Source organism: Burkholderia sp. YIM B11467, from assembly GCF_052952715.1.
Map to the genome: position 1 here is coordinate 1 of NZ_JBQVSQ010000005.1, position 56,789 is coordinate 56,789.

51 protein-coding genes (1 of these 51 running past the window's edge) are annotated in these 56,789 nt (G+C 67.1%); 35 read left to right on the forward strand and 16 right to left on the reverse strand.

Annotated elements, in window-relative coordinates; genetic code table 11:
• The 4 genes from ACTRWB_RS18175 to ACTRWB_RS18190 form a co-directional block, all read left to right on the forward strand.
• The coding region (locus ACTRWB_RS18175; RefSeq protein ID WP_446902774.1) for an acetyl-CoA C-acetyltransferase at window positions 1-822 on the forward strand (822 nt) is incomplete at its 5' end.
• Window positions 823-942: 120 nt separating this feature from the next.
• Window positions 943-1,683, forward strand: coding sequence for a 3-ketoacyl-ACP reductase (locus ACTRWB_RS18180; RefSeq protein WP_193098495.1), 741 nt, complete (start codon window positions 943-945; stop codon window positions 1,681-1,683).
• Between the two features lie 119 nt (window positions 1,684-1,802).
• Window positions 1,803-2,369, forward strand: a complete 567-nt coding sequence (phaR, locus tag ACTRWB_RS18185; protein WP_129512258.1) for a polyhydroxyalkanoate synthesis repressor PhaR — start codon at window positions 1,803-1,805, stop codon at window positions 2,367-2,369.
• A 432-nt stretch (window positions 2,370-2,801) separates the two neighbouring features.
• Window positions 2,802-3,638, forward strand: a complete 837-nt coding sequence (locus tag ACTRWB_RS18190; RefSeq protein ID WP_446902775.1) for a lysozyme inhibitor LprI family protein — start codon at window positions 2,802-2,804, stop codon at window positions 3,636-3,638.
• Window positions 3,639-3,785: 147 nt separating this feature from the next.
• Here the strand turns inward: ACTRWB_RS18190 and ACTRWB_RS18195 are convergent, their stop codons facing one another.
• Window positions 3,786-4,019, reverse strand: a complete 234-nt coding sequence (locus ACTRWB_RS18195; RefSeq protein ID WP_343492275.1) for a hypothetical protein — start codon at window positions 4,017-4,019, stop codon at window positions 3,786-3,788.
• Window positions 4,020-4,466: 447 nt separating this feature from the next.
• Between ACTRWB_RS18195 and ACTRWB_RS18200 the strand changes: the two genes are divergently transcribed.
• Window positions 4,467-4,739 carry an AbrB/MazE/SpoVT family DNA-binding domain-containing protein gene (locus tag ACTRWB_RS18200; RefSeq protein ID WP_343492276.1) on the forward strand — a complete coding sequence of 91 codons (273 nt, stop codon included), beginning with the start codon at window positions 4,467-4,469 and terminating at the stop codon, window positions 4,737-4,739.
• 24 nt (window positions 4,740-4,763) lie between these two features.
• A complete protein-coding gene (locus tag ACTRWB_RS18205) occupies window positions 4,764-5,054 on the forward strand; it encodes a type II toxin-antitoxin system PemK/MazF family toxin (protein WP_446902776.1) in 291 nt (96 codons plus the stop codon).
• Between the two features lie 225 nt (window positions 5,055-5,279).
• Here the strand turns inward: ACTRWB_RS18205 and ACTRWB_RS18210 are convergent, their stop codons facing one another.
• Complete coding sequence (locus ACTRWB_RS18210) at window positions 5,280-6,218, reverse strand: hypothetical protein (RefSeq protein WP_446902777.1); 939 nt, start codon at window positions 6,216-6,218, stop codon at window positions 5,280-5,282.
• Window positions 6,219-7,197: 979 nt separating this feature from the next.
• On the opposite strand from ACTRWB_RS18210, the gene rimO reads away from it, so the two are divergent.
• The 5 genes from rimO to ACTRWB_RS18235 all read left to right on the forward strand — a co-directional run bounded on the left by rimO (window position 7,198) and on the right by ACTRWB_RS18235 (window position 12,605).
• Complete coding sequence (gene rimO, locus ACTRWB_RS18215) at window positions 7,198-8,559, forward strand: 30S ribosomal protein S12 methylthiotransferase RimO (protein ID WP_048250895.1); 1,362 nt, start codon at window positions 7,198-7,200, stop codon at window positions 8,557-8,559.
• A 3-nt stretch (window positions 8,560-8,562) separates the two neighbouring features.
• Window positions 8,563-9,489, forward strand: a complete 927-nt coding sequence (locus ACTRWB_RS18220; RefSeq protein WP_343492280.1) for a sugar kinase — start codon at window positions 8,563-8,565, stop codon at window positions 9,487-9,489.
• A 69-nt stretch (window positions 9,490-9,558) separates the two neighbouring features.
• Window positions 9,559-10,749 carry a beta-ketothiolase BktB gene (gene bktB / locus ACTRWB_RS18225; RefSeq protein ID WP_446902778.1) on the forward strand — a complete coding sequence of 397 codons (1,191 nt, stop codon included), beginning with the start codon at window positions 9,559-9,561 and terminating at the stop codon, window positions 10,747-10,749.
• Window positions 10,750-10,767: 18 nt separating this feature from the next.
• A complete protein-coding gene (locus ACTRWB_RS18230; RefSeq protein WP_129512253.1) occupies window positions 10,768-11,310 on the forward strand; it encodes a hypothetical protein in 543 nt (180 codons plus the stop codon).
• A 113-nt stretch (window positions 11,311-11,423) separates the two neighbouring features.
• The gene (locus ACTRWB_RS18235; protein WP_446902779.1) at window positions 11,424-12,605 is read left to right on the forward strand and encodes a cystathionine beta-lyase; all 1,182 of its coding nucleotides are present in this window, start codon (window positions 11,424-11,426) and stop codon (window positions 12,603-12,605) included.
• Window positions 12,606-12,690: 85 nt separating this feature from the next.
• Here ACTRWB_RS18235 and serB read toward each other — a convergent pair whose 3' ends face one another.
• Together serB and ACTRWB_RS18245 are read right to left on the reverse strand one after the other, a co-directional pair.
• Window positions 12,691-13,536: a phosphoserine phosphatase SerB gene (gene serB, locus ACTRWB_RS18240; protein WP_446902780.1), complete on the reverse strand. Its 846-nt coding sequence runs from the start codon at window positions 13,534-13,536 to the stop codon at window positions 12,691-12,693.
• 189 nt (window positions 13,537-13,725) lie between these two features.
• Window positions 13,726-14,667 carry a LysR family transcriptional regulator gene (locus ACTRWB_RS18245; protein WP_446902781.1) on the reverse strand — a complete coding sequence of 314 codons (942 nt, stop codon included), beginning with the start codon at window positions 14,665-14,667 and terminating at the stop codon, window positions 13,726-13,728.
• 124 nt (window positions 14,668-14,791) lie between these two features.
• Between ACTRWB_RS18245 and ACTRWB_RS18250 the strand changes: the two genes are divergently transcribed.
• The 3 genes from ACTRWB_RS18250 (at window position 14,792) to ACTRWB_RS18260 (ending at window position 17,339) form a co-directional block, all read left to right on the forward strand.
• Complete coding sequence (locus ACTRWB_RS18250; protein ID WP_343492284.1) at window positions 14,792-15,808, forward strand: zinc-binding alcohol dehydrogenase family protein; 1,017 nt, start codon at window positions 14,792-14,794, stop codon at window positions 15,806-15,808.
• 249 nt (window positions 15,809-16,057) lie between these two features.
• Window positions 16,058-16,609 (forward strand): DUF6013 family protein, encoded by a 552-nt coding sequence (locus ACTRWB_RS18255; protein WP_129512248.1) that lies wholly within the window; start codon window positions 16,058-16,060, stop codon window positions 16,607-16,609.
• A gap of 256 nt (window positions 16,610-16,865) precedes the next feature.
• Window positions 16,866-17,339 (forward strand): PliI family lysozyme inhibitor of I-type lysozyme, encoded by a 474-nt coding sequence (locus ACTRWB_RS18260; protein WP_446902782.1) that lies wholly within the window; start codon window positions 16,866-16,868, stop codon window positions 17,337-17,339.
• A 35-nt stretch (window positions 17,340-17,374) separates the two neighbouring features.
• Here the strand turns inward: ACTRWB_RS18260 and ACTRWB_RS18265 are convergent, their stop codons facing one another.
• Complete coding sequence (locus tag ACTRWB_RS18265; protein WP_126361734.1) at window positions 17,375-18,178, reverse strand: ABC transporter permease; 804 nt, start codon at window positions 18,176-18,178, stop codon at window positions 17,375-17,377.
• Window positions 18,175-18,876, reverse strand: a complete 702-nt coding sequence (locus tag ACTRWB_RS18270) for an ABC transporter ATP-binding protein (RefSeq protein ID WP_446902783.1) — start codon at window positions 18,874-18,876, stop codon at window positions 18,175-18,177. The genes ACTRWB_RS18265 and ACTRWB_RS18270 overlap by 4 nt, the downstream gene beginning before the upstream one ends.
• Before the next feature lie 152 nt (window positions 18,877-19,028).
• Between ACTRWB_RS18270 and ACTRWB_RS18275 the strand changes: the two genes are divergently transcribed.
• Entirely contained in the window at window positions 19,029-21,323 is a 2,295-nt protein-coding gene (locus ACTRWB_RS18275) for an AsmA family protein (RefSeq protein WP_446902784.1), read from the forward strand.
• 148 nt (window positions 21,324-21,471) lie between these two features.
• On the opposite strand, the gene ACTRWB_RS18280 is transcribed toward ACTRWB_RS18275, so the two are convergent.
• Window positions 21,472-21,924 carry a lipocalin-like domain-containing protein gene (locus ACTRWB_RS18280; protein WP_193098483.1) on the reverse strand — a complete coding sequence of 151 codons (453 nt, stop codon included), beginning with the start codon at window positions 21,922-21,924 and terminating at the stop codon, window positions 21,472-21,474.
• A gap of 172 nt (window positions 21,925-22,096) precedes the next feature.
• On the opposite strand from ACTRWB_RS18280, the gene ACTRWB_RS18285 reads away from it, so the two are divergent.
• Complete coding sequence (locus tag ACTRWB_RS18285; protein ID WP_193098482.1) at window positions 22,097-23,689, forward strand: ABC-F family ATPase; 1,593 nt, start codon at window positions 22,097-22,099, stop codon at window positions 23,687-23,689.
• Window positions 23,690-24,011: 322 nt separating this feature from the next.
• On the opposite strand, the gene ACTRWB_RS18290 is transcribed toward ACTRWB_RS18285, so the two are convergent.
• A complete protein-coding gene (locus tag ACTRWB_RS18290; protein ID WP_446902785.1) occupies window positions 24,012-25,322 on the reverse strand; it encodes a hypothetical protein in 1,311 nt (436 codons plus the stop codon).
• A 515-nt stretch (window positions 25,323-25,837) separates the two neighbouring features.
• Between ACTRWB_RS18290 and ACTRWB_RS18295 the strand changes: the two genes are divergently transcribed.
• From ACTRWB_RS18295 to ACTRWB_RS18315, 5 genes are read left to right on the forward strand one after another with little or no spacing between them, the layout of a single operon-like run.
• Window positions 25,838-26,587, forward strand: coding sequence for an FkbM family methyltransferase (locus tag ACTRWB_RS18295; protein WP_446902786.1), 750 nt, complete (start codon window positions 25,838-25,840; stop codon window positions 26,585-26,587).
• Window positions 26,588-27,580 carry a phosphotransferase enzyme family protein gene (locus tag ACTRWB_RS18300; RefSeq protein ID WP_446902787.1) on the forward strand — a complete coding sequence of 331 codons (993 nt, stop codon included), beginning with the start codon at window positions 26,588-26,590 and terminating at the stop codon, window positions 27,578-27,580.
• A gap of 1 nt (window position 27,581) precedes the next feature.
• The gene (locus ACTRWB_RS18305; RefSeq protein ID WP_446902788.1) at window positions 27,582-28,460 is read left to right on the forward strand and encodes a 4Fe-4S cluster-binding domain-containing protein; all 879 of its coding nucleotides are present in this window, start codon (window positions 27,582-27,584) and stop codon (window positions 28,458-28,460) included.
• Window positions 28,457-29,518, forward strand: a complete 1,062-nt coding sequence (locus tag ACTRWB_RS18310) for an asparagine synthase-related protein (RefSeq protein WP_446902789.1) — start codon at window positions 28,457-28,459, stop codon at window positions 29,516-29,518. Before ACTRWB_RS18305 ends, ACTRWB_RS18310 begins: the two co-directional genes overlap by 4 nt.
• Before the next feature lie 7 nt (window positions 29,519-29,525).
• Window positions 29,526-30,731: a glycosyltransferase gene (locus ACTRWB_RS18315; protein ID WP_446902790.1), complete on the forward strand. Its 1,206-nt coding sequence runs from the start codon at window positions 29,526-29,528 to the stop codon at window positions 30,729-30,731.
• Here the strand turns inward: ACTRWB_RS18315 and ACTRWB_RS18320 are convergent.
• Complete coding sequence (locus tag ACTRWB_RS18320) at window positions 30,688-31,377, reverse strand: cephalosporin hydroxylase family protein (protein WP_446902791.1); 690 nt, start codon at window positions 31,375-31,377, stop codon at window positions 30,688-30,690. The two genes, ACTRWB_RS18315 and ACTRWB_RS18320, sit on opposite strands and share 44 nt — an antisense overlap.
• Between ACTRWB_RS18320 and ACTRWB_RS18325 the strand changes: the two genes are divergently transcribed.
• Window positions 31,376-32,362 (forward strand): phosphotransferase, encoded by a 987-nt coding sequence (locus ACTRWB_RS18325; RefSeq protein ID WP_446902792.1) that lies wholly within the window; start codon window positions 31,376-31,378, stop codon window positions 32,360-32,362. The genes ACTRWB_RS18320 and ACTRWB_RS18325 overlap by 2 nt on opposite strands.
• 20 nt (window positions 32,363-32,382) lie before the next feature.
• Here ACTRWB_RS18325 and ACTRWB_RS18330 read toward each other — a convergent pair whose 3' ends face one another.
• The 5 genes from ACTRWB_RS18330 to ACTRWB_RS18350 all read right to left on the reverse strand — a co-directional run bounded on the left by ACTRWB_RS18330 (window position 32,383) and on the right by ACTRWB_RS18350 (window position 37,026).
• Window positions 32,383-32,958, reverse strand: a complete 576-nt coding sequence (locus ACTRWB_RS18330; RefSeq protein ID WP_446902793.1) for a polysaccharide deacetylase family protein — start codon at window positions 32,956-32,958, stop codon at window positions 32,383-32,385.
• Between the two features lie 140 nt (window positions 32,959-33,098).
• Entirely contained in the window at window positions 33,099-33,908 is an 810-nt protein-coding gene (locus tag ACTRWB_RS18335; protein WP_446902794.1) for an ABC transporter ATP-binding protein, read from the reverse strand.
• Window positions 33,901-34,965, reverse strand: coding sequence for a FecCD family ABC transporter permease (locus tag ACTRWB_RS18340; protein ID WP_129512231.1), 1,065 nt, complete (start codon window positions 34,963-34,965; stop codon window positions 33,901-33,903). Before ACTRWB_RS18340 ends, ACTRWB_RS18335 begins: the two co-directional genes overlap by 8 nt.
• On the reverse strand, window positions 34,962-35,882 hold the full coding sequence (locus ACTRWB_RS18345; protein ID WP_446902795.1) for an alpha/beta hydrolase: 921 nt from the start codon (window positions 35,880-35,882) through the stop codon (window positions 34,962-34,964). The genes ACTRWB_RS18340 and ACTRWB_RS18345 overlap by 4 nt, the downstream gene beginning before the upstream one ends.
• Window positions 35,883-35,904: 22 nt before the next feature.
• Complete coding sequence (locus ACTRWB_RS18350; protein ID WP_446902796.1) at window positions 35,905-37,026, reverse strand: ABC transporter substrate-binding protein; 1,122 nt, start codon at window positions 37,024-37,026, stop codon at window positions 35,905-35,907.
• Between the two features lie 161 nt (window positions 37,027-37,187).
• On the opposite strand from ACTRWB_RS18350, the gene ACTRWB_RS18355 reads away from it, so the two are divergent.
• From ACTRWB_RS18355 to ACTRWB_RS18400, 10 genes are all read left to right on the forward strand, one after another.
• A complete protein-coding gene (locus ACTRWB_RS18355) occupies window positions 37,188-38,159 on the forward strand; it encodes a helix-turn-helix domain-containing protein (protein WP_446902797.1) in 972 nt (323 codons plus the stop codon).
• A gap of 117 nt (window positions 38,160-38,276) precedes the next feature.
• Window positions 38,277-40,484, forward strand: coding sequence for a TonB-dependent receptor domain-containing protein (locus tag ACTRWB_RS18360; protein WP_446902798.1), 2,208 nt, complete (start codon window positions 38,277-38,279; stop codon window positions 40,482-40,484).
• 49 nt (window positions 40,485-40,533) lie between these two features.
• Window positions 40,534-41,718, forward strand: a complete 1,185-nt coding sequence (locus tag ACTRWB_RS18365) for an isochorismate synthase (RefSeq protein ID WP_129512226.1) — start codon at window positions 40,534-40,536, stop codon at window positions 41,716-41,718.
• Window positions 41,715-43,331, forward strand: coding sequence for a (2,3-dihydroxybenzoyl)adenylate synthase (locus ACTRWB_RS18370; RefSeq protein ID WP_446902799.1), 1,617 nt, complete (start codon window positions 41,715-41,717; stop codon window positions 43,329-43,331). The genes ACTRWB_RS18365 and ACTRWB_RS18370 overlap by 4 nt, the downstream gene beginning before the upstream one ends.
• 48 nt (window positions 43,332-43,379) lie before the next feature.
• Window positions 43,380-44,255, forward strand: coding sequence for an isochorismatase family protein (locus tag ACTRWB_RS18375; protein ID WP_446902800.1), 876 nt, complete (start codon window positions 43,380-43,382; stop codon window positions 44,253-44,255).
• Complete coding sequence (locus tag ACTRWB_RS18380; protein WP_129512223.1) at window positions 44,252-44,578, forward strand: DUF2218 domain-containing protein; 327 nt, start codon at window positions 44,252-44,254, stop codon at window positions 44,576-44,578. The genes ACTRWB_RS18375 and ACTRWB_RS18380 overlap by 4 nt, the downstream gene beginning before the upstream one ends.
• Before the next feature lie 44 nt (window positions 44,579-44,622).
• Window positions 44,623-48,537 (forward strand): amino acid adenylation domain-containing protein, encoded by a 3,915-nt coding sequence (locus tag ACTRWB_RS18385; protein WP_446902801.1) that lies wholly within the window; start codon window positions 44,623-44,625, stop codon window positions 48,535-48,537.
• On the forward strand, window positions 48,534-49,328 hold the full coding sequence (locus tag ACTRWB_RS18390; RefSeq protein ID WP_446902802.1) for a 2,3-dihydro-2,3-dihydroxybenzoate dehydrogenase: 795 nt from the start codon (window positions 48,534-48,536) through the stop codon (window positions 49,326-49,328). The genes ACTRWB_RS18385 and ACTRWB_RS18390 overlap by 4 nt, the downstream gene beginning before the upstream one ends.
• 34 nt (window positions 49,329-49,362) lie before the next feature.
• Window positions 49,363-50,466 (forward strand): 3-deoxy-7-phosphoheptulonate synthase, encoded by a 1,104-nt coding sequence (locus ACTRWB_RS18395; protein WP_446902803.1) that lies wholly within the window; start codon window positions 49,363-49,365, stop codon window positions 50,464-50,466.
• A gap of 34 nt (window positions 50,467-50,500) precedes the next feature.
• Entirely contained in the window at window positions 50,501-51,739 is a 1,239-nt protein-coding gene (locus ACTRWB_RS18400) for an MFS transporter (protein ID WP_193098463.1), read from the forward strand.
• Between the two features lie 35 nt (window positions 51,740-51,774).
• Here the strand turns inward: ACTRWB_RS18400 and ACTRWB_RS18405 are convergent, their stop codons facing one another.
• A complete protein-coding gene (locus ACTRWB_RS18405; protein WP_446903110.1) occupies window positions 51,775-52,332 on the reverse strand; it encodes a hypothetical protein in 558 nt (185 codons plus the stop codon).
• 298 nt (window positions 52,333-52,630) lie between these two features.
• On the opposite strand from ACTRWB_RS18405, the gene ACTRWB_RS18410 reads away from it, so the two are divergent.
• Window positions 52,631-53,110 (forward strand): DUF2501 domain-containing protein, encoded by a 480-nt coding sequence (locus tag ACTRWB_RS18410; protein ID WP_129512217.1) that lies wholly within the window; start codon window positions 52,631-52,633, stop codon window positions 53,108-53,110.
• Between the two features lie 269 nt (window positions 53,111-53,379).
• Here ACTRWB_RS18410 and ACTRWB_RS18415 read toward each other — a convergent pair whose 3' ends face one another.
• The gene (locus ACTRWB_RS18415; protein ID WP_047900785.1) at window positions 53,380-53,745 is read right to left on the reverse strand and encodes a hypothetical protein; all 366 of its coding nucleotides are present in this window, start codon (window positions 53,743-53,745) and stop codon (window positions 53,380-53,382) included.
• A gap of 402 nt (window positions 53,746-54,147) precedes the next feature.
• On the opposite strand from ACTRWB_RS18415, the gene ACTRWB_RS18420 reads away from it, so the two are divergent.
• Together ACTRWB_RS18420 and ACTRWB_RS18425 are read left to right on the forward strand one after the other, a co-directional pair.
• Complete coding sequence (locus tag ACTRWB_RS18420) at window positions 54,148-55,584, forward strand: aldehyde dehydrogenase family protein (protein WP_343492313.1); 1,437 nt, start codon at window positions 54,148-54,150, stop codon at window positions 55,582-55,584.
• Between the two features lie 123 nt (window positions 55,585-55,707).
• Window positions 55,708-56,789 carry the 5' portion of an NAD(P)H-dependent flavin oxidoreductase gene (locus ACTRWB_RS18425; RefSeq protein ID WP_446902804.1) on the forward strand. 109 nt of this gene lie beyond the right edge of the window, so 1,082 of the gene's 1,191 nt are visible here — the first part of the coding sequence; it begins with the start codon at window positions 55,708-55,710; its stop codon lies off the right edge, out of view.

Consider the following 56,789-nt stretch of genomic DNA (forward strand, 5'->3'; position numbering starts at 1 on the left):
TCGCCGCACGTGCTGCCGGGCTCGCGCGACGGGTTCCGGATGGGCGACGCGAAGCTGGTCGACACGATGATCGTCGACGGCCTGTGGGACGTGTACAACCAGTACCACATGGGTATCACGGCGGAGAACGTCGCGAAGGAATACGGGATCACGCGCGACGAGCAGGACGCATTCGCGGCGCTGTCGCAGAACAAGGCGGAAGCCGCGCAGAAGGCCGGCCGCTTCAACGACGAGATCGTGCCGGTGTCGATTCCGCAACGCAAGGGCGAGCCGCTGCAGTTCGCGACCGACGAGTTCGTGCGTCACGGCGTGACGGCGGACTCGCTGGCGGGGCTGAAGCCGGCGTTCTCGAAGGACGGTTCGGTGACGGCGGCGAACGCGTCGGGCCTGAACGACGGCGCGGCGGCGGTGCTGGTGATGTCGGCGCAGAAGGCGGCGGCACTCGGCCTGACGCCGCTGGCGCGGATCAAGGCGTACGCGAACGCGGGCGTGGATCCGAGCGTGATGGGCATGGGCCCGGTGCCGGCTTCGCGCCGGTGCCTGGAGCGCGCGGGCTGGACGCCGGGCGACCTGGACCTGATGGAGATCAACGAGGCGTTCGCGGCGCAGGCGCTGGCGGTGCACAAGCAGATGGGCTGGGACACGTCGAAGGTGAACGTGAACGGCGGCGCGATCGCGATCGGCCACCCGATCGGCGCGTCGGGCTGCCGGATCCTGGTGACGCTGCTGCACGAGATGGCCAAGCGCGATGCGAAGCGCGGGCTGGCGTCGCTGTGCATCGGCGGCGGGATGGGTGTCGCACTCGCGGTCGAGCGTCCGTAACCGGCCGTTCGCTACCAGCGAACCGAATCCGGGCGCCGGCCGATTGCGGCTTCGGCCGGCGCCACGTGAAGTCAGAGGGGCCTCAGGCAGCTCTCGAAACCAAAAAATGGAGTGAGATTTATGTCTCAGCGAATTGCGTACGTAACGGGCGGGATGGGCGGCATCGGCACCAGCATCTGCCAGCGTCTGTTGAAAGACGGCTTCAAGGTGGTCGCGGGTTGCGGCCCGAATTCGCCGCGCCGGGTGAAATGGATCGAGGACCAGAAGGCGCTCGGATACGATTTCATCGCGTCGGAAGGCAACGTCGGCGACTGGGACTCGACCAAGGAAGCGTTCGACAAGGTCAAGGCCGAAGTCGGCGAGATCGACGTACTGGTCAACAACGCGGGCATTACGCGCGACGTCGTGTTCCGCAAGATGACGCATGAAGACTGGACCGCCGTGATCGACACCAACCTGACGAGCCTGTTCAACGTCACGAAGCAGGTGATCGACGGGATGGTGGAGCGCGGCTGGGGCCGGATCGTCAACATTTCGTCGGTGAACGGCCAGAAGGGGCAATTCGGCCAGACCAACTATTCGACCGCGAAGGCCGGCATCCACGGCTTCACGATGTCGCTCGCGCAGGAAGTCGCGACGAAGGGCGTGACGGTCAATACCGTGTCGCCGGGCTACATTGGCACCGACATGGTGAAGGCGATCCGTCCTGACGTGCTCGAGAAGATCGTCGCGACGATCCCGGTGCGACGTCTCGGCGGTCCGGAGGAAATCGGCTCGATCGTCGCGTGGCTCGCGTCGAACGATTCCGGCTTCGCGACGGGCGCCGACTTTTCGCTGAACGGCGGCCTGCACATGGGCTGAACGCCCGGGCTGTGCGGGCCGGGTGGCCGCGCAGCCGGGTGTGTTCCGAAGGCCCCCGCCTCCCGGATTCGGGCGGCGGGGATTCGTCACTTGCGCTACGCTGCACAGAAGGGCGTTACATGACCACTACAAAGAAGACGGCCGAACGGCTCATCAAGAAGTATCCGAACCGCCGGCTCTACGATACCGAGACAAGCACGTACATTACGCTCACCGACGTGAAGCAACTCGTGCTGGAGCAGGAGGACTTCAAGGTCGTCGATGCGAAATCCAGCGAAGACCTGACGCGCAGCATCCTCCTTCAGATCATCCTCGAAGAGGAAAGCGGCGGTGTGCCGATGTTCTCGTCGTCGATGCTGTCGCAGATCATCCGCTTCTACGGTCACGCGATGCAGGGCATGATGGGCACGTACCTGGAAAAGAACATCCAGGCGTTCATCGATATCCAGAACAAGCTCGCGGATCAGTCGAAGAACCTGTACGACACCAATGCGATGAATCCGGAAGTCTGGTCGCAGTTCATGAACATGCAGGCGCCGATGATGCAAGGGATGATGACGAGCTACATCGAGCAGTCGAAGAACATGTTCGTGCAGATGCAGGAACAGATGCAGAACCAGGCGAAATCGATGTTCAGCACGTTCCCGTTCAAGCAACCGGGCGCGTCGGAGCCGGAGAAGAAGTAGCGATTTCGCGGCAGGCCGGCCGTGGCGGCGCGAGCTGTCGGGCGTCGGTGCCGTGAAGCAAGGCGGCGCGGGGCGGCCGATCGATCGTGCGTTTCCGCACGACGTTGCGCGGCTGCCGCCTGCCGGAAGTGTTCGCCGACGGTCGTTCATGATCGTCGGCACCGAATGCTCGCGCCGGGCATGAACGGGCATGACCGTGGTCCGGTCGATCGAGCTCCAGTCACATACGAATGAACGCCGGGACGCACCGCACCTGACAGGTGCGTGTGTACCGGCGCGGATGTTTGCCTGTCGAACCCGCAGCGGCGCAGCACCGCAAAGCCGTGGAAGTCGTTTGTCGCGAAACGCGGCATCGGGTTCCGGGCACGACACGATGTTCGATGCCGCGCCGATGCGGTGCGGCCAAGAAAAACAAACCGGATGAGAGAGAGCATGCGAGGGATTCAAATGGCATCGGCCGGCAGGCTGGCCGGTTTTGCTTCGATGTTCATGTGCGGCATTGGCCTGGCCGCACCGGGCTTTGCGATGGATTGCGCGAAAGCCGCGCAACCGATCGAGAAGCGCATCTGCGCGAATCCCGGGCTGCGGGCGGCCGATGCGCGCATGAATTCGGCCTATGCGGGCGTGCTGAAGGCTGCGCCGGACGCTGCTATCCGCGACATGCTGGTGCGCAGCCAGCGCCGCTGGATCGACGCGCGCAACAACCGTCTCGGTGCCGATTACGATGGCCGTGCGATGGCCGTCGACGAAGTGCGCAAGGCAATCGATCGGCGCACTGCCGTGTTGGCCGATCAGTCGGGTAAAGGGCTGGTCGCGCGAGCGCTGGCCGAGCGGCAGTGGCTCGCGAAATACACGGGTGGCCCGTTGACGGGTTTCGACGGAAACTGCGATTTCATTCCCGACGATGCGAGTGGCGCGCACGTTTCATATGCGTGTTTCGGCGCGGTCCATGTGCAGAATCGTGCGCGGGTCTGCAGCCAGAGCGAGGACTGGGCGACCGGCGCGGTTTATCAGTACCGGTTGGTGAGTGCGGCCGACGGCGGGAAGGTGCGACCGGTGGCGTTCTGCGAAGCGCAGGCGCATGCGAGTGCGTGCGACAACGGTGGAACGCAATCGGGGTGGATGCGCGCGGGGGCGGCTGGTGGCGATAACCACGCGTCAACGCCGGTAACCGGGTTGCCGCAACTCGATGCGGAAATGTGGCCGATCGGTGATGGAGACGACGCGGTGTGGTTCGATCGGTGCCTGACGGCGGCGATGTTTCCGTGAACGCAGGACCGAATCAAGCCCGCTTTGACGGGCTTTTTTACGACCTCGTCGCGGGCGCGATTTCACGCAACGCGGGCCGGATGTGTGCGAATGCCGACGGTAACGCCGACGGGTCCGGCCCGGATTGTTTCAAAGCGCCGGGAATCCTTACTCGTCGTCGTGCGGCGGAAGATCGAGCACGAGCTTGACGGCGCTGTAGTTCGCCTTGAGCGAAAACACGCGGCCGATCACGAGAAACGTCTGCCGCGAATTCTCTAGCTCGACGAAGTCACCGGGTTGCGGAACGTGTGCGCCCTGGTCGTAGGAAAAGCTGGTGCTGGTTTGCTCGCCGATGGTTTCGGCAGCGTGTTCGGTGAATTCGATCGTGATGTGGGTGGTCATGCGGGCCCCGTTGGGTAATGGAAGAGAACGAACGCTGCGATTTTCGCATAGCGGTGAGGCGGTTTTGGGGTGATTCTGGCGCGGTGGCGTTTGCCGATCATGCCCGTCATCTCGTCGCATCGTCTTGATAGGGATGGATCGGTTTCCCCTATCGATCTGGCGCGCCCTCGCGAGGCGCACATTGACGTTGTGGTCCGTAGCATCGCAACCGCCGGTTTTGGCTCGCCGACCCATAAATAGCTGTAATCCCGCGCTTTTGCTGCTGCACCACCACAGTCCAGATGTCCCAATCCCCCAAAGTAGGGTTCGCATCCCACGGGTGCCCGAACGTCACTCGATATTAATCAGCCGGTGCGGGTAGCTAGTACGTATCAACGGTGTTAACACGTCGATGCGATGAGGCTAAAGTGTATCTACACGTTTATACGTGAGCTATGGAGATATGAGATGACTGTTCAAACCCTCAAGCGTTGGGGGAACAGTCTTGCGGTTCGTATTCCCGCGAGCGTAGCGCAAGAGGCACGCCTCGCAGAGGGGCAGGAAGTCGACATTCATGTGGTTGATGGCAAGGTGCAGATTCTTCCGCACGTTGGCGTCAAGCGATTTTCTCGAGAGCGATATTTGCAGCAGCTTCGCGATCGGAAACTCGAACCGCATCCGATTTTGGACTTCGGCGATCCGCAGGGCACTGAGTTCGGAGGCCCGGACGATTCCACCTGACGCGGAACCGATAGGATCCAAAATATGCTGAACGGAGTACCCGAAGCGGGTGATGTAATTCGGCTGTACATCGGGCCGAGCAAAGGTAACGAGCAAGACGGTTATCGCGCTGTCGTGGTCATCACGCCAGCCGATATCAACGAACTGACGGGGCGCATAGTTGGCTTACCGATTACGTCCTCCGGTCGAGGGTGGGAGTCGGAGATTCCGATTTCAAGCCTCGCTCGCAACGGTGGTGACAGGAGCGTGGAGTTTCGTACTTTGGCATTACAAGGAACGGTTCGGGGCGTACTTGACCAGAAGTGTTCAACATGATTTCGACGTTTGACTAGCCGAAATTCAAAGCGAGTTTCGTGACAAGGAAGCCAAGTTCCAAGCGGACCTGAGAGCGAAGGAAAAACTGATCGCGCCCACCGCGTCGGCCAATAGTCAATGCAGCCTTCGGCCGTATGCGTGCCTGCCCACCTATGCGATCACGCAAGGGGGCAGGCAAATAAGAGAAGATCTTTCTAATCACTGCGCATGCGATGATTAGCGAAATTACTCGGTCGTTGACGCATTGGGCACCGTTTGTTCCGTTCCCCAAGAGGCTCCATCGAATGATTTGTAATGAATGCTGGATTTTTTGGCATCTTTGTACGCCAAATACAGATTCTTATTGAATACCGCTAATGTGGCCGGTTCGGATGTTGTGGAACCCGAAACTCCTCTGTCGGACCCCCAGCTTGTCCCATCGAACGAATTGTAATAAATTTGGTTGTCGGTGCCGCCCCCTTTGTGCGCCATATACAATTTCCCATTGAATGCCGCTAATGCAACCGCCTGGCTGGTCCAGTCCCAGTCGTTGATTTTTTTCGGTTGATCCCAGCTATTTCCAGTGAGGTTGTATGAGGTATAGTAAATGCTGTTGTCGTCGACTCCCTTGTATGCTAGGTACATCCTGTCGTTGAACGTCGTCAATGCAACCGGCTGGGTGGTTTCGGCGCCGTGGACGCCGACATAGCCTCCCGATTTCCAGCTCGTTCCGTCGAATTTATGGAAGTAAATGTGCGAGTCGTTGGGGCCCTTGTGTGCCATGTATAACCTTCCATCGTATGTCACCATGGCGACCGGTTGACGAGTGCTGTCTTGCGGCACGGTATGTTCCTTGGGATCCCAGTTCTTCCCATCGAACGATGCGCAGTAAATGTTGTTGTTGTCGAGACCACCTTTGTGCGCCATGTACAGCTTCACGTTGAATGCTGCTAATGTAACTGCCTGGGTGGTCCAGAAAGCACCATTTTTGACTGGCGTCGGGTTCTCCCACTCTTTCCCATCGAAAGATGTGAGGTAAATGTTGTTGTCGCTGCCGGCGCCTTTGTATGCCAGGTATAGCCTCCCATTGAAGGTCGCCAATGAAGGGTAATTTAGTGCTTGGGTGGTGTCCGGGGAAGTGTCCTGGTTGCTTTCTTCGTCAACAAGCCGATTGTTGTCATTCATGATGTGCCTCTCTCAATTGTTAACAGCTTTTGAATCGCCGACGTATTTAAGTCAATGCTGTTTAGGCCTGCACGTGAAATTTGAACGCTCACGTGCAATAAACGTAGTCTTGTTCATGCCGCAGAGCCATTACACTCGATTACGCGCCTGTGTTATCTGGACGTAGCGCGATTCGATGGAATTGCTGACACTCGATCACTTCGAAGCGCTAAGCGAAAGGCATAACGAAAACGGCCCTGAAGCACCGTTGTTTTCATGCAGAGGTCGGCTTCGATAATCTGCGAAGATGCCCGCTGCCGACCGGCGTGGTGATCCGCAACCCGTGAAAGCTGATCGTGCTGGTGATCGGCGCGATGAACTGCACATCGTCCGTACCGGCGATCTCGGTCGGCTTCTTCGTTGCCGTGGTTCTCTCTTACGTTCGATTCGATGACCCGGACCCTCGGGTTCATTTCCCGGCAGTGGCCGCACGCAGTGTTGATGCTGGCCCACGGAGCGCGGAAACGCTTCCCATAGGGACATCGAGCACAGGTCGCCGGTACAGCGCGAAGCGCCCTTCGTGCAGCCTAACAAACGATCGGTTGCGCCTTCAGCCGCTCGCGGTTGTATCCGTGCTGTCGCTGGTCGTCACAACCGAGATGCCGGCGTTCACAATCTGCCCCTGAGCCTGTAGCGATTCAGCGCGGCTTAGGCGATTCAGACCCTCGACTTCAGGACGAAGTCGGCCGGCACCTCGTTGTCCTTGATGGCGCGCGGGGATACGCCAAGCGCGCCTTGCCTGATGTACCGCTGTTGACAGGCCGACAGACCCTCATCCCGAAGAGAAGGGGACGTATCACCCCCCATCCCCCGATCCACTGCCGATCTGGCGGCCTATCCGATCCAACACGCCATGACCGCTTTCCCCGCCAGTTTTGCCTCGCCGAACCCTAAATCGCTGTAAACTCACGCTTTTGCTGCCACGCCCCCACACATCCAGATGTCCCAATCCCCAAAAGTAGGGTTCGTATCCCTCGGGTGCCCGAAAGCCCTCGTCGACTCCGAACAAATCATCACCCAGCTGCGTGCCGAAGGTTATGAAATCTCCGGCACCTACGACGGCGCCGACCTCGTCGTCGTGAACACCTGCGGCTTCATCGACGAAGCCGTGCAGGAAAGCCTCGACGCGATCGGCGAAGCGCTGACCGAGAACGGCAAGGTGATCGTCACCGGCTGCCTCGGCGCGAAGTCGAGCGCCAGCGGCTCGAACCTGATCGAGGAAGTCCATCCGAAGGTGCTCGCCGTCACCGGCCCGCACGCGGTGGGCGAAGTGATGCAGGCCGTGCACTCGCACCTGCCGAAGCCGCACGACCCGTTCGTCGACCTCGTACCGGCCGCCGGCATCAAGCTCACGCCGCGCCACTACGCGTACCTGAAGATTTCCGAAGGCTGCAACCACCGCTGCACGTTCTGCATCATCCCGTCGATGCGCGGCGATCTCGTGTCGCGCCCGGTCGCCGAAGTGATGCTGGAAGCCGAGAACCTGTTCAAGTCGGGCGTGAAGGAACTGCTGGTGATCTCGCAGGACACGAGCGCGTACGGCGTCGACGTGAAGTACCGCACGGGCTTCTGGAACGGCAAGCCGATCAAGACGCGCATGACCGACCTGGTCGCCGCGCTCGGCGAACTCGCCGCGCAGTACGGCGCATGGGTGCGCCTGCACTACGTGTATCCGTACCCGAGCGTCGACGAAGTGATTCCGCTGATGGCCGAAGGCCCGTTCAAGGGCCACGTGCTGCCGTATCTCGACGTGCCGTTCCAGCACGCGCACCCCGAAGTGCTGAAGCGCATGAAGCGTCCGGCGAACGCCGAGAAGGTGCTCGAGCGCGTGCAGAAGTGGCGCGAGATGTGCCCGGACCTGACGATCCGCAGCACGTTCATCGCGGGCTTCCCCGGCGAGACGGAAGAGCAGTTCGAAACGCTGCTCGACTTCATCCGCGTGGCGGAACTCGATCGCGTCGGTTGCTTCGCGTACTCGCCGGTCGAAGGCGCGACCGCGAATGAACTCGACGGTGCGCTGCCCGACGAGGTCCGCGAGGAACGTCGCGCGCGCTTCATGGAAGTGGCCGAGGAAGTGTCGGCGAACCGCATCCAGCGCAAGGTCGGCAAGACCCTCAAGGTGCTGATCGACGAAGTCAGCGCGGAAGGCGGCATCGGCCGCACGGCGGCGGATGCGCCGGAGATCGACGGTGTCGTTTATGTCGAGCCGGCGGCGAAGGCGTCGAAGCGCTACAAGGTCGGCGATTTCGTGTCCGTGAAGATCACGGGCGCCGACGGCCACGATCTGTGGGGCGAGGTGTAAGCAATGACCGGCGCATTTCCGGAGATCCTCGCGCTCGGCGAGGCGATGATCGAATTCAACCAGTCGCAGCCGGGCCGTCCCGAGTTCCTGCAGGGCTTCGGCGGCGATACGTCGAACTTCTGCATCGCCGCGGCACGCCAGGGCGCGTCGACCGGCTTCGTGTCGGCGATCGGCGACGATCCGTTCGGCCGCCTGCTGGCCGACATGTGGCGCGCCGAGCACGTCGATACGACGTACGTGCGGATCGACCGCGCGGCGCCGACCGGCGTGTATTTCGTCACGCACGGCGCCGACGGCCACCAGTTCGACTATCTGCGCGCGGGCTCCGCGGCGAGCCGCTATGCGGTGGGCGATCTGCCGCTCGACGCGCTGGCGGCCGCGAAGGCCGTGCACCTGTCGGGCATCAGCCTCGCGATCAGCACGGCCGCGTGCGACGCCGCGTTCGCGGCGGTCGACCATGCGCGCCGCAACGGCGCGAAGGTCAGCTTCGACACGAACCTGCGCCTGAAGCTGTGGCCGTTGTCGCGCGCTCGTGCGGTGATGCGCGAGGCGCTGCGCCAGACGGACATCTGCCTGCCCAGCTGGGACGACGTCACGGCGCTCACGGGCGCGAACGATCGCGACGCGATCGTCGACGCGATGCTCGAACACGGGCCGCAGGTCGTCGCGCTGAAGCTCGGCAAGGACGGCGCGTATGTGGCGACGCCGAACGAGCGGCGCGTCGTGCCGGGCTTTGCGGTCGAGGCGGTCGATGCGACAGGCGCGGGCGATTGCTTCGGCGGCGCATTCGTCGCGCGGATCGTCGCGGGCGACGATCCGTTCGCGGCGGCGCGTTATGCGAACGCGGCGGCTGCGCTGTCGACGACGGGCTACGGCGCGGTCGCGCCGATTCCGCACCGCGACGCGGTGGAGCGCCTGATGCAAGGCTGACGCGGAACACGCACGCCGGCCACGACCCCGCACGATCGATTCATTCGCTGACAAGGATGAGGAGGCAACATGCAACGTGAAGTGGTGGTGGTGAGCGGCGTGCGTACCGCGATCGGCGATTTCGGCGGCAGCCTGAAGGACATCGCGCCGACCGAGCTCGGCGCGAAAGTCGTGCGCGAAGTGTTGCAGCGTGCGCAGGTGTCGGGCGACGAGGTCGGCCACGTGGTGTTCGGCAACGTGGTGCACACGGAGCCGAAGGACATGTATCTCGCGCGCGTTGCCGCGATCAACGGCGGCGTCGCGCAACATGCACCGGCGCTCACGGTCAACCGGCTGTGCGGTTCGGGGCTGCAGGCGATCGTGTCGGCCGCGCAGGGCGTGCTGCTCGGCGATGCGGACATCGCGATCGCGGGCGGCGCGGAGAACATGAGCCGCGCGCCGTATTCGATCCCGGCCGCGCGCTTCGGGCAGCGCATGGGCGACATGCGCGCGGTCGACATGATGGTCGGCGCGCTGAACGATCCGTTCCAGACGATCCACATGGGCGTGACGGCCGAGAACGTCGCGGCGAAGTACGGCATTTCGCGCGACACACAGGATGCGCTCGCGCTCGAATCGCACCGCCGCGCGTCGCATGCGGCGAAGGCCGGCTACTTCAAGGAGCAGATCCTGCCGGTTGAGCTGATCGGCTCGAAGAAGGGCACGCCGGTCATGTTCGATCGCGACGAGCACGTGCGCCACGACGCAAGCCTGGAGGATTTCTCGAAGCTGCGGCCCGTGTTCGTGAAGGAGAACGGCACGGTGACGGCCGGCAACGCGTCGGGTATCAACGACGCGGCGGCCGCGGTGCTGCTGATGGAGCGCGGCGTTGCCGAGAAGCGCGGCGCGAAGCCGCTGGCGCGCCTCGTCGCGTATGCGCACGCGGGCGTCGATCCGGCCTACATGGGGATCGGTCCCGTGCCGGCCACGCAGAAGGCGCTCGCGCGCGCAGGGCTGACGGTCGCCGATCTCGACGTGATCGAGGCAAATGAGGCATTCGCCGCGCAGGCCTGCGCGGTGACGCAGGAACTGGGTCTCGACCCGGCAAAGGTGAATCCGAACGGGTCCGGCATTTCGCTCGGCCACCCGATCGGCGCGACGGGCGCGCTGATCGCCGTCAAGGCGCTGTACGAGTTGCAGCGCGTCGGCGGCCGTTACGCGCTCGTCACGATGTGCATTGGCGGCGGGCAGGGCATCGCCGCGATTTTCGAGCGAATCTGAAGCAAGGAGCAACGCAAGGTGGGTCGATATTCGGAATGGCAACGGGCGCTCGTCGTCGCGGGCGCGCTGGCGGCGGGCATGGCGATGTCGGGCGCGGTCGCGGCGCAGGCCGTCGCGCCGGGCACGCAACAGGACGAACCGGCACCCGCGCGGCCGCTGCGGCCGAATCCCGAGTTTGCTCGCCTGCCGCGTTACGAAGGCACGCTCGGCGACCGGCCGATCGTCGTGCATCTCGGCCCGAAGACGGACGAGGAAGGCGTGCATGGCGAATACCAGTTCACCGACACGGGTGAGGTCGTCCTGCTCGCGGGCGATCGCGACGGCGATACGCTGGAAATCGAGGAATCGAACGACGGTACGAACATCACGGGCGTGTGGGTCGGCCGCTTCGACGCGACGGGCGACCTGAAGGCCGACCGGATGAACTCGGACGAGTCGGACCCGCAGCCCGTCGTGCTGCGTCTCGCGCCGGGCAAGCGCGCGGCGCTGCAGGTGCGCGACGGCCGCGTGCAGGAGATCGAGACGGTAGGCGGCGTCGTCAACCTGCGCACCGACGACTGAGCTCGCGCTGGCTCGGTGTGCGCGGCGCGCATTGTACCGGGCCAAATGCGCCGATTTTGGCTAATCTAGCGACACATTCCGCAACCGAACGGCCTCGTGCCCGCCTTCCTGTCATGACTGCATCCACTTCCAAGCGCGCGCTACAAACCCGCATCGTTCAACCCGACGACGTCATTCCGGAAGGCTTCCGTTCGTTCGTGCCGCCGGTCGCGCGTGCGTCGACGGTCGTGTTCCCCGATCTCGCGACGATGCGCGCGCTCGTGTGGCACAACGACAACCAGTGGCGCTACGGGCTGCACGCGACGCCGACGTCGCTCGCGCTCGCGCAGCGGCTCGCCGAGATCGAGGGCGGCACGCACGCGCTGCTGCAGCCGTCGGGCCTCGCAGCGATCATGAACGTCTATTTCGGGATCGTGAAAGCGGGCGACGACGTGCTGATTCCGCACAACGTGTACGGGCCGAATGCCGACTTCGGCAACTGGCTCGCGAAGGATTTCGGCATCACGGCACGCTTCTACGATCCGCTCATCGGCGCCGGCATCGCGGACCTGATCCAGCCGAACACGCGGCTGATCTGGATCGAGGCGCCCGGCTCGGTGACAATGGAAGTGCCCGACGTGCAGGCGATCACGGCGGTCGCGAAGGCGCGCGGCATCGTCACCGCGATCGACAACACCTATTCGGCCGGGCTCGCGTTCAAGCCGTTCGATCACGGTGTCGACATCTCGATGCAGGCGCTGACCAAGTACCAGTCGGGCGGCAGCGACGTGCTGATGGGCGCGACGATCACCGCGGACGCGGAGCTGCACGCGAAGCTGAAGCTCGCGCGGATGCGCTGCGGGATCGGCGTGTCGGTCGACGATTGCTCGCTCGTGCTGCGCAGCCTGCCGAGCATGCAGGTGCGTTTCGACGCGCACAGCAAGAGCGCGCTTGCGCTCGCGCAGTGGCTGAAGGCGCGGCCGGAGATCGCGTCGGTATTGCACCCGCAGATTGCCGACTGCCCGGGGCACGCGTCGTTCATGCGTGACTTCACGGGCGCGGGCGGGCTGTTCTCGATGGTGTTCGACGCGCGCTACAGCGCGGAGCAGATCGACCGCTTCGTCGAGTCGCTCGAACTGTTCGCGATCGGCTGGAGCTGGGGCGGCGCGTGCAGCCTCGCGATGCCTTACGACGTCGCGTCGATGCGGCCGGACTGGCCGCATCGCGGCACGCTGGTGCGTTTCTATGTCGGTCTCGAGGACGAAGCCGACCTGCGCGCGGACCTCGAGCGCGCGATGCAGGCCGCACTCGGCTGATCGCAGGCCGATCACGGTCGCGGAAAAACGAAACGCCGGCGCGATGCGACATCGCGCCGGCGTTTGTCTTTGAGGTTGTGCGGAATCAGAACAGCCGCAGCAGCCCGTCGAGGCCGACGTGATCGAACGCGACCGTTGCCGCTTCGCGCACGACGGGCTTCGCGTGGAATGCGACCGACAGCCCGGCTTCGGCCATCATCTTCAGGTCGTTCGATCCGTCGCCCATCGCGATCGCGCGGTTCGTCGCAAGGCCGAGCGACGCGCACGTCTCGCGCAGCAGGCGCGCCTTCACGTCGGCGTTGACGATCTCGCCGAGCACCTTGCCGGTCAGTTTGCCGTCGACGATCTCGAGCGTGTTCGCCTGCGCGTAGTCGAGGCCGAGGCGCGCCTTCAGCCGCTCGGTGAAGAACGTGAAGCCGCCCGACACGAGCAGCGTCTTCATGCCGGCAGCCTTCACGCCGGCCAGCATCGTTTCGGCGCCGGGCGACAGTTGCAGCCGCTCCTCGTACACGCGTTCGAGCGCCTGCGCGTCGAGCCCGGCCAGCAGCGCGACGCGGCGCGTGAGGCTTTCGTTGAAATCGCGGATCTCGCCGCGCATCGACGCTTCGGTGATCTCGGCGACCTGCGTTTTCAGGCCGCAGAAATCGGCGATCTCGTCGATGCATTCGATCGTGATCAGCGTCGAATCCATGTCCATCACGACGAGCCCGAAATCGCCGAGCGCGAGGCCGACCTCGACGAATGCGAAGTCGAGCGCGTGCGTGCCGCAGTACGCGTCGATGTCGAGACGCTGCGCCGGGTTCGCATTGTCGATGCGCAGCGCGTGATCGTCGGTCTGCACGATGCGGGTGCCGCGCGACAGCGCGAGCAGCGGTTTGTGATGGGCGTCCGACAGCGGCGCAAGACTCTGGATGACGAGGTTGTGGGTCATGGCGGGATGGTTGGAAGGCGAATGAAACGCTTACGCGGCCAACGGGCGGCCGCCTGCGAACGCGGCCCCGTTCGGCTGCGGGCCATTGCGTCGCGAACGCGCCATTGTAGCCGCTCGGTCGAGGCCGGTACGAATCCTGAGGCCGGACGCGAACCGGCACGCGCGCGGCGCGAGCACGAACACCGGTGCCTAACGTTCGTCCGCGCGATCCCAATAAGGCGGATCGCCGAAATGCTCGGCGAGAAACGCGATGAACGCGAGCGTCTTCAGCGGCACGTGCGCGCGGCTCGGATAGACGGCCCAGATCGCGACGTCGTCCGCGAACGGATAGTCGTCGAGCACCGTGACGAGCGCGCCGCTCGCGAGCAGCGGGCCGACGTCCCAGGTCGACTTGATCGCGATCCCGAAGCCGTCGACGAGCGCTTCGCGGATCGCCTCGCCGTTGCTCGCGACGAGCCGGCCGCCGACCCGCACGGTGAGCGGGCCTTGCGGCGTGGCGAACGACCAGTCGCGCTGGTCGCCGAGGATCACGCATTCGTGTTGTGCAAGGTCGGCCGGATGGCGCGGCGTGCCGCGCTCGGCGAGATACGCGGGCGAGCAGCACAGCACACGGCGGTTCACGGCGAGCTTGCGCGCGACGAGCGTCGAATCCTTCAGCGCGCCAAGGCGGACCGCGACGTCGTAGCCATCGTCGACGAGATCGACGATCTCGTCGGACAGCCGCAGGTCGAGCGACACCGACGGGTAGCGGCGCAGGAACGCGGGAATCACCGGCGCGACATGCTGGCGGCCGAACGACGACGACATCGACACCTTCAGCCGCCCGTACGGCTCGCTGCGGCCACGGCCGACCGACGCGCGCGCGGCGTCGGCGGCCGACAGCAGCGCGTCGGCGCGCGCCATGAAGACTTCGCCGTCCTGCGTGAGGCTGATGCGGCGCGTGGTGCGGTGCAGCAACCGCGCGCCGAGCTGACGCTCGAGCTGCGCGATGCGCGCGCTCGCGACCGCGGCCGAGACGCCGAACTCGCGTCCGGCTGCGGTGACGTTCGCGAGCAGCGCCGCGCGCACGAACAGCGCGACGTCGAGCAGGTCGAGCGGCTTGTCGGGCGCCGGAATCGGATCGGACGGCATTATTTTGAAATTCCTGAAAATGTTTCAGGAAATATAGCGGTTTTCTCGAAGGATCGGGTTGCCTACGATGACGTTCATGGGGCTGCGCCGCAGCCCGCCCGGTTTCCCTGAAAGGAGTTTCGTGATGAAAGCCGTTGGACTGACCCGCTATCTGCCGATCGACGACCCGCAAGCCTTGCTCGACGTGGAACTGCCGCAGCCCGTGCCGGGCCCGCGCGACCTGCTCGTGAAGGTCGAGGCCGTTTCCGTGAACCCGGTGGATTTCAAGGTGCGCGCGCCGAAACCGAAGGTCGAGGACACACCGCGCGTGCTCGGCTGGGATGCGGCCGGCACGGTCGTCGCGGTCGGCGCCGACGTCACGCTGTTCCGGCCCGGCGACGAAGTGTTCTACGCGGGCAGCATCACGCGGCCCGGCACGAACAGCGAATTCCATGCGGTCGACGAGCGGATCGCCGCGCTGAAGCCGCGCACGCTCGACTTCGCGGCGGCGGCCGCGCTACCGCTCACCGCGCTGACCGCATGGGAAGCGCTGTTCGACCGGCTGCATGTATCGCCGCAGGGCGCGGACGCCGGCAAGTCGGTGCTGATCATCGGCGGCGCGGGCGGCGTGGGCTCGATCGCGATCCAGCTGGCGAAGACGCTCGGCAAGCTGCACGTGATCGCGACCGCGTCGCGGCCGGCGTCGGCCGAATGGGTGCGCTCGCTCGGTGCCGACGCGGTGGTCGACCATTTCGGCGACCTGCCTGCGCAGTTGCGCGACGCAGGGCATCCGAACGTCGACTACGTGCTGATCTTCAACGACACGGACCGCCATTTCCCTGCCGCTGCGGAAGTAATCCGGCCGCAGGGCGGCATTTGCACGATCGTCGAGAACGATAAGCCGGTGCCGGTCGAACTGCTGAAGGCGAAGAGCGCCGCGTTTCATTGGGAATTCATGTTCACGCGCGCGATGTTCGAGACGCCGGACATGATCGAGCAGCACCGGATCCTCGGCGAAGTCGCGCGGCTCGTCGACAGCGGCACGCTGCGTACGACGGTCGGCGAGCAGCTCGGCGCGATCAATGCGGCGAACGTGCGGCGCGCGCATCAGTTGCTCGAGGGCGGGCGCGCGATCGGCAAGCTCGTGCTGAGCGGCTTCTGAGCGCCGTCAGGCCCGTCGCTTCGTACCACGCCCCTCGACGGGCCTCCCCCAAGGTGACTTCCTTCGAGGCGGCCCGGCGTTTTCCCGAGCGCCGGCCTCACGCGTAAGGTTGCGGCGTCGCGAGCGCAAGCGGGGTAACACCCGATGCGTTTGCGGCGCATTGCATCCCGCTTGGCGGTAGACTGGCAGCGCATCATGCATCGAAAACCGCGCGGCACGCGCGTGCCGCCGCATTACAAGGAGGTCAGCATGAGCCAACGCAGCTTGTCGGTCGCCGCATCGTGGTCGGTCGTGTTCGCGGCGGCGTGCGTCAGCGCGAGCGTATTCGCGGCGCCGCCGGTCAAGGGCAGCCTGAAGGGCGGCGGTACGGGACAGCTCGAATACACCGTCAAGGTCGATTCGAAGACCTTCGGTAATACGCAGGAGACCCGCAAGATCCGCTCGGGCGAGACGGACGACTTCAACTGGAAGTCGGTGCCGCCGAGCGGCGCGGTCGCGATGCCGAGCGGCTGCCCGAACGCCGACAGCCTGCCGCGCGACGAGAACGGTGCGATGGTGCGCCAGACCCAGGTGCGGCTTGCGCCGTCGGTCGACGCGAAGGGCGTTGCCAACGTACAGCTGAGCTTCCAGGCGGCCGCGCCGAAGGGCACGCGCAACGTGACGGCCGGCGGCAAATCGCTGCAGTGTCCGGACGTCGCGTCGGTGAGCCAGGTGAAGTGGGTGTCGATTTCGACCAACGGTGGTTCGAAGTCCGTGACGATGAGCGATGGCACGAAGGTGACGGTGTCGATCAAGCATTGAACGGCGCCGCGCGGGCAGGTGGGTCGTCCGGTGCGCGCACAACGGATTCGAATGGCGTGACAAGCAGGGCGGCACGTGACCGTTGCGTGCCGCCGTCACGATGCTTTCCCGCGACCTGCTTCGCGGTACTGACAGTGCGGCGACAACGGTATTGCACCGTTCGCCGCGCGTCGGCGGTTCGTGACGGCTTGCGTGACGTCATGCGGATGTCACGCTATGCTCGGCCACATCATCACCTTCCTGTAACGAAATCCCGATGAAATTCCGAATGCGCATGCTGCTGTCCGCTGCTGCGTTCGTCGCCGCGCACGCGCAGGCGGCCGACGATTGCAGTTTCGTGAAGAAGGTCGAGCTGCCGTCGCGGCAGCAGGTGGCGGTCGTGTCGAGCGGCGCGCTCGAACCGTGCTCGACCGGCAGCTACGCGGTGCGCGTGTATTCGACCGCGCATGCCGCGCCCGGCTTCGATACCGACGATTACGTGACGGGCGTGCTGCATGCGCGCGATGGCACGATCGCCGACGCGTTTACGGCCGACCTCGGCGCGCGGGCGCCGCAGGCGCTCGTCGTGACGACACGTTCGGCTGGCAGCGGCGGTTATGTCGGCGCGCAGGCGTATGTGACGACGCCGCGCGCGGTGCGGCTCGTCGCATCGGTCGACGGGCTCGCGCCCGGCGCGGACATCGCGGCGGCGTTGCGGCAGGCGATCGGCAAGCGCCGCGCTGCGCGCTGACTACGCAATCGCGCTTCGCGCGGCGCTGTTGCGTGTCAGTGCGCGCGCTCTTCTAGCCGTGCCGCGAGAAAGCGGTGATCGGCCGAGAACAGCCGGCGATAGGTCATCAGCACCGCGCCGACCGTGCCGAGCGCGGAGGCCGCGGCAATCAGGAACATGATCACGATCTGGTAGCGCACGGCCTGCAGCGGCGACTGGCCGGCCAGCACCTGGCCCGTCATCATCCCCGGCAGGCTCACGACGCCGACGACGGCCATCTGGTTCAGCGTCGGCAGCATGCCCGCGCGCACGGCCTGGCGCGCGGCGTCCTGCGCGGCTTCCCAGCGCGTCGCGCCCAGCGCGAGCGCGGTCTCGACGCGGTCGCGGCGGGCCGTGAGTTCTTCCATCATCCGCTCGACGCCGAGCGACACGCCTGTCAGCGTATTGCCGAGAATCATCCCGAGGATCGGAATCGCGTATTGCGGCGCGAACCACGGATGGATGCGGATCACGACGAACAGGCCGACCGCCGCGACGAACCAGCTGCTGAACCAGATCGACGCGATGCTGTCGATGCGCTGGCCGCGGTACGTGCGCTTGCCGCGTCCCGCGCCGGCGAAGCCGGCAATCAGCGTCATCAGCGCAGTGAGCGGCAGCACGACGTACCAGTGAGGATGACCGAACACCCAGCCGAGCACGTAACCGATCGCGAGCAACTGGACGACGGTGCGCACCGCCGCGAGCGCGAGCTTGCGGCCGAGGCCGAGCGACAGTGCGGCCGAGATCGCGCCGTTGACTGCGACGAGCGCGGCGGCAATGCCGACGTCGACGAGACTCAGGTCCTGCAGTGCCGGGCTCATTGCGCAGCCTCCGTCGGGTTCGCGACATGCAGTACGCCGGCCTGCATGACGAGCCGCATCGTGCCGATCCGCGCGGCCTGCGCCGGATCGTGCGAGATCCACATGTATGCGCGTGCGTCGGGCGCCGCGTCGAACCATGCGCCGACGAGCGCCTCGATCGCGCGTGCCGATTCGGGATCGAGCGCGGAGGTCGGCTCGTCGAGCAGCAGCACGTCGGGATCGAGCTGCAGCACGCGCAGCAGTGCCGTGATCTGCGCTTCGCCGCCCGACAGGTCGCTCGCGCGCTTGTCGAGAAAGTCGGGGCCGCGGCCGGCCTGCGCGGCGAGTGCTTCGGCGCGCGCGCGATCGAACGCGACGTCGCGATAGATCGCGAGCGAATACGGATAGCGCAATTGCGCTTCGACGGTGCCGTCCATTTGCGCGGGGCGCTGGCGCACGTACGCGACGCTGCGCCGGTAGCGCGGGATCGCGCTGCGCCGGATCCGGCTGCCGCGCCACAGGATGTGGCCGCCGTCGAGCGGGTCGAGCAGCGCGAGCGCGCGCAGCAGCACGCTCTTGCCCGACCCGGACGGGCCCGTGATGGCAAGTCGCGATCCGGCTGCGAGGCTGAAATCGGTCGGGGCGAGCAGGGTCTTGCCGCTGCTGGCGTCGCGCCGCGTAATGCGCTGCGCATCGATGAGGCCGGTGGGGGCTGTCATGTCACAAATGAAAAAAAGCGTTAACGGCGCCGAAACGTCACCATGGCGTGCGTCATAATACCGATTGAAAAGCCGCGAGTGTCGTGCGCCGTTCGTCCACGCACGCGGCCCGGCATGATGCGGCAACACTTCAGAACAACAACGGAACCGCCATGACGCTAACCCGAGCCATCGGCAAATCGGCTGCATGGATCGTCGGTATCGTCGCGGTGCTCATCGCGGCGGCCGGCGTCTTTCTTTTCACGTTCGACTGGAACCGCGCGAAGCCGTGGGTCAACGAACAGGTGAGTGCGGCACTCGGCCGCCCGTTCGCGATCAACGGCGACCTGAAGGTCGGCTGGCGTCGCCCCGACGGCGAGACCGGCTGGCGCGCATGGGTGCCCTGGCCGAGCTTTTCGGCCACGCAGCTCGAGATCGGCAACCCCGACTGGGCGAAGACGCCCAAGTTCGTCACGCTCGATGCCGCGCACTTCGATCTCGCGATCCTGCCGCTGCTCGCGCACGAGATCGTGATTCCGTCGATCGACATCGAGAATCCCGCTGTCGACCTCGAGCGACTCGCCGACGGCCGCAATACGTGGACCTTCCAGTTCAAGCAATCGTCACAGCCGTCGCCGTGGAAGGTACGGCTCGACAGCTTCGGCTTCGCGAAGGGCACCGTCACGTATCGCGACGCGATCACGAAGGCCGACCTGACCGTCGCGATCGATACGCTCGGGCAGCCGATTCCGCTCGGCGACGTGCTGAAGGAGCAGGAACAGACGTCGCGTGCGGCGTCCGCGCAGCGGGTCGGCAAGCACGGCGCCGCGCAGTTGAGCGCGAAGGCCAACGCAGAAGCCGCGTCGAGCGCATCCGCGGCACAGGCGGCGAGTGCGGCGTCGTCCGCAGGCGCTTCGGCTGCGTCTTCGGTCGCTTCGGCTTCAGCATCGTCTGCCCCGTCTGCCGCTTCCGCATCGACGGCCGCTGTCGCGTCCGGCGCAAGCGGTGCCGCGGCGCCGGCGAAGCCGTCCGGCCCGACCTATGCGTTCGGACTGAAGGTCGACGGCCGCTACAAGAACGTGCCGATCAGCGGTACCGGCAAGCTCGGCGGCGTGCTGGCGATCCAGGACACGTCGCGGCCGTTCCCGCTGCAGGCTGACGTGAAGGCCGGCGACACGCGGCTCGCGATCGTCGGCACGCTGACCGACCCGACGCATCTCGCGGCGATCGACCTGCGGCTGTGGCTGCAGGGCACGTCGATGTCGCACCTTTACCAACTCACCGGCATCACGCTGCCCGACACGCCGCCTTACGCGACCGAAGGGCGGCTGATCGGCAACTTCAAGCGGCGCGCGAGCACATTCCGCTACGAGAACTTCAACGGCCGCGTCGGCGGCAGCGATCTCGGCGGCACGCTGGTGTACGAGCAGCGCGAGCCGCGGCCGAAGCTGTCGGGCGAACTCGTGTCGAACCTGCTGCAGTTCGCCGATCTCGCGCCGGTGATCGGTGCGGACACGGCCGCGAGCAAGGCGCAGCGCGGTGACACGACACGCCAGCCGTCGGGCCGCGTGCTGCCGGTCGAGACGTTCCGTACCGACCGCTGGCGCGCGCTCGACGCGGACGTCAAGTTCACGGGCCGCAAGCTGGTCAAGAGTTCGGACCTGCCGATCACGAACTTGTACACGCACATCGTGATGCAGGACGGCGTGCTGTCGCTCGAACCGCTGCAGTTCGGCGTCGCGGGCGGCACGCTCGCGACGACCGCGCACCTCGACGGCAGCGGCGCGCCGCTGAAGGGCCGCTTCACGGTGGCCGCGCGTCACCTGAAGCTCAAGCAGCTGTTCCCTGCGCAGAAGGTCATGCAGTCGGCGCTCGGCGAGATCAACGGCGACGCGTCGCTGTCGGCGACCGGCAATTCGCCGGCCGCGCTGGCCGCGACGTCGAACGGCGAAGTGAAGGCGCTCGTGACCGACGGACGCATCAGCCGCCTGCTGATGGAAGCGGCGGGGCTGAACGTGGCGAACGTCGTCTACGAGAAGCTGTTCGGCAACAACGACGTGAAGATCAACTGCGCGGCGATCGATTTCGTCGCGACCAACGGCATTCTCGACCCGAAGGTGTTCGCGCTCGATACGGACGACGCGCTGATCAACGTCGATGGCCCGATCAGCCTGCGCGACGAAACGCTCGACCTGAAGATCCATCCGCATACGAAGGGCTTCCGGATCTTCTCGCTGCGCTCGCCGCTGTATGCGAAGGGCACGTTCAAGAACCCGAACGTCGGCGTCGATGCGGGCGCGCTCGCGCTGCGTGCCGGCGCGATGATCGGGCTCGGGCTGATCAACCCGTTCGCGGCGCTGATCCCGCTGATCGCGCCGAGCAACAACCGGGACGTGCCGTGCTCGGAACTGTTCGGGCAGATGAAGGAGAAGGTCGCGCAGAAGGCGGCCATGAAGGCCGGCAAGTGATGTGCGGATGTGCGCGCTCGTCGCCCGGCGAGCGCGAGGCGCGTTTGCGCAACGCAGCCGCGCCGCACGCCGCACGCGGCGTGTGCGCGCAACGGCCAGCCGCCCGGTCGCGCCGATCCGGCGACCGTTGCGACCGCCAGCGGGCGTGTCAGCGGCCCGCGCGCGCCCAGTGCAGCACGGCGTCGACTTCCCGGCCGTCGATCCGCGCCGGGGCGGCGGTGCCGAGTTGCAGGCGATCGCCGTCAAGCACGGCGACCCGCTGCTGCACGTTGCCGATCCAGTTCGGGAACAGGCTGACGTCCATTTCGTGGGTCAGCGTGCCGTCGTCGTCGACATGAAAGGGGCCGGAATAGGCGACGTAGCCGCGCGCGGCGGTCGCACACTCGTCGGCGGTGCCGCCGTGCAGGTCGCCGTTCGCGTAAGGCGGCCGACCGGCTGCCATCAGCTGGGCGGACATGTAGCCGTCCGGTGTGTAGAGAATCCAGCCGCGCACGTCGCGACCGAGCGGGTAGGCGACCGCGCTGCCGTCGCGCGGGCGGACTTCGTAGGACACGAGGCGCCATGCGCCGACGAGTTGTTCGCGAAGCTGGCTGGCAAGCATGCGGGATTCCATCCAGTAAGACGGCGGTGGGGCGCGTGCCGTCGTGTTGGCGGGCCGCCGGGCGGCGGACCAGGGGTCGGAATGCGCTGTCGGAACGGCATGGTCGGCAGTTTCTCCGACACCTGCTAAAATACACGGTTTTCCGTCGATTTATCCTTTAACGGGACCTGCCGTGCTTTCTACTGCCAACATCACGATGCAATTCGGGCCAAAGCCCCTGTTCGAGAACATCTCGGTCAAATTCGGCGAGGGCAACCGCTATGGTCTGATCGGCGCGAACGGCTGTGGCAAGTCGACGTTCATGAAGATCCTCGGCAGCGACCTCGAGCCGAGCGCCGGCAACGTCGCGCTGGAGCCGAACGTCCGTCTCGGCAAGCTGCGCCAGGACCAGTTCGCGTACGAAGACGTGCGCGTGCTCGACGTCGTGATGATGGGCCACACCGAGATGTGGGCCGCAATGACCGAGCGTGACGCGATTTACGCGAACCCGGAAGCCACCGACGACGACTACATGCACGCGGCCGAGCTCGAGAGCAAGTTCGCCGAATACGGCGGTTACGACGCCGAAGCGCGCGCGGGTGCGCTGCTGCTCGGCATCGGCATCGAGGAGAAGTTCCACAGCGGCACGATGAGCGACGTCGCGCCGGGCTGGAAGCTGCGCGTGCTGCTCGCGCAGGCGCTGTTCTCGAAGCCTGACGTGCTGCTGCTCGACGAACCGACCAACAACCTCGACATCAACTCGATTCGTTGGCTGGAGAGCATGCTCAACGAGTACAACTCGACGATGATCATCATCTCGCACGATCGTCACTTCCTGAACTCGGTGTGCACGCACATGGCCGACATGGACTTCGGTACGCTGAAGGTCTGGCCGGGCAACTACGACGACTACATGCTCGCGTCGGCGCAGGCGCGCGAGCGCCAGGCCGCGGCGAACACCCGCGCCAAGGAGCGTGTCGCGGAACTGCAGGACTTCGTGCGCCGCTTCTCGGCGAACAAGTCGAAGGCGCGTCAGGCGACGAGCCGCGCGAAGCAGATCGACAAGATCAAGATCGAGGATTTCAAGCCGTCGTCGCGGCAGAACCCGTTCATCCGCTTCGAGTTCGAGAAGAAGCTGCACAACGTCGCGGTGGTCGCTGAAGACATCACGAAGAAGTACGAGCGCACGATCTTCCAGAACTTCAACCTGTCGGTGCAGCCGGGCGAGCGTATCGCGATCATCGGCGAGAACGGCGCGGGCAAGACCACGCTGCTGCGTTCGCTGCTCGGCGCGCTCGCGCTCGAACACGGCACGGTGAAGTGGTCCGAGAACGCGAATGTCGGCTACATGCCGCAGGACACGTACGAGGAGTTCCCGAACGACATCACGCTGATGGACTGGATCGACCAGTACCGCAAGGATGGCGACGACGAAACGATGGTGCGCGGCACGCTCGGCCGCCTGCTGTTCTCGTCGGACGACATCAAGAAGTCGGTGAAGGTGCTGTCGGGCGGCGAGAAGGGCCGCATGATCTGGGGCAAGCTGATGCTCGGCCGCCACAACGTGCTGCTGATGGACGAGCCGACCAACCACATGGACATGGAGTCGATCGAGTCGCTGCAGATCGCGCTCGAGCAGTTCGAAGGCACGCTGATCTTCGTGTCGCACGACCGCGAATTCGTGAGCGGGCTGGCGAACCGGATCATCGAGGTGCGCACGGACGGTACGTTGTTCGACTTCGGCGGTAACTACGAAGAATTCCTGACGAGCCAGGGGCAGGAGTAATTGCGCTTAGTTTGTCCTGAGACCACCGTTCATGTGTTCCGGATTGACCCGCGGAATTGTCCCGGCGGGACAATCGAAGGCGCGGCGCACGGCATTTTAGGAGGTTCGGTAGCGAGCGTGTAGGGTGGGATCACCTGAAAGCAAAAGACCCACACTGGCGATATGTCGGTGTGGGTCTTTTCTTATGCAAGTCTCGAGTATCTGGGGCTCCAGGGGCGGGCTCTAGGAGTCGATCGGGTGGACAAAGAGGTTCACAAGCGAGCTTCGCCGGAGCAACTGGCCGCTCGCATGGAGATTATGATTAATGTTTAATGGGATTTGATCAATTCTTCGCCTTATCGAGAGCCTCTTTTATTAAATCGATGAGTTTATCCGGGCTGGATTTGTTTAATATCTTATCGAAAATGTCATGAAGCGGGGATGCGGGTTCATTTTTGGATAGAACGCGAATTGGATTTTCTCCAAAATTCTTTACTGCATATTCGCGTAGCATCTTGATCATCTGCTCGTCGCCGTCCATTTCTTCTTTGTATCCGACGTATGCATGCGCTGCTGCAGATTTGAAGGCGTAATCTTCGCCGAGTCGTTGACTGTGACCATACTGTCTTGCTGCGAACCAAGTAAACCATACAACAGGCGCGAGAATCAAGAAGCGCAATAGCGAGAATAGCAAGTTGGATTGACTTGCTTTGACGCTTGCGGCAGCGGCAGCCACCGACGTCGTCGAAGCGGCAGCCGGGGCGGCGGCGACAGCAGCGGTTGCAGCCTTCGCCTCTTGCAAGACACCGATTCCTAGGTAAATTCCAACTCCAGTTAGTGTACAGATCCCGATGAAGAAAAACCCAGCCCAAAAGTACTGGATTTTTGTTAGTTCCTTGCGCCGATCCTCGAAGGATTTGGCCAAAGCAACCCGGCTGGCACCCTGTAACGTTGCATCTACTTCGGCTCGCTTCTTCTCAAAATATTCGAAGAGTTCATGCTGTTTGGTAACGGCCTCATCCAACTCTTGTACGTGGGCGTCAACCCTTTGCTTCTCTGCCTCGGATGCCGTAGCACTTGCTGCTGCAGTAGTATTCGAAGTCTGTGCTGCGCGTTCATAGCCGACTACCTTCTCCGCAAGTACGGATAGTTCTGCTTGCATTGACTCGGCGTTTGATAGCAATGCAGCTAGCTTGCTCTCCGCTTCGCTCGCTCTTGCTGAGACTGCGATAATTTCGCGTGCTTGCCCCTCCAATTCCGTAATGCGCGGCAGGCGATTGCCAAAGTCTATATCTGGAGGTAGAGGCAAGAGCCATGGCAGAGTAGATCGAATTGACCAAAGGAAAGACTGGAGCGTGTTTGTTGTCTGTTGCAACCAAGTAGGACCACTTTGCGCTGCAGTATTGAGATGATTGTCTATGCTGTTGACCGCGTTTTCGATGCCTTGCCAATAAATGGATTTAAGTCCGGGGTCTACGTCAATTTGCTCGGTGCGTTCGACGCCAGCAATTACGATGGAAAACCATGAAGTAATGGTTCCTTTTGGTATTTGGAGGTTTCCTTGTCCCGGAACATTCTCGGGTAGATTTGGAATATATGTTTCCCACTTTTCTTTTGCGTTTCGCAGGCGGTCGGCTAACGGGGTTGCGCTCATTGTTTTCCTTTTCAGTGCAGTCGGGCCGGGACCGGTCGGGGCTGGCGTAAAGATATTTCAACTCGCTCTGGGAAATTTGGCAAGCTGTAGACGGTGTCTCAGGCAATATGGGGGTAGTCCGCAGAAGTCACCCCGTTCGCCTGCGAGGTGGCCTCGAGAGTCAATCTACCTTCTTCGCCAAATCGTCGGCGCGGAGGATCGCGCCATTCGACCAAATGCGGCTTGTCGAGCTTCGAGGTTGGCACGGCGCATAGCTTCTTCTCGTTGCAGATAAAGCGCCGGCATATCCAACGACCCCATTCGACATTCCGGCGGCCGGGGGGCTCTGATGTACCGTGCAGAGAGGTCTCCAACGAGGGTAGGGAGCTTCACACGAGGCTTCCGGTGGTTGATGGCCTCTCGCTGGGCCGCCCATTGCTCCGCAGTTTCCTCTGGTCAATTGACTTCGGGTAAATTACCCACCGAACGCCAATCTCGAACCTCCAATCCCCATCCCGACCCGGAGCCGCCCCTCGATGCAGGACCATCCTCTCCCGCTCGACCTGTCCGGCCTTGCGCCAAGCCTGTATGCGCAGGGCACCGAGGAAAGCATCCTGGCGCGGCTGATGGAGCGGATCGCGCCGGTCAACCGCTTCTGCGTCGACATCGGCGCGAGCGACGGCCTGCGCAACAGCAACACCGCGCGGCTGCTGCGCGAACAGGATTGGGCCGGCGTGCTGGTGGAAGGCAGCGCATACCGGTTCGGCAAGCTTGCAGCCCACTACGCGGGCGCGGAGCGCGTGCACCTGCACCATGACCGCGTCCAGCCCGACACGATCGACGCGTTGCTCGCCGACGCGAACACGCCGGCCGACTTCGACCTGCTGTCGATCGATATCGACGGCAACGACTACTGGGTGTGGCGCGGGCTGCAAGCGTTTCAGCCGCGCATCGTCGTGATCGAATACAACCCGTACTACACGTCGCCTGAGCGCTGGGTCATGTGCTTCAATCCGGACCACGAATGGGACGGGTCGACCTATTACGGCGCGAGCCTCGATTCGCTCGTGCACCTTGGTCGGCAGAAGGGTTATGAACTCGTCTGCTGCGACGACATGGGCAACAACGCGTTCTTCGTGCGGCAGGATCTGTATCCGCTGCTCGGCATCGCGAACAACGATCCGTCGGTGCTGTTCCGGCCGGCGATGTACAAGCTGCGCTACGTCGGCCACAACACGTTCCTGAGCGGCCATCCGTATCGGCACGGGCCGGCCGAGCACATCTGAATGGGCCCGCTCGCCGCCACCTTCGACGAAATTCGCGACGCCTATGCGCTTGGCCGAAGCGGATCGCCGCGTCAGGTCGGCGAACGTGTCTGGCATCTGCCGGCCGATGATGGCGGTGTCGCGATCAAGCTCTATGCACTTGAACATCAAGCGCGCGCGGCCAAGGAAGCCACCGTCCTCGCGCATTTCGAGACGCACGACTATGCCCGCTTTCGTGTGCAGACGCTGAAGCGCACGACGGCCGGCGCACCGCTATGGACGGGCGCGGGCTCGCACGCGATGCTGACGCACTGGGAAGCCGGACAGTTCAGAACCTACGATACGTTTTCGCCGGCCGAGTGGGATGCGCTCGGCGCGAGCCTGGCCGCGTTGCATCTGAGTCTCGAGCGGCTTCATCTGCCGTCGCTCGACACGATCGGCGCGCGGCTGACCGCGATCGATGCGGATGCGGTGCGCCGCAGCCTGCTGGACGCGATGGATCGCGCGCGCTCGAACGACGGCGCGGCGAACCTGCGTTGTTATGTCGAGCTCGCACTGCGCATGCTCGATCGTTATTATCCGGGCAGCATCGAAGCGTTTCCCGCCGACGATCCGCAGCATCCGATCCACAACGACTACAACCAGTTCAACTATCTGTTCACGAGCACGTCGCCGCCGCTCATCCTCGATTGGGAAGCGGCGATCGGCGCGCCGCGCGAATACGAGCTGGTGCGTTGCCTGAACCATCTGCCGCTGGAGGCGCCGCACCTCGCGGAAGCCTTCGTGCTCGCGTATCGGCGGGTGCGGCCGGTGAATCCGGCGCGTATCGCGTGGGCGGTCGATGCCGCGTGTCTGCAGCACGCGCTCAAGCTGTGGGTCGTACAAGGCTGGCTCGACGATCCGTCGCGCTTCGCCGCGCACCTGAGCGGCGCGGTGACGATGGCGTCCGCGATGGTGGACGCGCGCGACCGTCTCGTCGATTTCTTTTCCCGTTGCGTGCAGGCAGGAAGCTGAAGTGAATGCGAATCTGAACCGGGTTTCGAATCCGACGCCGTCCGGCGAGCGACAGCATGTCTTTCCGCCGCCGCTGGACCGCGATTACCGCGTCGAAGACGGGCGCGTGAGGACGCGCTCGCTGGAAGCGCATATCGTCGATCACTGCAACCTGACCTGCGCGGAATGCTGTTCGCTGTCGCCGCTGCTGCCCGAGTGGTATGCGAGCCCCGCTTCGGTCGAGGCCGATCTGCGCAAGGCCGCGAAGGTCCTGAGCCCGCGCGTTTTCAAGTTGGTCGGCGGCGAGCCGCTGCTGCACCCGGCGCTCGTCGAACTCATCGAGCGCGTGCGCGACACGGGTATCGCGCCGGTGATCTCCGTCACGACGAACGGCCTGAAGCTCGGCGAGATGTCCGACGCGTTCTGGCAGGCGGTGGATGCGCTGACGATCTCGCGTTACCCGAAACCGTCGCTTTCGCCCGACCTGATCGCGCATGTCGAGCACCAGGCCGCACGCTTCGATGTGCGCCTGAACTGGAAGGTGCAGGACGTGTTCACGACGATGAATCGCGCACAGCCCGGCACGGACCGCGACGACGCGCAGCGTCTCTATCACGATTGCTGGATCCGCGAGCGCTGCCATATGATTCGCGACGGCATGTTCTACACCTGCACGCGTCCGGCCCATTTCCATACGCTCTACAAGGGCGAGAAGGATTTCCGGTCCGACGGCCTGCCGCTGCGCGACGACGCGGACATGCTCGACGCGATGCTGGCCTATCTGCAACGCGAGGCGCCGCTCGAAGCGTGCCTGCATTGCCAGGGCGGCAGCGCGCCGGTGGCGCCGCATCGCATCCTCAAACGCATTGAAGTGGACACCTTGAAGGCCCGTTATCCATGATCGTCGGCACACGCGACCTGTTCGGTTTCGATCGCCTGCACTACCATCCGCGCAGCGGCGTGTCGGCATCCGGCATCCGGGCCGTCCTGCATGCGTCGGGGCAACCGGCCGGCGCGCCGGACACGGCCGCCATCGCGGGCTACCTGAGCGGTGAGCGTCCCGTCGACCGCACCGTGCTGCGCGACGTGCTCGCCGTGCCGCCCGGCCATGCGCTGATCCGTTCGCCGCAAGGTCTCGCGGTGCAGCCGGCACCGGAACGGCCGCAGCGCGCCGATCTGGAAACCGTGCTGCGCGCATCGCTGCAGCGCGCGCTCGACAGCGGCAAGCGCGTCGCGCTGGCGCTGAGCGGCGGGCTCGATTCGGCGCTGCTGCTCGCGTTGCTGCGCGAACTCGGCGCGCAGCGGCACGTGACGTCCTACATCCTCGCGACCGACATGCCGGACTATTGCGAACGCGACGCGGCGCTCGAACTGGCTGAGCAGATGCAGGCGACGGTGAAGATCGTGCGCGCGAACGAGGCCGATTTCGTGGCCGCGCTGCCGCGAACGACCCATGCGGTCGAGGAGCCTATGTTCAACCTGCATCCGGTCGCGAAGCTGCTGCTGGCCGAGGCGATGGCCGCGGACGGCATCGAGGTGGCCATTACCGGCGACGGCGCGGATCAGGTGTTGCGCCGCGACCGGTCGGCCAACTACCTGCCGCTGTGCCATGCGTTGTTCGATGCGGCGTCGGTCGACCTGCATCCGCCGTTTGTCGACGCTGCGGTCGTCGCGCATCTGACGAGTATCGAACCCGACCTGAACAAACAATGCCTGCGCGATCTGGGTGCGCGCCTGAACCTGCCGGACCGTCTCGTGCACGGCCCCAAGCGCGGGCGGCTCGCGCCGGCGATGGACCTCACGAAACTGCTCGATCGCGACCGCGCGTGCGCGCTGGCCGACACGCTCGGTCTTGCCGCGCCCACGCTGCACGCGGATACCGAACGCGTGCTGTGGACGACGCTGATGCTGATCCTCGATCACTTCGATCATCGCGATGCCGCGCATCGCCCAACCTGAGCCGCTCATGAAACGCATCCTGTTCTGCGTGGTGCCCGAGAAGGGGCACGTCAATCCCTGTATCGGCCCGGCCCAGCATCTGCGCGCCGCCGGCTGCGACGTCGCGTTCTATGCACCGGCCGACATCAGCGCGCAGCTCGATGGCGCTGGCGATTTCGCCTTCGTCGGGCCGCGCGAGACGCCCGAACGCCACGACCTGTCGCGCGGCGCGAGCTTCGCCGCGAACATTCGCGATGCCGACTGGCTGCGGCACTGGATTCGCACGCTGCTGATCGACCTCGCGCCCGCGCAGGTCGACGGTATCCGCGCGGTCCTGCGCGAATGGCAGCCGGACGTGGTCGTGATCGATCCGCTGCTCTATGCGGCGGCGATTGCGGCCGAGCTGGAAGGGCTGCCGTGGGTCTCGATGTCCAATTCGCTGAATCCGGTGTTGCCGGACGATCTCGATTCGGAGCTGCTGCGCACGGTGCGCTGGCTCGCACCGGAACGCACGCGCCTGTTCGCGCGCTACGGCCTCGACGCGCGTTTTCGCGGTTGCGACATCCTGTCGCCGCATCTGACGCTCGCGTTCACGACCGACGCGCTGGTCGGTGCGCCGCCGCCCGGTGTCGAACTGGTTGGCCCCGCGCTGCCGTCCGGCCCGCGCGGCGACGAGACGGCGTTTCCGTGGGAACGCCTCGATGCGGATCGCCCGCTCGTCTATATGTCGCTCGGCAGCCAGCTTTACTACCACCCGGACGTGTTCGCGAAGGTCATCGACGCGACGCGCGCGACGTCGGCGCAACTGGTGCTGTCGGTGGGCGAACTGGTTGATTCGGATCTGCTGCCGGCCGGTGACGAGCGCGTCGTCGCGGTGCGTTATGTGCCGCAACTGGCGCTGCTGCAGCGCACGCACGCGTTCGTCAGCCACGGCGGCGCGAATTCGGTGATGGAGTCGCTCGCGTGCGGCGTGCCGATGCTGCTGTCGCCGTTCTGCAACGACCAGTTCCATTCCGCGCACTTCGTCGAGCGGGCAGGCGCCGGATGCGTGCTGGATCTGCAGCAGGCTGGCGTGACGGACATCGCCGATGCGCTTGAACGCCTGTTGCGTCCCGGTTCGTTGCGCGAGCATGCGGCGAGAATCCGCGCGAGCTACGCGCGCGACGGCTCGGCGCAGGCCGCGCGCCTGATCAGCGCACTCGCTTCAGGAAGCCGCCTGGCGACAGCGTCATGAGCACGCGGTCCTCGATGTCCTCGTCGACTTCGAAGCGTGCGTCGCGGGCGAGAAATTCGTGCGCGGCCGTGGCCGGGTTGTTGCCTTTGCCGTACGGCTTGCCGTCGAACATCGATGCCGGCAGGTACTCCATGATGGTATCCATCACGATCGCGTAGCTGCCGGGCGTCACGAGTGGCGCATAGCATTCGAGTTCGCGCAGCACGTGTGCGTGGGTATGCGTGAGATCGAGGATTGCCATCACGCGCGCGCCGTCGCCGATCTGCGCGCGCACCGATGCGAGCGTGTCGGCCGCGCACGATTCGCCTTCGATCAGCACCATGCGATGGGCGAGCCGGTGCGATTGCAGGCGTTGCCTGACCTCGTCGCGCAGGCGCGGTTCGATGGCGACGACGCGGCCGTGATCGCCCGCCAGTTCCAGCATCGACGCGGAGAACACGACACCGCCGCCCGCCGCGATGCCGGTCTGCACGATGCAGTCGGGGCGCGTGCGCCAGATCAGTTCCTGGAGCGCGAGCATGTCGCCGGGCAGGTGGAAGAAGCGCTCGCCGAGCCAGCGCGTCTGGAACAGATGGTCGAATTCGGCAGCGCGCGTCAGCCATTCGATGTTGATGTCCCGCATGCGGGCCGAAGGACGCTCTGACATGGTCAATGCAACGAGTAGGAGTGACGTGAAAACGCTGGAATCCTGGCTTCACCGGCACTGGAACCTCAGGCCGGCGCGCATGCAGGCGCTGTCGTCGGGCCATACTAACAAAACGTATCTCGTCGAGTGCGATGGGGCGCGCGCGGTGCTGCGCGTGTCGTGGTCCGGCAAACCGGTCGAGCAGGTGCATCGCGAGGCGTCGATACTCGGCCATCTCGGCCGCTCGCGCACCGCGCCGATGCTGCCCGCGTTGCCGCGATTGCAGCCGACCGTGGACGCGCAATCCGGTGTGCAGGCGCCCGACGGAAGCTGGCTGCATCTGTTCGAGCATATCGACGGCAATCCCGGCTTGCCCGACGATGCGCAGGCGGGCGCGATCGATGCGATGCGCGCGCTCGCGCATCTGCATGCGGCGCTGGCGGCGATCCCCGCGAGCGAATCCGCGCCGCTGGCGTGGCTGTCGGCGCGTCATTCGCGCGTCTCGGCACGTGCGATGCCGTCGTTGCCGGCCGACTTGAGCAGCCATTACGACACGATGATCCGGCGGATCGGCGCGCATCTCGACGCCGCGGCACGCTGGTTGACGGGGCCGGTGCATTGGCTGCACGGCGACTATCACGCGGGCAACCTGCTGTATGTGGGCCACGCGGTGAATGGCGTGCTCGATTTCGACGATGTCGGGCAGGGCGCGCAGTGGCTCGAGACGGCCTTTGCGCTGTTCGCGCTGTCGCGCGATGCGGGCAGGGACGATCGCTTCGTATTCGATGCGCAACGATGGGAGGCGGGGCTGCAGGCCTATGCGGCGACGCGGCGCGATGCTGCGCCGGACTGGATGCGCGACAACCGCGATGCGTTGATGGCCCTGTTCTGCGCGGACCAGACACTGATCCATCTGGAAGCCGCACAGCGCGGTCTGTGGATGCCGGGGCCCGGCATCGGATTTCTCGGTGGCTGGCGGCAGTTGCTGGATGGTGCGACGCCCTGAAGCGGGCAGGTCGCCCTGCGTCAGTCCCGGAGATTCAGGAACAGGCGCACGGCTTCGACCGTATTGGGCCGAGCTTCGCCATGCCGCGATCCGTCGTGCATGCAGAACAGCACGTCGCGATGCTGTGCCGCGCTGGCGTCGACATGTGCGCACATCGCGTCGCACAGCGCCTGGGGCGACGGTGCCGGCCGCTGCCAGTCGTCCAGTATCGCGGTCCAGCCCGTGTGTTCGCGCCGCAGCCGCGCGAGCACCCCGGCGCGATTGTCCTGCGGCATCAGTCCGTAAGGAAGGCGCAGCGGGATCGCGTCCGGTGCGGGAATGCCGGCCCGGCGATAGGCTTCGCGAATCAACGCGTCGGTCGCCTCGATTTCGTCGATCAACACGTCGTCCGGCAGCGCGCCCGGTCGTGCGTGCGAATGGGTGTGATTGCCGAGCCGATGACCCTCGTGCGCCATTCTCGCCGCGACGTCGAGCGCGCCCGCCAGGTTCTGGCCGAGCAGGAAGAAGGTCACCTTGCACGAGGCATCGCGCAGGACGTCGAGCAAGGGCGGCGTCGACGGGCCCGGGCCGTCGTCGAAACTGAGGCGTATGGACATCGCTTGGAGGGCGCGTCGTGTGAGTGGAACCTGAACGATAGCGCAATCCGGCGGCTGACCGGTCGAGCCTCGTCAGTGAGCGGAAGCATGCGGGCACAACGCGGCCGGCCGACCCCGCCCGCGCTCAAGCGTTGAATCGCTCACGCGTCGCAAGCAAGCGCCGGCTCGTCCGGAATCGCCCGCTCCGCCAGCGCAACGTAATCGCCCGACGCCGTGCGCTCGACCCTTGCATCGACGCGGTACGCGCGCCGCAGGTTCGGCGGCGTCAGCACGTCGGCCGGTGCGCCGTCCGCGACGAGTCCGTCGGCACTCAGCAGCACGAGCCGGTCGCAGAAACGCGATGCGAGATTCAGGTCGTGCATCGCGACCAGCACGATCGCGCCGCGCCGGCGGGCCGCGTCGCCGACCGCCTCCAGCGCGAGCAATTGCCAGCGCAGGTCGAGCGCGCTGGTCGGTTCGTCGAGCAGCAGCAGCGGCGTGTCGCGCACGAGCACCTGCGCGAGCCCGACCATCTGCCGCTGGCCGCCCGACAACCGGTCGAGCGGCGACATCGCCAGCGGGTGCAGCCGCAGCCGCGTGAACACCTGTTGCAAACGCCGGTCGTGCGTCGCGTCGGACAGGCCGCCGCAGGTGGCGCGCAACGCGCTGCGCACGGCTTCGTAGACGAGCAGCGACGACGGTTGCGGCAAGGTCTGCGGCAGATAACCGACCTGCCGCGTGTGCTCGCGGCGCGACCCGGACAGCAGGTCGAAGCTGCCGAATGCCGCGCGACCGGTCGCGGACGCGAGCCGCGCCAGCGCGCGCAGCAGCGTCGACTTGCCGACGCCGTTCGGCCCGAGCAGCCCGATCGTCGTGCCCGGCTCGACCGGCGCGAGCGACAGCCCGTCGAGCACGACCCGGGTGCCGTAGCGGACGCACAGCGCGTCGAGTTGCAGCATCGGCTCAGCCATCGAGCCTCCTGCGCCGGCTGACGAGCAGCATGAACAGCGGCACGCCGACCAGCGCGGTGATGATGCCGATCGGTAGCGTCACGCCGGGGATCAGCGTCTTGCTGAGCACGGATGCGCCGGCCAGCATGATCGCGCCGGCGAGCGCCGCGCCCGGCAGGTAGTAGCGATGCTCGTCGCCGACCAGCAGCCGCGCGACGTGCGGCCCGACGAGGCCGACGAAACCGATCGTGCCGACGAACGACAGCGCCGTCGCGGACAGCAGGCTGATGCGCGCGAGCGCGACGAGCCGCAGCCGCTCGACCGCGATGCCCATGCTGCGCGCCTGCTCGTCGCCGGCGCGCAGCGCCGTCAACGACGCGACGTCGACGCTCGCCCACAGCGTGCAGGCGGCGAATACGCAGGTCAGAAGCAGGATCTTGCCCCATGTCGCGCGCGCCAGGCTGCCCATGCTCCAGAACACGATCTGCTGCAACGCATTCGCGTCGGCGATGAACTGCAGCAGCCACAGCAGGGCCTCGAAGCTGAACATCAGGCCGATGCCGAACAGCACGACGGTCTCGGTCGTCGCGCCGTGGCGCCACGCGAGCCAGACGATCAGCAGCGTCGCGGCGCTCGCGCACGCGAACGCGCCGAGCGACAGCGCGACGTTCTCGTTCCACAGCACCAGGTGCCAGCCGGAAATCACGACGAGCGATGCGCCGACACTCGCGGCGGCCGACATGCCGAGTGTGAACGGGCTCGCGAGCGGGTTGTTCAGCACGGTCTGCATTTCGGCGCCGGCGAACCCGAGCGACGCGCCGACGAGCACGGCCATCAGCGCATACGGCAGGCGCACGTCCCACAGGATCACGCGCTGTTCGAGCGGCAGCCCGTCGGGGCGGAACAGCCCGCCGAGCAGGTCGGCGACCGGGAACGGCGACGGGCCGGTCGAGATGTCGACGACGAGCAGCGCGACGAGCACGCCTGCGAGCGCGGCCAGCGCACCGACACGCCGCGCGGCGACCGCGCGGTAGCGAAGTCGCAGCGACGGGGGTGAAACGGGTGTCGTCGTGCTCATGTGGCCGCTCCGGATGCGGGCTCGAAAACCACGCGTGACGCAAGCGCGAGGCTCGGCAGCACGACGCCGCCGTGATCTTCGCCGTCGATCAGCCGGAACGCGGCGTCGAGCCCTGGGCGGCCGCCCACCCGCGCGACGAAGTCGCGGGCGGAACTGACCTGCTTGCGTGCCTGCTGGCGGCGCATCCGTTCGGCGTCGGGGTTCGGTGCACCTTCCTCGAGGCTGCCTGCGGTCACGAGGACGCGCAGCGGCGGTGCGAGCGGGGCGGCTTGCGCGGCGAACCGGTCGGCATACGGCAGCAGCATGCGCTCGCCCCACCAGATCGACGGGCTTGCCGCCACGTAGCGCCGAAACAGGTGCGCACGCGTGAGCATCGCGTACAGCGTCAGCAGGCCGCCGTACGAGTGGCCGAACAGCGTCTGCCGCTCGGGATCGACCGGCAGCTGGCGGGCGAGCCACGGCTGCACGTCGTGCTCGATGAAGTCGAGAAAGCGGTCCGCGACGACGCCGCGCCCGTTCGGCAACGGCGCGAGCGTGTAGTCGTCCGCGCGCGCGGCCATGTCGTAGGGCCCATCGACCGGATAGCCGATGCCGATCACGACGGCCTCCGCGTCGCGCGTGCCGTCCGGCCGCGCGCGGCGATTGCGGGTGAGTTGCGCCGCGAGCGGGAACAGCGCATTGCCGTCGAGCACGGTGAGCACCGGATGGGGCGCCGAGCCGGAACGCTCGGCCGGCAACGCGACGAACAGACGCCGCGTGCGGCCGGCGATCGTCACGTCGAACTGGCGGCTGTTCGGCACGAAGACCGGCGGCGCGGCGTCGAGGTCGGGCCACGCAGGCGTATCGGCGGCACACGCGGGCGCGAGCCGGCCGCCGAGCGGGCCGGCCAAGCCGGCGACGAGCAGGGAGCGGCGCATGGAGGAGGCGGGCATCCGCATGTCAGGACCCTTCCTGCACCCAGTATTCGCCTTGCAGCGCAATGGGCTGGAAGCGTCGCACCATCGTGTCGAACGTGGCACGCGGATCGAGATCGGCGAACAGCGCCGGATGCAGCCACTTGGCCATCGCCTGCACGGCGACGACGTTGAACGGCGAATTGTAGAAGTGATGCCAGATCGCATACGCGCGCCGCTCGCGGACCGCGCGCAGCGGCGCGATCTGCGGGCGCTTCAGCGAACGGTCGAGCGAGCGGACGGCGGCGTCGCGCGGCACGCCGGCGCCGAGCGCGATGCGCTGCGGCGCGCTTGGCAGCGTCTGGAGCGAGCCGATCGCGGTGCCGATGTAGAAATCGGGCTGGCGGCTCAGCAGGTATTCGGGGTTCAGCGTGCCGTGCTCGCCGGGCACGCGGCCTTTCGCGACGTTGTTGCCGCCGGCGGCGTCGAGCAGGTGGCCCATCATGCCGGTCATCGTGTCGCAGCAGTCGCCCGACAGGCCGACACGGCTTTCGAGGAACACGCTCGGCGCGGCGGGGCGGGCGGTCGCGAGCCGCGTGCGGACCAGGTCGAGTTGCTGCTGCCAGTACGTGTTGAATTCCGTCGCGCGCTGCGGCGAGCCGAGTACCTGTCCGAGCAGCGCGATGCTGCGCGGCGTGTTGGCGAGCGGGTCGTGCCGGAAGTCGACGAACACGATCGCGACGCCGGCCGCCTCGAGCCGCGCGAGCGTTTCACGATCGCGCTCGCCGGGGCCGTGGCCGCCGCCGAGCCCGAAGATCGCGACCTGCGGGCGCAGCGCGAGCGCGCGCTCGTCGCTGAAGCTGCCGGACTGCGAGCGTCCGATGCGCGGCACATCCTTCAGGCGGGGGAAGCGCGCGAGCCATTGCGCGTAGCTCGCGGGATCGAGTTGCTCGAAATCCCCCATCATGCCCACGAGGCGGCGCGTCGGATCGTCGCCGTCGACCACCGCCAGCGCCGGCAACAGGCGGCCCTCGCCGAGCAGCACGCGCTCGACGCGCGCGGGAATCCGGACCTGCCGCCCGGCCAGGTCGGTGACGGTCGTCGTGTCCGCCCGAGCGGCATGGATCACGAGCCAGCCGCACAGCCATACGCCCAGCATGGCCCACATTCCGCTTGTCTTTTTCACGCGACTCCCGATACGATATAAATGAGAACAATTCTCATTTAATTGTAGCCGAGCCGAGGCCATGACAGGGGTATCGGCCGTTTGATCGAACACCAAAATAGTTTGTGCGGGCGCAAGAGGCCCGCACGCGGGGGTATGACGACATGACAGCGCTGACGCCAGCCGCTTCCCATTCCGATCGCTATCGACACGATGCGCACGTCGCGCGGATCCGCGAGGTGCGGCCCGGGTTGCGGATCCATTCGGACGATGCAACGGACGAATTCGACGCCGTGATGTCGGGGCAGTGTTCACCGGGCCTGCATCTCGTGCTGTTGCTCGAGGGTGCGCTCGACGTGTCGTACGGCGACCGGCGCGTGGTGTTGACGACCGACGGGCGACGCACCGGCCGCGTGGACCGCGAAACCGCGCGGCCCGCGGTGCGGATGCAGTCGTTCCTGCTCAACGCGACCGAGCCGGACACGTTCCGCAGGCGGCTCAGCAAGGGCGGTTACGCGCGGCGGCTGAGCCTCGCGATGTCGGGCGAATGGCTCGGCCATCTGCAGGAGGCCAGCCGCGGCGTCCTGCCGGAACAGCTCGGCGCGATGCTGTCCGCGCATCTCGCGATCCGCTTCTGGCAGCCGACGCCGCGCGCGACGGCGCTCGCCGAGCAGATCGTGCGGCCGCCGGCCTATCAGCCGATGCTGCAGGCGATCTATCTCGAAAGCCGCGTGCTCGAACTGCTCGCCGAGGCGTTCACGCCGCTCGAGAGCGATGCGGCGCAGGCGTCGGACGCGTCGCTCGGGTCGCGCGACTTTCGCCGGATGGCCGAGCTGCGCGCGTTCCTCGCGAGCGATGCGGCGCAGGAACTGTCGCTCGACGACATCGCACGGCACGCCGGGATGAGCGCGAACGCGATGCAGCGCCAGTTCCGCGCGGCCTACGGCACGACCGTGTTCGACTTCGTCCGCGAACATCATCTGCAGCGCGCGCGGCTCGCGCTCGAGCGCGATGCCGTGAGCGTCAAGCAGGCCGCGGCGCTGGCCGGCTACACGAGCGCCGCGAACTTCGCGACGGCCTACAAGCGCCGCTTCGGCGTCACACCGACGCTCGCGCGACGCAGCGACCGGCGCTGACGACGGCCGGCGACGGCGCTCAAACGACTTCGATGCTTACGCAAAGATTTCGGTTGATTACATGTTTCATAATGTAAATGAGAATCAATCACATTTTGAAACATCGAAAGCGCCACCATGTCGAGTCAAGCTGCAAGCCTTGCATTGAAGCCGGTCGTCGTTGCCGGCCTGTATCTGATGGGGGCGTCGTGCGCGTGGGCGCAGACGCCTGACCGGGCGGCGGAACCTGCCGCCGCGTCTGCCGTCACTGCTCCATCCGCCACCGCCAAACCGGACGACCCGGCCAAGCCGGCCGGATCGGCGCCGCCGGAGGCCGCCGCCGATCCGGCCATGCTGAAGGAGGTCGTCGTCACGGCGAGCCGCCGCGAGCAGGCGATCCGCGAGGCGCCCGCGAGCATTTCGGTGATCAGCCGGGAAGACATCGAGGCGAAGCCGTATACGTCGGTCGCCGAAATCGTCGCCAACGTCGAGGGCGTGAGCGTCGTCGGTGCATCGCCGAACGACCAGGACATCTCGATTCGCGGGATGCCGGGCGAGTACACGCTGATCCTCGTCGACGGCCGTCGCCAGAACACGCGCGAAACGATGAACCGCGGCACGGCCGGCGTGCAGTCGAACCTGATGCCGCCGCTGTCCGCGATCGAGCGGATCGAGGTGGTGCGCGGGCCGATGTCGTCGCTGTACGGCGCCGACGCGATGGGCGGCGTGATCAACGTGATCACGCGCAAGGTGCCGAAGCGCTGGGGCGGCACGATCACGGCCGGCAGTGTGTGGCAGCTCGAATCGAACCAGGGCGACACGCAGAGCGTCGACTTCTGGCTCGGCGGCCCGCTGAAATCCGACGTGCTCGGGCTGCAGGCGTCGGGGCGTCTCCTGCATCGCGGCGAAGACAACATTTACTACCCGAACAGCGGGACGGGCGGCGCGAACGGGCAGCGGATCGGCAGCTTCGACGTGAAGTTGTCCGCGAAACCCGCGAGCAACCAGGACGTGAGCGTGAACATCGGGCGCGAGCAGCTCACCTATCTCAGCACGCCGGGCAAGAGCGCCGCGCCGCTCACGCCGCGCACGGCGGCCACCGCGCTCACCGAGACGCGTCATGTCCGCGATTACTGGGGCATCACGCACGACGGCCGCTGGGGCTTCGCCGACACGACGGTGTCGCTGTACGGCGAGCGCGGCGTGCAGGACCAGTGGACGCCGGCCGGGCGTTCGCCAGTGAAACCCGCGCTGACCGATACGATTCTCGAGGCCAAGGCTGCCGTGCCGTGGTGGGGCGAGCGCAACATCCTGACCGTGGGTGGCCAGCACATCTGGTCGAGGCTGTCGGGCGTCAGCGTGCAGGACGCGGTGCCGAAAGGGCATGGCGTCAATGCGGATCGCGTCGCACGCAACGCGTGGGCGCTGTTTGGCGAGAACGACTACTTCTTCAACGACCGCTTCACGCTGACGACCGGCGTGCGACTCGATCACGACGACCGCTACGGCAGCCACGTGAGCCCGCGCATCTACGGCGTGTACCAGCTCGGCAAGGCGTGGACGGTGCGCGGCGGCGTATCGACCGGTTTCCGTCCGCCGTCGCTGCGTCAGAGCACGGCCGGCTACTGCATGACGTCGGGCGGCGCGGCGGGCGCGATGCCCGGCACGCTGTGCGGCAATCCGGATCTCAAGCCGGAGACGAGCCTGACCGAGGAGCTCGGCGTGCGCTACGACCTGGGCGACACGTACGCGGGCCTGACGCTGTTCAACAACCTGTTCAAGAACAAGGTGGCGAGCTACGACACGGGCAAGGCCGATCCGCGCTCGCCGGGCCGCAACATCTATGTGTACGACAACATCGACCGGGTCAAGCTGTACGGGCTCGAGATCGGCGCGGGCACGCGCCTGTCGCGCACGCTGAAGGTGTCGGGCGCCTACACGCTGACCGAATCGCGCCGCGAGGGCAGCGGCGAGAAGGCGTTCAACGGCAGTTCGCTCGACGGTTATCCGCTCGACAAGACGCCGAAGCACAAATTCAACGTGCAGGTCGACTGGACTCCGACCGCCAAGCTCGACCTCTACGCGGCGGCGAACTACAGCGGCAGCGAATACTGGGCCGCGTTCCGCAACGGCGCGCAGGGCGTGCGCGAGCGGCCGTCGACGACGACCTTCGATCTCGGCGGGCGCTACCGGATCGACAAGCGTTTCTCCGTCAATTTCGCGGTGCTCAACCTGACCAACAAGATGGTGCCGATCGACGATCGCACGCGCACGACCGGGCTGAGCGGCAACTGGCTCGTCGACCAGGGGCGCCGCATCGCGGTGAGCCTGACCGCCGAAATGTGACGGCATGGCCGGCGCGCCGCGCCGGCTCATTCAATCTGGAGGCAATGTCATGAATGCGATTTCCCGACCCGATCAACTATTAGTACCCCATAACGTGTGGGATGTGTATCGCGCGGATACCCCGTTGTTTCTCGCCACGCCGGCGCATACGGTGCTGGCCTGCGATGTCGCGGAGGCGATTCCGCACGCGGACGCACCGCTCGCGGCGCGCGTGAACGATGCGTTGCGCCGCGCGCGGGCCGACGGCCACGTGGGCGCGACGGTGGTCGGCGCGGTGCCGTTCGACGTCGGCGCGCCGACTGCGCTGCGGGTTGCGCGCACGATGCTGCGCGCGCGGCCGCTCGGCGCGCGGCGGGCAGCCGGGCCGGCCGGCACGCGCTATGCGACGCGCGAGGTGCCGTCCGCGGATGCGTATGCGGACGCGGTCGCGCAGGCGGTTGCCCGGATTCGCGCGGGCGAGCTCGACAAGGTCGTGCTGGCGCGCACGCTGGAGGCGACCGGCGAGGTGCCGGTCGACGTTGCGGCGCTCGTCGCGCGACTCGCGTCGTGCAATCCGCACGGCTATACGTTCTCCGTGGATCTCGGCGCGGGCCGCACGCTGCTGGGCGCGAGCCCGGAGCTGCTCGTGAACCGCTTCGGCGGCGTCGTGCGCGCGAATCCGCTGGCGGGTTCCGCGCCGCGCAGCCGCGACCCGGTCGAGGACCGGCGCCGCGCGCAGGCGCTGCTGGCGTCCGCGAAGGATCTCGACGAGCACCGCGTCGTCGTCGAAGCCGTGCGCGACAGCCTCGCGCCGCTGTGCCGGCGGCTCGACGTGCCGGCGCGCCCGTCGCTCGTCCATACGGAAACGATGTGGCATCTGTCGACCGAGGTGTGCGGCGAAACCGACGCGGATGCGTTGACGCTCGCACTCGCGCTGCATCCGACGCCCGCCGTCTGCGGCGCGCCGCGCGCGGCGGCACGCGACTGCATTCGCGATGCCGAGCCGTTCGATCGCGGCTTCTACGCGGGGATGCTCGGCTGGGTCGATGCGCATGGCGACGGCGAGTGGGTCGTCACGATTCGCTGCGCCGAAGCGTTCGACCGCACGCTGCGGCTCTATGCGGGCGCGGGCGTGGTCGGCGAATCGACGCCCGAAGGCGAACGTGCGGAAACCGCCGCCAAGTTCCGGACGATGCTGGATGCGCTCGGTATCGATCGCGATGCCGCATCGGGCGCCGCGCGGGAGGCCGCATGACGTCCGCGAACCGCACGCCTTGGCCGGACGCGTTCGCCGCCGCGTATCGGCAGAAGGGGTACTGGCTCGGCCAGTCGTTCGCGCAGTGGTTCGACGAACGCGTCGCGCGGCACGGCGAACGCATCGCGCTCGTACAGGGCGACCTGCGCTGGTCATACCGGACGTTCGCGGCGGAAGCCGAACGCACGGCCCGCGCGCTGACCGCGTGCGGGATTGTGCCGGGCGACCGCGTCGTTGTGCAATTGCCGAACTGCGTCGCCTTTTTCGCGGTGACGTTCGCGCTGTTCCGGATCGGCGCGCTGCCGGTGTTCGCGCTGCCCGCGCATCGCCGGCGCGAGATCGGCTACTTCTGCCAACACGCGGGCGCGGTCGCCTATGTCGCGGCCGAACAGCACGACGGGTTCGACTACCGGACGCTCGCGAGCGAGATCCGCGCCGATGCGCCGACGCTGCGCCACGTGCTGTTCACGGCGCCCGGCAACGCGCGCGTGGCGCTGCCGGATGCGACGTCCGACGTCGCGCTGCCGTCGGGGCCCGGCGCGCACGAGATCGCGTTCCTGCAACTGTCGGGCGGCAGCACGGGTACGCCGAAGCTGATTCCGCGCACACACGACGATTACCTGTACAGCGTGCGCGAGAGCGCGCGCATTTGCGGGCTGACCGAACGCAGCGTCTATCTTGCGGCGCTGCCGGCCGCGCACAACTATGCGCTGAGTTCGCCGGGCTCGCTCGGTGTGTTCGATGCCGGCGGCACCGTCGTGTTGAGCGACGGCGCGAGCCCTGACACCGCGTTCCCGCTGATCGAGCGCGAGCGCGTGACGGTGGCGGCACTGGTGCCGCCGCTCGTGCCCGTATGGCTGGCCGCGGCCGGGCAGCGGCGCGGCGCACTGGCGAGCCTCGAACTCGTCCAGGTCGGTGGCGCGCGCTTCGATCCGGCGCTTGCGGCACGTGCGGCCGAAGGCTTCGGCGCGCAATTGCAGCAGGTGTTCGGGATGGCCGAAGGGCTCGTCAACTACACGCGGCTCGACGATCCGCGCGACGTGGTGATCGCCACCCAAGGGCGCCCGATCTCGCCGGACGACGAGATTCGCATCGTCGACGACGGCGACTGCCCGGTCGAACCCGGCGAGGTCGGCCATCTACTGACGCGCGGCCCGTACACGATCCGCGGCTACTACGACGCGGCCGCGCACAACGCGCGCGCGTTCACGGCGGACGGCTTCTATCGCACCGGCGATCGCGTCCGCCTGACGGCGGGCGGCCAGCTCGTCGTCGAGGGGCGCGCGAAGGACCAGATCAACCGCGGCGGCGAGAAGATCCCGGCCGAGGAAATCGAACACCTGCTGCTCGCGCATCCGGGTGTCGTCGACGCGGCGCTGGTCGCGATGCCCGACCCGTATCTCGGCGAACGCAGTTGCGCGTACGTGATTCGCGGCGCGCCCGCACCGGCCGCGGCGGACCTCGTGCGCTTCGTGCGTGGCCAGGGCGTGGCCGCGTACAAGGTGCCCGACCGGATCGAATTCGTCGACGCGTTCCCGAAAACGCCGGTCGGCAAGATCGACAAGCGCGCGCTTCGGCAGCACATCGCGGATCGGCTCGCCGCCGCCGCGTGACGGGTGCGGCGACGCCCCGTCGATTTTTCCATTCCCAAGCAATCCATCATGGCCATTCCGAAAATCGCTTCCTATCCGATGCCGGCCGAGCTGCCGGCGAACCGCGTGAACTGGCGGTTCGACCCGCACCGCGCGGCGCTGCTCGTGCACGACATGCAGGACTACTTCCTCGACTTTTACGACCGTGCGGCCGCGCCGGTGCCGACGCTCGTCGCACATGTGCGCCGCCTGATCGATTTCGCGCATGCCGCCGGGATGCCGGTCTACTACACAGCGCAGCCGGCAACCCAGGCGGCGGCCGACCGGGCGCTCCTGACCGACATGTGGGGGCCGGGCCTCACCGCGCAGCCGTCGCGCGCGGCGATCTGCGACGCGCTCGCGCCGGCGCCCGGCGACACGGTGCTCGACAAGTGGCGCTACAGCGCGTTCCGGCGCTCGCCGCTCGAGACGCGCCTGCGCGAGCAGGGGCGCGACCAGCTCGCGATCTGCGGGATCTACGCGCACATCGGCTGTCTGATGACCGCCTGCGACGCGTTCATGCGCGACGTGCAGCCGTTTTTCGTCGCCGACGCGCTCGCGGATTTCTCCGAGCGCGACCACCGCATGGCGCTCGACTACGTGGCTGGACGCTGCGGAATGGCGGTGACCACGGACGCGCTCGTCGGCGTCGCGCCGGCGGACGATACGGCACCGCTGCTCGCCGCGATCGCGGCGCAGGTTGCCCGCAGCCTGCGGATGCCGGCCGCCGACCTGCGCGAGCACGACAACCTGGTCGATTGCGGACTCGATTCGATCCGGATGATGACGCTCGTCGAGCAGTGGCGTGCGCAAGGCTACGACGTCACGTTCGTCCAGCTCGCCGAGCAGCCGACACTCGGCGCATGGACACAGGTGCTGCGGCGCGCGGCGCGGGTGAGCGCATGACGGCGCGTCCGGCGATGCCCGGTGCCCGTCCGGCGACGTTCGTCAGCACGGCGGAGGTGTCGGTGCCGCAGGCCGACCGCGTGCTGTTCAAGCTGTGCAAGCACTACGCGATCAAGGTGCCGGTCGTGTTCGACGAGCATCGCGCGACCGTCGATTTCCCGTACGGCGTTTGCCGGATGCTGCGCACCGACGACGTGCTGCAGCTTCGCTGCGAAGCCGATTCGTCGGAGCAGCTCGAGCAGATCCAGTACGTGATGGACGAGCACCTGGGGCTGATGTCGCGTAACCGGGCGCTGGTGGTCGCATGGGAGCGGGGCGCGTGACGCGGCCCGCCTCCGGCTCAACGAACTTCGGAGCAAGCTCGCTCATGACAAACGAATCCTTGCCGATCCGCGCGACTTCCGCGCAGTACGGAATCTGGGTCGCGCAACAGGTCGATTCCGACGATCCGGGCTATCTGACGGCCGAGACCGTCGAGCTCGACGGCGCGCTCGACGTCGCCGCGCTGACCGACAGTGTCGAGGCCGTGCTCGATCACGCCGACGCGCTGCACATGCGGTTCGCGTGGCAGGACGATGCGCTGTGGCAGGCGCGCCGGACGCCGCGCACGCGGCTGCCGCTCGTCGACCTGTCGGCGCAAACCGATCCCGTGCAGGCGGCGCATGCGTGGATGAAGGCGTCGCTGTCGATCTGTTGCGACGTGACCGCCGATCCGCTGTACCGCACCGCGCTGCTGCGGCTGTCGCCGACCCGGCACTGGTGGTACCTGCAGGTGCATCACATCGCGCTCGACGGCTTCGGCTACGGGCTGCTGCAGCAGGCCGTGGCCGTTCGCTACAACGCACGTGTCGGCGGCGGGCCGCTGCCGGTGCTGCCCGACTGGCGGATCGATCGCGTGGTGGAGGCCGAGGCGCGTTATCGCGCCAACGGTGGCTTCGATGCCGATCGCGCGTTCTGGCGCGCGCATCTGCGCGACGTGCCCGCGCCGCTCGTCCTCGCGCCGAAGCAGGACATCGCCCCCGACGCGTGGCGCGCGACGCGCGTGCTCGACGCCGAACGCGTGCGCGCGCTGCGCGCGGCCGCCGAGCGGGTCGACGTCGACTGGAATGCGTGGCTGTTGTGCGCGGTCGGCATCTGGCTCGCGAAGCAGGGCGGCCAGTGCGACCTGACGCTCGGGCTACCGGTGATGAACCGACTCGGCACGCCGGCGCTCGGCGTGCCGTGCATGGCGATGAACATCGTGCCACTGCGCATGCATGTCGACGCCGAGCGCTCGCCGCGTGCGCTTGCGAGCGAATGCGTGGCGCGCCTGCGCGCGATCCGGCCGCACCTGTATTACCGGTACGGCTGGATTCGCGGCGATCTCGGGCTGCTGGAGCGCAACGCGTTCCTGTTCAACCAGGCCGTCAACGTGATGCCGTTCGAACGGCAAGTCGCATTCCACGGGCTCGCGAGCGACACCCGCGCGGTGAGCGGCGGCCCGGTGAAGGATCTGAACGTGACGCTCGCCGTGCGCGGCGGCGCGTGGCATCTGACGCTGGAAGCCAACCCGAACGCGTACGACGAAGCCGTGCTCGCCGCGCATGCGCGCGACCTTGCCGCGTGGCTCGACGCATTTGCCGAACAGGCGCCGGACGAGCCGGTGAGCGCGCTGCTCGACGGGATGCCCGCGCCGTCGATCGTGCGCGGCGCGCCGCTCGCCGGGCCGTACGACGACGTGCTCGCGCGGATCGAACGCATCGCGCGCGATGCACCGGCGCACCCGGCTATCGAGGCCGGCGACTGGCGCATCGACTACCGCGCGCTGCTTGCCGACGCCGATGCGCTCGCGACGGAACTCGAACGACGGGGTGTGGCGCGCGCTGCACGCGTCGCGATCGCCGTACCGCGCGCGCCCGACGTGATCGCGGCGATGCTGGCCGTGCTGAAGGTCGGCGCGACGATCGTGCCGATCGATCCGGACGGACCGCCGCAGCGCGTCGCGGCGATGCTGGCCGATGCGGCGCCCGAGCTGGTGATCACGCGCGACGCGTATCGCGAATGTGCGGGCGGGCGGCCGGTGCTCGATCTGGACGCGGCGTGTGTGTCGTCGCCGCGCGACGTGGCGAGCGCGGCGGCCGACGCGGCACAGCCCGCGTACCTCCTGTACACGTCGGGATCGACCGGCCGGCCGAACGGCGTGCTGGTCGGGCGCGGCGCGCTCGCGCATTTCGTCGCGAGCACGCGCGACCTGTATCGCATCGGTCCGAGCGACCGGGTGCTGCAGTTCGCGCCGCTGCATTTCGATGCGAGCTTCGAGGAGATCTTTGCGACGCTCTGCAACGGCGCGACGCTCGTGCTGCGCGACGACGCGATGCTCGACTCGATCGATGCGTTCACGGCCGAGGTCGAGCGCCGCCGCATCACGGTGCTCGACCTGCCGACCGCCTACTGGCACGTGCTCGCCCATGCCCTGGACGCGCGCCATGCGCAGCGCCTTGCCGGCGTGCGTCTGACGATCATCGGCGGCGAGGCCGCGTTGCCGGAGCGGATCCGGCGCTGGCATGCGCACCTGCCGCATCTGGCGCTGCTGAACACCTACGGGCCGACCGAAGCGACGATCATCGCGACGGCCGCCTGCGTGAGCGGCCCCGGTGCGGTCTGGCGCGACGGCGAGCCGGTGCCGATCGGCACGCCACGCGCGGGTGTCGACGCGCAAGTGGTTGACGAGCGGCTGTATCCGGTGGCCGAGGGCCGCACGGGCGAGCTGGTGCTGTGCGGCGACGCGCTGGCGCTCGGCTACCCGGGCAATGCGGCGCTGACGTCCGAGCGCTTCGTCACGCTGCCGGGGAGCGGCGCGCGCGCGTACCGGACCGGCGATCTCGCCACCGTGCGCGACGGCCGGCTGGTGTTCGACGGCCGGATCGACCACGAGGTGAAGATCAGCGGCGTGCGCATCGATCCGCGCGAGATCGAGGACTGGCTGCTGCGCACGCCGGACGTGAGCGAGGCGGCGGTCGTCGCGCTGCGCGGCGACGCCGACGTGACGACGCTTGCGGCGTTCGTCGTCGGGGTGGACGAGACGACCGCGCTGCGTGCGCGGCTCGCCGACGCGCTACCGGCCGCGGCGATTCCCGACGCGTGGCACGTGCTCGAACGGCTGCCGCGCAACGTCAACGGCAAGACCGATCGCAACGCGTTGCGGCAGCGCGCGATGGCGACCCGCATCGGCGTGGACGACGATCCGCGCGCCGACGCACTCGAGCGGCACGTGATGCACGCGTGGCGCAGCGTGCTCGGCGGCGTCGCGCTGACGCCGGATTCGAATTTCTTCGACATCGGCGGCAAGTCGTTGCAGGCGATCCAGGTGAGCGCGCGGCTGGCGACCGCGCTCGGCCGCGACGTGCCGGTATCGATGCTGTTCCGCCATGCGACGGTCGCGGCGCTGGCGGCTGCACTGCGCACGCCGCTGCCGTACCGGCCGCGCGCGGAGCGCGACGCGTTTGCCCCGCATCTTGCGATCCAGACGGCGGGAGGCGCTGCGCAGCGGCTCATCTGCATCCATCCGGCCGACGGCCTCGCGTGGAGCTACCTGCGGCTTGCCGCGTACCTGCCCGACACGACGGTCGACGGGCTGCAACTGTCGGTCGGCGACACGAACGGCGCGGCCGATTTCGACGCGCTCGTCGACACCTATGTGCGGCGCGTGCGGGCACTGCAGCCGGACAGTCCGTACCACCTGCTCGGCTGGTCGCTGGGCGGCGCGCTCGCGTACGCGGTCGCGGCGGCCCTCGAACGTGTCGGCGAGCAGGTCGGCGTGCTCGCGCTGATGGACAGTTATCCGTCGTCCGCGTGGATGGCACAGCCGCAGCCGGAGGCGGGCGACGCGCTGCGGATCCTGTTGACGGTGAACGGCGATTTCGACACGGCGGCGTTGTCCGACGCATTGCTGCGGCAACGCCTGCTGCGTGCGAACAGCCCGTTCGCAGCGCTCGGCGGCGCGGGGCTCGACGCGCTGGTCGACGCGACGCTGCGGCAGATGCGCCAGTTCCGCGCCGCGCCGACCCCGCATTACGGCGGCGAACTGCTGCTGTTCAACGCAACCCGCAAGCGGCCCGGCACACCGGCGCCCGACAGCTGGGCCGCGCACCGGCCGGCGGCATTGTCGACCTGCGTAGCGCTCGACTGTTCGCACGACGGGATGTCCGATCCCGAACCGATGGCGGCGATCGGCGCCGCGCTGACCGAACGGCTCGCCGCATGGGCCGACATGGAAACCGTTACGAGGAACTTGAATCGATGAGCAGGGAAACCGAAATGACATTTCCGGCCGGTGTGGCCGTCGTGACCGGCGCGGCGCGCGGGATCGGCGCCGCCGTGGTTCGCGCGCTTGCCGCGCGCGGGGTCGACGTCGCGGCGTTCGACGCCGACGGCGACGCGCTGGCGCGGGCGACCGAGGATCGCCCGCCGGCGCCGGGCCGCGTCCATCCGTTCGCGGTCGACGTGGCCGACGCACGCGCCGTGCGCGCGGCAATCGAGCACGTGGAGGCGACGGTCGGCCCGATCGGCATGCTCGCGAACGTCGCCGGCGTGCTGCGGCTCGCGGCTGCGACGTCGCTGACCGACGACGACTGGGCGCATTGCTTCGCGGTGAACACGCATGGCGTGTTCCACCTGTCGCGCGCGGTCGCACAGCGCATGATCGAGCGGCGCGCGGGCAGCATCGTGACCGTCGGGTCGAATGCGGCGCTCGTGCCGCGCACGCAGATGGCCGCCTACGCCGCGTCGAAGGCCGCCGCGCATCAGTTCACGCGCTGCCTCGGCCTGGAGCTGGCCGGCCACGGCATTCGCTGCAACATCGTCGCGCCGGGTTCGACCGACACGCCGATGCAGCGCCAACTATGGAGCGGCCCGGAAGGCCCGGCACGCGTCATCGCGGGGTCGCTCGAAACCTATCGCACCGGCATTCCGCTCGGTCGCATCGCCGCACCGGACGACGTCGCCGACACCGTGCTGTTCCTGCTGTCCGACGCCGCGCGCCACGTAACGCTGCACACGCTGTGTGTCGACGGCGGCGCGACGCTTGGCGTGTGACGGCCCGTCTGAATTCCGTCTCCGGAGCATCTTCATGAAACAGATATCGGCCTGTGCCGAACAAGGCGCGGCAGGCGCATTCGCGTTGCCTCGTCACGAGGAACGGTTGCGCGTCGGTGCGCGGCTGCCCGTACCCGACGCGCTGCGCCACGCGGTGCCGGCGTCGTATGCCGCACGGGCGACCGTCGACGCGGGACGCGCGCAGCTGCGCGCGATTCTCGAACGGCGCGACGCGCGCCGGATCGTCGTCGTCGGCCCGTGCTCGATCCACGATCCGGCGGCCGCGCTCGACTACGCGCGCCGTCTCGCCGGTCTTGCGCACGCGGTGTGCGACGTGCTCTGCGTGGTGATGCGCGTCTACTTCGAGAAGCCGCGGACGACGGTCGGCTGGAAAGGGTTGATCAACGATCCGGGGCTCGACGGCAGCCATCGCGTCGAGGAGGGGCTGCGCACCGCGCGCCGGCTGCTCGTCGACATCAACGCGCTCGGGCTGCCGGTCGCGACCGAGGTGCTGGACGTCGCGACGCCGCACTACCTGTCCGACCTGGTGAGCTGGGCCGCGATCGGGGCGCGCACGACCGAATCGCAAATCCATCGCGAGCTGGCATCGGGGCTCGCGATTCCCGTCGGTTTCAAGAACGGCACGGACGGCCAGGTCGACATCGCCGCGCACGCAATGCTGGCCAGCATGCGGCCGCACACGTTCATCGGCGTCGATGGTGCCGGCAGTCCGGCCTTGCTGCACAGCACCGGGAATCCGCACGCGCACCTCGTGCTGCGCGGCGGTCGCCACGGGCCGAACTACGACGCCGCGTCGGTGGCGGCCGCGGTCGAAACGTTGCGCGCGCAACGCCTGACGCCGAACCTGCTGATCGACTGTTCGCATGCGAACTGCGGCAAGCAGGCGATGCGGCAACTGGCGGTGCTGGACGATGTGGTCGGGCAGATGCGCGCGGGCAACGAAGCGATCCGGGGCGTGATGCTCGAAAGCTTCATCGAGGACGGCGCGCAGCCACTGGGCGGCGCACTGCGCTACGGCTGCTCGATCACCGATCCGTGCATCGGCTGGGAGGCGACCGAGGACGCGCTGTGGCGCGCCCGCTGCTTGCTGATCGACGGCGGCACCCATGCGCGCTGACGCGCGTCGTTTACCTTTTCCATCGGAACACCTCATGTCGACGACTTCCGTTGAATCCCTGCAAGCGCCGGCCGATGCCGGCGCGTCCTTGCTGCCGCTGCTGCTCGCGAACTTCGCGATGGTGGCCGGCACTTACGCATTCGTCACGATCGCCGGCCCGATGGCGCGCCGCATGCATCTCGAACCGCTGCACATCGGCGCGATCATCGGCGTCGTCGGGCTCGTGTGGATGGCTGTCGCGCCTCGCTGGGGGCGAGCGGCGGACACGCGCGGGCGCTTGTCGACCATGCGCGCGGCGATCGTCGGGTTCGTCGCGAGTTCGCTGCTGCTGGCCGGCTACGTCGGCTGGGCGTTGCGCGACGGCGGCAGCGCCGTGCCGCCGGTGTGGGCGGGCCTTGTCGCGCTGCTCGTCACGCGCGCGGCGATGGGCGGTTGTTATGCGGGGCTGCCCGTCGCGGCCACGGCGTGGATCGCGGACCGGACGCCGGCCACGGGGCGGGCGGCGGCGATCGCGCGATTCGGCGCGGCGGGCGCGATCGGGATGGTGCTCGCGCCGCCGCTCGCGGGCTGGCTGGCCGGGTTCGACATGACGCTCGCGCTCGCCGTGTTTGCGTTGCTGCCGCTCGTCGGGCTGGCGGGGCTGCGACGGCTGCGCGCCGACGGCGTGCATGCGGTGCGGCAGGCGCCGCCCCGGCTGAAGCCGACCGATCCGCGCGTACGCTTGCCGTGGTGCAGCGCGTTCGCGCTGTACAGCGCGGTGATGATCGCGAACAGCGTGCTCGGCTTTTACGTGATCGACCGGCTGCACGTGCGAACGGGCGACGCGTCGATGGTGGTCGGTTACGCGCTCGGCAGCGCCGGCCTCGGGTTGATCGCGACGCAGTCGCTGGTCGGCCGCCTGCGTGCGGTTGCGCCGCTCCAATGGCTGCGCTGGGGCGCGCTGGCGGGTGGCGCGGGGTTCGTGTCGGCGCTGGCCGCGGAAGCCGCGCACCCGCTGCTGCTGTGCGCGAGCTATTTCGTGGCGGCGTGCGGGATGGGCGCCGCATTTCCCGCAGTCGCGGCGCTCGCGAGCACGCGCGTCGAACCGCATGAACAGGCCGCATGCGCGGGCGCGATGTCGATGGCACAAGGGCTCAGCATGGTCGTCGCGCCGCTGGCCGGCACGATGCTGTACGAACTGCATCCGGCGGCGCCGTTCGTGTCGATCGGTGTGGTGCTCGCGGTCGTATTCGTCGCGACATGCGGTGCCGGGGCACGCGCGCCGGCGGCGTGACGGTTGTCGTGAGCGTCGCGCGAATCGGTCGTCGGTTATTCGACCGGCGCAACGACCAGCGGACAGGCGCCGATCGCGCGCAGCCGCGTGCCGGTCCATTCATAGAAGAACCGGGCGGCCTTCGCGTTGTTGTCGTCGCAGTCGTCGTTGAAGCAGCCCGCGACGATCAGCAGCGCACTGCCGGCGCGGAAATCGACGCGTTCGTCGTCGTTGCCCATCACGCCCGCGATCGCGTTCACGCCGGGCATCGTGTAGGTCGCGCCCGTGTACTTGTCGACGATCGCGAAATTCCGGCAATCCGTTCCGCAACCCCAGATCGCGACACGGTAGTGGGCGGCAAAATTGGCCGGTTGCGTGAATTCGTCGCGGATGACGGTGCGATACAGGCGGGCTTCCTTGCTGGTCAGCCGGGGCGATGCGGCCGGCTTGCGCGGCGCGCGTGCGGCGGGTGCCGGATAGCGGTCGAACGAAGGCGACGGGCATGCGGCGGCAGCCGTCGCTGCGGGTGGGGGCGCAGCATGGGCTGCGCCGGAACCGGCTATCAGCGCGGCCGATGCACCGGCGATCAGCAGAAATCGATAGGCGAGCGCCACGCGAGCATCCTTCATGTTCGAGGTTGAGATCGGGCCGAGGGCCCGAACGGCCGACGACGATTCTATGACGCTTTGCGTGTGCCGGCGACACGGAATGGCGTTCGCGCGCGAGTGTCTTCAGTCGCGCATCGAACCGGCCGTGCGCGATACGTCTCCCCGTCAAGCATTGTCAAATCGCGGCGATATATCACGATGCCTGACGTTTCAGGCCGTGCACGAAGGCTGTCATGTCCGGGTCGATTGAGTATCCTTGAATTCGATTTGCGGTACTCATGCAGTCACAACCGGGAGGCTTCACATGAATGCACGTCTATACCGCGCGACCGTTGCCGGCGCGCTGATCGGATTGCTCGCGCCGTTTTCGGTGGCCCATGCGCAGCTTGGCGACGTCCTGAAGCAGGTCGGCGGCGGTGGCGATTCGGGCGGCAGCGCGGGCGGTGCGCTCGGTAACCTGGGCGGCCTCGGCAGTGCGCTGACGGGCGGTGGCGGTTCGTCGCTGATGCCGGGCAGCACCGGCAACGTCGCGGGCCTGCTGCAGTTCTGCATCCAGAACAACTATCTCGGCGGCGCGTCGGGCGGTGCATCGTCGGTGAAGGACGCGCTGATGGGCAAGCTCGGCGGCAATGCGTCATCCGACAGCGGCTACACCAGCGGTGCGAGCGGGATCCTCGATGCCGGCAACGGCAGCAAGCTCGACCTGAGCGGCGGCGGCCTGAAGCAGCAGGTGACCAAGCAGATCTGCGACAAGGTGCTGTCGCAAGGGAAATCGTTGCTGTAAATACGGGGGCGTGCGCCCTGCAACGGGGCGCACGATATCGAACCGGCGCGGCGGATGCGCGGCATGACCGCGTGATCGCCGCCCGCGCATGCATTTCGCCGCAAATGGGGCGCGGCGTATGTCCGGCGCGTTGCGTCGACGATCGTCATTCGATCCGCCGCTCCATACAGGGAACGGGTCTGGTCGGGCGCTCCGGTCGTGCCGGCGATTGACGGCGGCAGTCGCTGCGGACTGGCCGGCCGCCGTTCGTGTACTGCTCACCACGCGCGTCAATCGGCCAGCCGCTTGTCCGCGAGCGCCTTGCAGCAGTCTTCGTACACCCATTGCACGAGTTTCGCCCGATAGTCGAGATCGTCGGTATCGACGATTTCCTCGACCGCGTCGCGTGCCCACGACGCATCGACGAACCCGGCGTGTCGCTTCGCGATGTCCTGCGCGAGCGCCGCGAGCTTGGCGACCGCGAGCCAGTCGGCCTGGCGGTGATGGCGATCGAGCCAGCGGTGCGCGGCCTGAACCTGGAACGTGGCGTCCGGCCACGATTCGTTGAGATAAAACGCGCCGAGATTGCCGCAGGTGAGCCAGCAAAGCAGCTCCAGGCGGTCTTGCGAGCCGAGGGTATGGGATGCGTCGGACATGGCAGCGCTCACGAAATGCAGGGATTCCGGGCGGCGCCGGTCGCAATGGGCCGGTGCCGATAATAAAAACATAGCACGATGCGGGCCCGGCCGCGCACCCGGGAGGATGCTGACGCGGCGGCGGCGAAACGGACGCTGCGCCGCCGTTCACAGCCGACGGCGCAGCGTGGATGCGGCAGCGGTCGGCGTTCTTTCGAATGACTGTCAATCGTCACACCAGTCGACCGCAACGCTCGTTAGAATGTCGGCTTCCCCGAAGCACGGGACCCGATGCGAAGCCTGGAGCAGGTGCTGAAGCACCCGCTCCAGCCGACTTGAGCGCTAACTTTGGCCGACCGCACAAGGCACGGGACCAGAGTAAGCGCTGAAGCGCTAACCCTGATCGACAGGAGACGCAGCACGATGAAAATCTACGACCAGTTCTATATCGACGGCGCATGGCGCAAACCGGCCGGAACCGGCACGATCGACGTGATCGACTCGGGCACCGAAGCCGTGATCGGCCGGATTCCGGAGGGCGTCGCGTCCGACGCGCAGGATGCGATCCGCGCGGCGCGCGCGGCCTTCGACGCGTGGGCGGCCACGCCGGCCGCGACGCGCGCGGGCTACCTGCGCAAGATCGTCGAGCATCTGCAGGCACGCAGCGAGGAACTCGCGCAGTCGATCACGGGCGAAGTCGGCATGCCGATCAAGCTGTCGCGCGCGATCCAGGTCGGCGGCCCGATCTACAACTGGAAGGCGTACGCGAAGCTCGCCGAATCGTTCGAATTCGAGGCGCAGGTCGGCAACTCGCTCGTCGTGCGCGAGCCGGTCGGCGTCGTCGCGGCGATCACGCCGTGGAACTACCCGCTCAACCAGGTCACGCTGAAGGTCGCGCCGGCGCTCGCGGCGGGCTGCACGGTCGTCCTGAAGCCGTCCGAAGTCGCGCCGCTCAACGCCTTCATGCTCGCCGAGGCGATTCACGAAGCCGGTCTGCCGCCCGGCGTGTTCAACCTCGTGTGCGGTTATGGCCCGGTGGTCGGCGAGGTGCTGGCGACCGATCCGGACGTCGACATGGTGTCGTTCACGGGTTCGACGCGTGCCGGCAAGCGCGTGGCCGAACTGGCGGCCGCGGGCGTCAAGCGCGTTGCGCTCGAACTGGGCGGCAAGTCGGCGTCGGTGATCCTCGACGACGCCGACTTCGCGACGGCGGTGAAGGGCACGGTCAACGCGTGCTACCTGAACGCGGGCCAGACCTGCTCCGCGCATACGCGGATGCTGGTGCCGGAAGCGCGTTACGAAGAGGCGCGCGAGATCGCGAAGGCCGCGGCCGAAACGTACGTCGCGGGCGATCCGCGGCAGGACGCGACGCGCCTCGGCGCACTCGCGTCGGCCGTGCAGCAGCAGCGCGTGCAGGCGTATATCCAGCGCGGCATCGACGAAGGCGCGGAACTCGTGACGGGCGGCACGGGCCTGCCGGAGGGGCTCGCGAAGGGCTTCTTCGTGAAGCCGACCGTGTTCGGCCGCGTCGATCCGAAATCGACGATCGCGCAGGAAGAGATCTTCGGGCCGGTGCTGTCGATCATCACGTATCGCGACGAAGACGAGGCCGTGCGGATCGCGAACGATTCGCCGTACGGGCTCGGCGGCGCGGTATGGGCCGGCAGCGACGAACGCGCGATGGGCGTCGCGCGCCGCATCCGCACGGGGCAGGTCGACATCAACGGCGGCACGTGGAACGGCGCCGCGCCGTTCGGCGGCTACAAGCAGTCGGGGCATGGCCGCGAGAACGGCGTGTACGGGCTCGAAGAGTATCTCGAGTACAAGTCGATGCAGCTCAAGCCAGCGAAGCCGGCCTGAGCGCTTCGCAGCGCATGAACCGGAAACGGCACGCTTGCGTGCCGTTTTTTTATTGACGCGCGTCAAGGTGCGCGACGGAGGATCGTCGATCATCGCGGTTCCGATGTTCCGACGAGGTTTCAGATGACCGTACGCAGTTCCTTTCCGCCGCTGACGATTCGCGGCCGCACCTTGTTGCCCGTCGTGCAGGGCGGCATGGGCGTCGGCATCTCCGCACACCGGCTGGCGGGCAGCGTCGCCCGCGAAGGCGCGGTCGGCACGATCGCGAGCATCGACCTGCGCCACCATCATGCGGACCTGCTCGCGCGGTGCCGCGCGCAACCCGATCGCGCGACGCTCGAGAGCGCGAACCTCGATGCGCTGGCGCGCGAGATCCGTCTCGCGAAGACCTACAGCGAAGGGCGCGGGATGATCGCGGTCAACGTGATGAAGGCGGTGAGTGCGCATGCGGACTACGTGCGCGTCGCGTGCGACGAAGGCGCGGACGCGATCGTGATGGGCGCGGGCCTGCCGCTCGACCTGCCCGATCTCACGCAAGGACACGACATCGCGCTGATCCCGATCCTGTCGGACAGCCGCGGGATCGCGCTGGTGCTGAAGAAGTGGATGAAGAAGGGGCGCCTGCCCGATGCGCTCGTGATCGAGCATCCGGCGCATGCGGGCGGCCACCTCGGCGTCACGCAGATCGACGACATGCACGACCCGCGCTTCGATTTCGCGCGCGTGCTCGACGAGACCGCGCAGGTGATGGCGTCGCTCGGCCTCGCACGCGAGACGATCCCGCTGATCGTCGCGGGCGGGATCAACAGCCACGACACGGTGCGTGCGGCGTTCGCGGCCGGCGCGAACGGCGTGCAGGTCGGGACGCCGTTCGCGGTGACGGAAGAGGGCGATGCGCACCCGGATTTCAAGCGCGTGCTCGCCGACGCGACGCCCGACGACATCGTCGAATTCGTCAGCGTGACGGGGCTGCCCGCGCGCGCGGTGAAGACGCCGTGGCTCGATCGTTACCTGCGCAACGAGACGCGCATTCGCAACAAGCTCGGCGCGCTGAAGCAGCGCTGTCCGACCGCGCTCGAATGCCTGAGTGTGTGCGGGCTGCGCGACGGCATCGAGAAGTTCGGCCATTTCTGCATCGATACGCGGCTCGCGGCCGCGTTGCGCGGCGACGTCGCGAACGGGCTGTTCTTCCGCGGCCGCGAAGC

Coding starts and splice junctions, on each gene's coding strand:
- ACTRWB_RS18180 (WP_193098495.1), top strand. CDS start 943: ATGTCTCAGCGAATTGCGTACGTAACGGGCGGGATGGGCGGCATCGGC.
- phaR (WP_129512258.1), top strand. CDS start 1,803: ATGACCACTACAAAGAAGACGGCCGAACGGCTCATCAAGAAGTATCCG.
- ACTRWB_RS18190 (WP_446902775.1), top strand. CDS start 2,802: ATGCGAGGGATTCAAATGGCATCGGCCGGCAGGCTGGCCGGTTTTGCT.
- ACTRWB_RS18195 (WP_343492275.1), bottom strand. CDS start 4,019: ATGACCACCCACATCACGATCGAATTCACCGAACACGCTGCCGAAACC.
- ACTRWB_RS18200 (WP_343492276.1), top strand. CDS start 4,467: ATGACTGTTCAAACCCTCAAGCGTTGGGGGAACAGTCTTGCGGTTCGT.
- ACTRWB_RS18205 (WP_446902776.1), top strand. CDS start 4,764: ATGCTGAACGGAGTACCCGAAGCGGGTGATGTAATTCGGCTGTACATC.
- ACTRWB_RS18210 (WP_446902777.1), bottom strand. CDS start 6,218: ATGAATGACAACAATCGGCTTGTTGACGAAGAAAGCAACCAGGACACT.
- rimO (WP_048250895.1), top strand. CDS start 7,198: ATGTCCCAATCCCCAAAAGTAGGGTTCGTATCCCTCGGGTGCCCGAAA.
- ACTRWB_RS18220 (WP_343492280.1), top strand. CDS start 8,563: ATGACCGGCGCATTTCCGGAGATCCTCGCGCTCGGCGAGGCGATGATC.
- bktB (WP_446902778.1), top strand. CDS start 9,559: ATGCAACGTGAAGTGGTGGTGGTGAGCGGCGTGCGTACCGCGATCGGC.
- ACTRWB_RS18235 (WP_446902779.1), top strand. CDS start 11,424: ATGACTGCATCCACTTCCAAGCGCGCGCTACAAACCCGCATCGTTCAA.
- serB (WP_446902780.1), bottom strand. CDS start 13,536: ATGACCCACAACCTCGTCATCCAGAGTCTTGCGCCGCTGTCGGACGCC.
- ACTRWB_RS18245 (WP_446902781.1), bottom strand. CDS start 14,667: ATGCCGTCCGATCCGATTCCGGCGCCCGACAAGCCGCTCGACCTGCTC.
- ACTRWB_RS18250 (WP_343492284.1), top strand. CDS start 14,792: ATGAAAGCCGTTGGACTGACCCGCTATCTGCCGATCGACGACCCGCAA.
- ACTRWB_RS18255 (WP_129512248.1), top strand. CDS start 16,058: ATGAGCCAACGCAGCTTGTCGGTCGCCGCATCGTGGTCGGTCGTGTTC.
- ACTRWB_RS18260 (WP_446902782.1), top strand. CDS start 16,866: ATGAAATTCCGAATGCGCATGCTGCTGTCCGCTGCTGCGTTCGTCGCC.
- ACTRWB_RS18265 (WP_126361734.1), bottom strand. CDS start 18,178: ATGAGCCCGGCACTGCAGGACCTGAGTCTCGTCGACGTCGGCATTGCC.
- ACTRWB_RS18270 (WP_446902783.1), bottom strand. CDS start 18,876: ATGACAGCCCCCACCGGCCTCATCGATGCGCAGCGCATTACGCGGCGC.
- ACTRWB_RS18275 (WP_446902784.1), top strand. CDS start 19,029: ATGACGCTAACCCGAGCCATCGGCAAATCGGCTGCATGGATCGTCGGT.
- ACTRWB_RS18280 (WP_193098483.1), bottom strand. CDS start 21,924: ATGCTTGCCAGCCAGCTTCGCGAACAACTCGTCGGCGCATGGCGCCTC.
- ACTRWB_RS18290 (WP_446902785.1), bottom strand. CDS start 25,322: ATGAGCGCAACCCCGTTAGCCGACCGCCTGCGAAACGCAAAAGAAAAG.
- ACTRWB_RS18295 (WP_446902786.1), top strand. CDS start 25,838: ATGCAGGACCATCCTCTCCCGCTCGACCTGTCCGGCCTTGCGCCAAGC.
- ACTRWB_RS18300 (WP_446902787.1), top strand. CDS start 26,588: ATGGGCCCGCTCGCCGCCACCTTCGACGAAATTCGCGACGCCTATGCG.
- ACTRWB_RS18310 (WP_446902789.1), top strand. CDS start 28,457: ATGATCGTCGGCACACGCGACCTGTTCGGTTTCGATCGCCTGCACTAC.
- ACTRWB_RS18315 (WP_446902790.1), top strand. CDS start 29,526: ATGAAACGCATCCTGTTCTGCGTGGTGCCCGAGAAGGGGCACGTCAAT.
- ACTRWB_RS18325 (WP_446902792.1), top strand. CDS start 31,376: ATGGTCAATGCAACGAGTAGGAGTGACGTGAAAACGCTGGAATCCTGG.
- ACTRWB_RS18320 (WP_446902791.1), bottom strand. CDS start 31,377: ATGTCAGAGCGTCCTTCGGCCCGCATGCGGGACATCAACATCGAATGG.
- ACTRWB_RS18330 (WP_446902793.1), bottom strand. CDS start 32,958: ATGTCCATACGCCTCAGTTTCGACGACGGCCCGGGCCCGTCGACGCCG.
- ACTRWB_RS18335 (WP_446902794.1), bottom strand. CDS start 33,908: ATGGCTGAGCCGATGCTGCAACTCGACGCGCTGTGCGTCCGCTACGGC.
- ACTRWB_RS18340 (WP_129512231.1), bottom strand. CDS start 34,965: ATGAGCACGACGACACCCGTTTCACCCCCGTCGCTGCGACTTCGCTAC.
- ACTRWB_RS18345 (WP_446902795.1), bottom strand. CDS start 35,882: ATGCGCCGCTCCCTGCTCGTCGCCGGCTTGGCCGGCCCGCTCGGCGGC.
- ACTRWB_RS18350 (WP_446902796.1), bottom strand. CDS start 37,026: ATGTGGGCCATGCTGGGCGTATGGCTGTGCGGCTGGCTCGTGATCCAT.
- ACTRWB_RS18355 (WP_446902797.1), top strand. CDS start 37,188: ATGACAGCGCTGACGCCAGCCGCTTCCCATTCCGATCGCTATCGACAC.
- ACTRWB_RS18360 (WP_446902798.1), top strand. CDS start 38,277: ATGTCGAGTCAAGCTGCAAGCCTTGCATTGAAGCCGGTCGTCGTTGCC.
- ACTRWB_RS18365 (WP_129512226.1), top strand. CDS start 40,534: ATGAATGCGATTTCCCGACCCGATCAACTATTAGTACCCCATAACGTG.
- ACTRWB_RS18370 (WP_446902799.1), top strand. CDS start 41,715: ATGACGTCCGCGAACCGCACGCCTTGGCCGGACGCGTTCGCCGCCGCG.
- ACTRWB_RS18375 (WP_446902800.1), top strand. CDS start 43,380: ATGGCCATTCCGAAAATCGCTTCCTATCCGATGCCGGCCGAGCTGCCG.
- ACTRWB_RS18380 (WP_129512223.1), top strand. CDS start 44,252: ATGACGGCGCGTCCGGCGATGCCCGGTGCCCGTCCGGCGACGTTCGTC.
- ACTRWB_RS18385 (WP_446902801.1), top strand. CDS start 44,623: ATGACAAACGAATCCTTGCCGATCCGCGCGACTTCCGCGCAGTACGGA.
- ACTRWB_RS18390 (WP_446902802.1), top strand. CDS start 48,534: ATGAGCAGGGAAACCGAAATGACATTTCCGGCCGGTGTGGCCGTCGTG.
- ACTRWB_RS18395 (WP_446902803.1), top strand. CDS start 49,363: ATGAAACAGATATCGGCCTGTGCCGAACAAGGCGCGGCAGGCGCATTC.
- ACTRWB_RS18400 (WP_193098463.1), top strand. CDS start 50,501: ATGTCGACGACTTCCGTTGAATCCCTGCAAGCGCCGGCCGATGCCGGC.
- ACTRWB_RS18410 (WP_129512217.1), top strand. CDS start 52,631: ATGAATGCACGTCTATACCGCGCGACCGTTGCCGGCGCGCTGATCGGA.
- ACTRWB_RS18415 (WP_047900785.1), bottom strand. CDS start 53,745: ATGTCCGACGCATCCCATACCCTCGGCTCGCAAGACCGCCTGGAGCTG.
- ACTRWB_RS18420 (WP_343492313.1), top strand. CDS start 54,148: ATGAAAATCTACGACCAGTTCTATATCGACGGCGCATGGCGCAAACCG.